The 45,234-nt window shown below is 64.1% G+C and carries 44 protein-coding genes and 1 pseudogene (1 of these 45 cut by a window edge); 21 read left to right on the plus strand and 24 right to left on the minus strand.

What is annotated here, in order from left to right; translation table 11 throughout:
- From AVS7_RS23435 to AVS7_RS00945, 8 genes are all read right to left on the minus strand, one after another.
- Positions 1-263, minus strand: partial view of a TlpA disulfide reductase family protein gene (locus tag AVS7_RS23435; protein WP_024000735.1) — the 5' end (the start) only. 571 nt of this gene lie to the left of the window's left edge; the window shows 263 of its 834 coding nt (coding positions 1-263); it begins with the start codon at positions 261-263; its stop codon lies off the left edge, out of view.
- A 115-nt stretch (positions 264-378) separates the two neighbouring features.
- A complete protein-coding gene (locus tag AVS7_RS00915) occupies positions 379-750 on the minus strand; it encodes a DsrE family protein (RefSeq protein ID WP_020226624.1) in 372 nt (123 codons plus the stop codon).
- Between the two features lie 76 nt (positions 751-826).
- On the minus strand, positions 827-2,212 hold the full coding sequence (locus tag AVS7_RS00920; RefSeq protein ID WP_020226625.1) for a dihydrolipoyl dehydrogenase: 1,386 nt from the start codon (positions 2,210-2,212) through the stop codon (positions 827-829).
- Between the two features lies 1 nt (position 2,213).
- The gene (locus tag AVS7_RS00925) at positions 2,214-2,630 is read right to left on the minus strand and encodes a hypothetical protein (RefSeq protein WP_020226626.1); all 417 of its coding nucleotides are present in this window, start codon (positions 2,628-2,630) and stop codon (positions 2,214-2,216) included.
- A 9-nt stretch (positions 2,631-2,639) separates the two neighbouring features.
- Positions 2,640-3,017: a carboxymuconolactone decarboxylase family protein gene (locus AVS7_RS00930; protein ID WP_020226627.1), complete on the minus strand. Its 378-nt coding sequence runs from the start codon at positions 3,015-3,017 to the stop codon at positions 2,640-2,642.
- A 14-nt stretch (positions 3,018-3,031) separates the two neighbouring features.
- Complete coding sequence (locus tag AVS7_RS00935) at positions 3,032-3,403, minus strand: DUF5368 domain-containing protein (RefSeq protein ID WP_020226628.1); 372 nt, start codon at positions 3,401-3,403, stop codon at positions 3,032-3,034.
- 12 nt (positions 3,404-3,415) lie between these two features.
- Positions 3,416-4,732, minus strand: coding sequence for an NAD(P)/FAD-dependent oxidoreductase (locus AVS7_RS00940; RefSeq protein ID WP_020226629.1), 1,317 nt, complete (start codon positions 4,730-4,732; stop codon positions 3,416-3,418).
- A gap of 54 nt (positions 4,733-4,786) precedes the next feature.
- Positions 4,787-5,113, minus strand: coding sequence for a metalloregulator ArsR/SmtB family transcription factor (locus AVS7_RS00945; protein WP_024000736.1), 327 nt, complete (start codon positions 5,111-5,113; stop codon positions 4,787-4,789).
- A 137-nt stretch (positions 5,114-5,250) separates the two neighbouring features.
- Here AVS7_RS00945 and AVS7_RS00950 point away from each other — a divergent pair, with 137 nt between their 5' ends.
- Positions 5,251-6,999, plus strand: a complete 1,749-nt coding sequence (locus AVS7_RS00950; RefSeq protein ID WP_024000737.1) for a SulP family inorganic anion transporter — start codon at positions 5,251-5,253, stop codon at positions 6,997-6,999.
- A gap of 60 nt (positions 7,000-7,059) precedes the next feature.
- Here the strand turns inward: AVS7_RS00950 and AVS7_RS00955 are convergent, their stop codons facing one another.
- The 8 genes from AVS7_RS00955 to AVS7_RS00990 form a co-directional block, all read right to left on the minus strand.
- Positions 7,060-8,367 carry a DUF3422 family protein gene (locus tag AVS7_RS00955; RefSeq protein ID WP_024000738.1) on the minus strand — a complete coding sequence of 436 codons (1,308 nt, stop codon included), beginning with the start codon at positions 8,365-8,367 and terminating at the stop codon, positions 7,060-7,062.
- A 74-nt stretch (positions 8,368-8,441) separates the two neighbouring features.
- A complete protein-coding gene (locus tag AVS7_RS00960) occupies positions 8,442-9,680 on the minus strand; it encodes an MFS transporter (protein ID WP_020226633.1) in 1,239 nt (412 codons plus the stop codon).
- 24 nt (positions 9,681-9,704) lie between these two features.
- Entirely contained in the window at positions 9,705-9,833 is a 129-nt protein-coding gene (gene cydX, locus AVS7_RS00965) for a cytochrome bd-I oxidase subunit CydX (RefSeq protein ID WP_020226634.1), read from the minus strand.
- A gap of 41 nt (positions 9,834-9,874) precedes the next feature.
- Positions 9,875-11,029, minus strand: coding sequence for a cytochrome d ubiquinol oxidase subunit II (gene cydB, locus AVS7_RS00970; RefSeq protein WP_020226635.1), 1,155 nt, complete (start codon positions 11,027-11,029; stop codon positions 9,875-9,877).
- Between the two features lie 20 nt (positions 11,030-11,049).
- Entirely contained in the window at positions 11,050-12,636 is a 1,587-nt protein-coding gene (locus AVS7_RS00975) for a cytochrome ubiquinol oxidase subunit I (RefSeq protein WP_020226636.1), read from the minus strand.
- Between the two features lie 43 nt (positions 12,637-12,679).
- Positions 12,680-14,395, minus strand: coding sequence for a thiol reductant ABC exporter subunit CydC (gene cydC / locus AVS7_RS00980; protein WP_034689643.1), 1,716 nt, complete (start codon positions 14,393-14,395; stop codon positions 12,680-12,682).
- Entirely contained in the window at positions 14,385-16,130 is a 1,746-nt protein-coding gene (gene cydD / locus AVS7_RS00985; protein ID WP_020226638.1) for a thiol reductant ABC exporter subunit CydD, read from the minus strand. Before cydD ends, cydC begins: the two co-directional genes overlap by 11 nt.
- 32 nt (positions 16,131-16,162) lie before the next feature.
- Complete coding sequence (locus AVS7_RS00990; RefSeq protein ID WP_020226639.1) at positions 16,163-17,032, minus strand: MBL fold metallo-hydrolase; 870 nt, start codon at positions 17,030-17,032, stop codon at positions 16,163-16,165.
- A 144-nt stretch (positions 17,033-17,176) separates the two neighbouring features.
- Between AVS7_RS00990 and AVS7_RS00995 the strand changes: the two genes are divergently transcribed.
- From AVS7_RS00995 to AVS7_RS01050, 12 genes and pseudogenes are all read left to right on the plus strand, one after another.
- Positions 17,177-17,428: a metalloregulator ArsR/SmtB family transcription factor gene (locus AVS7_RS00995; protein WP_020226640.1), complete on the plus strand. Its 252-nt coding sequence runs from the start codon at positions 17,177-17,179 to the stop codon at positions 17,426-17,428.
- 113 nt (positions 17,429-17,541) lie between these two features.
- Entirely contained in the window at positions 17,542-17,742 is a 201-nt protein-coding gene (locus tag AVS7_RS01000; RefSeq protein WP_020226641.1) for a DUF2892 domain-containing protein, read from the plus strand.
- A gap of 351 nt (positions 17,743-18,093) precedes the next feature.
- Positions 18,094-18,786, plus strand: a complete 693-nt coding sequence (locus tag AVS7_RS01005) for a methyltransferase domain-containing protein (RefSeq protein WP_020226642.1) — start codon at positions 18,094-18,096, stop codon at positions 18,784-18,786.
- Positions 18,787-18,802: 16 nt separating this feature from the next.
- Positions 18,803-19,171, plus strand: coding sequence for a YidH family protein (locus tag AVS7_RS01010; protein ID WP_020226643.1), 369 nt, complete (start codon positions 18,803-18,805; stop codon positions 19,169-19,171).
- A gap of 345 nt (positions 19,172-19,516) precedes the next feature.
- Complete coding sequence (locus AVS7_RS01015) at positions 19,517-20,125, plus strand: TetR/AcrR family transcriptional regulator (protein WP_004393990.1); 609 nt, start codon at positions 19,517-19,519, stop codon at positions 20,123-20,125.
- A complete protein-coding gene (locus AVS7_RS01020) occupies positions 20,122-21,273 on the plus strand; it encodes an efflux RND transporter periplasmic adaptor subunit (protein ID WP_020226645.1) in 1,152 nt (383 codons plus the stop codon). The genes AVS7_RS01015 and AVS7_RS01020 overlap by 4 nt, the downstream gene beginning before the upstream one ends.
- Positions 21,270-22,475 carry an ABC transporter permease gene (locus AVS7_RS01025; protein ID WP_003056108.1) on the plus strand — a complete coding sequence of 402 codons (1,206 nt, stop codon included), beginning with the start codon at positions 21,270-21,272 and terminating at the stop codon, positions 22,473-22,475. The genes AVS7_RS01020 and AVS7_RS01025 overlap by 4 nt, the downstream gene beginning before the upstream one ends.
- Before the next feature lies 1 nt (position 22,476).
- The gene (locus AVS7_RS01030; RefSeq protein ID WP_024000741.1) at positions 22,477-23,187 is read left to right on the plus strand and encodes an ABC transporter ATP-binding protein; all 711 of its coding nucleotides are present in this window, start codon (positions 22,477-22,479) and stop codon (positions 23,185-23,187) included.
- Between the two features lie 28 nt (positions 23,188-23,215).
- Positions 23,216-23,689, plus strand: coding sequence for a cytochrome c (locus tag AVS7_RS01035; protein ID WP_003056106.1), 474 nt, complete (start codon positions 23,216-23,218; stop codon positions 23,687-23,689).
- Positions 23,676-25,163: an efflux transporter outer membrane subunit gene (locus tag AVS7_RS01040; protein WP_003056103.1), complete on the plus strand. Its 1,488-nt coding sequence runs from the start codon at positions 23,676-23,678 to the stop codon at positions 25,161-25,163. The genes AVS7_RS01035 and AVS7_RS01040 overlap by 14 nt, the downstream gene beginning before the upstream one ends.
- A gap of 130 nt (positions 25,164-25,293) precedes the next feature.
- Entirely contained in the window at positions 25,294-25,851 is a 558-nt protein-coding gene (locus AVS7_RS01045; protein ID WP_001162010.1) for a recombinase family protein, read from the plus strand.
- 2 nt (positions 25,852-25,853) lie between these two features.
- Positions 25,854-28,827, plus strand: a pseudogene (locus tag AVS7_RS01050) (Tn3 family transposase).
- A 40-nt stretch (positions 28,828-28,867) separates the two neighbouring features.
- Here AVS7_RS01050 and AVS7_RS01055 read toward each other — a convergent pair.
- From AVS7_RS01055 to AVS7_RS01080, 6 genes are all read right to left on the minus strand, one after another.
- A complete protein-coding gene (locus AVS7_RS01055) occupies positions 28,868-29,290 on the minus strand; it encodes a hypothetical protein (protein WP_020226651.1) in 423 nt (140 codons plus the stop codon).
- Between the two features lie 42 nt (positions 29,291-29,332).
- Positions 29,333-29,878 (minus strand): hypothetical protein, encoded by a 546-nt coding sequence (locus AVS7_RS01060; RefSeq protein ID WP_020226652.1) that lies wholly within the window; start codon positions 29,876-29,878, stop codon positions 29,333-29,335.
- A complete protein-coding gene (locus AVS7_RS01065) occupies positions 29,875-31,020 on the minus strand; it encodes an NAD(P)/FAD-dependent oxidoreductase (RefSeq protein WP_024000745.1) in 1,146 nt (381 codons plus the stop codon). Before AVS7_RS01065 ends, AVS7_RS01060 begins: the two co-directional genes overlap by 4 nt.
- Before the next feature lie 106 nt (positions 31,021-31,126).
- On the minus strand, positions 31,127-31,732 hold the full coding sequence (petA, locus tag AVS7_RS01070) for a ubiquinol-cytochrome c reductase iron-sulfur subunit (protein ID WP_020226654.1): 606 nt from the start codon (positions 31,730-31,732) through the stop codon (positions 31,127-31,129).
- 227 nt (positions 31,733-31,959) lie between these two features.
- Entirely contained in the window at positions 31,960-32,604 is a 645-nt protein-coding gene (locus AVS7_RS01075) for a peroxiredoxin (RefSeq protein WP_020226655.1), read from the minus strand.
- 329 nt (positions 32,605-32,933) lie between these two features.
- Entirely contained in the window at positions 32,934-33,293 is a 360-nt protein-coding gene (locus AVS7_RS01080) for a metalloregulator ArsR/SmtB family transcription factor (protein WP_020226656.1), read from the minus strand.
- 162 nt (positions 33,294-33,455) lie between these two features.
- Here AVS7_RS01080 and AVS7_RS01085 point away from each other — a divergent pair, with 162 nt between their 5' ends.
- The 7 genes from AVS7_RS01085 (at position 33,456) to AVS7_RS01115 (ending at position 41,347) form a co-directional block, all read left to right on the plus strand.
- Positions 33,456-34,523: an efflux RND transporter periplasmic adaptor subunit gene (locus AVS7_RS01085; RefSeq protein WP_020226657.1), complete on the plus strand. Its 1,068-nt coding sequence runs from the start codon at positions 33,456-33,458 to the stop codon at positions 34,521-34,523.
- Between the two features lie 8 nt (positions 34,524-34,531).
- The gene (locus tag AVS7_RS01090; protein ID WP_049696821.1) at positions 34,532-37,864 is read left to right on the plus strand and encodes an efflux RND transporter permease subunit; all 3,333 of its coding nucleotides are present in this window, start codon (positions 34,532-34,534) and stop codon (positions 37,862-37,864) included.
- Positions 37,861-38,070, plus strand: coding sequence for a DUF2892 domain-containing protein (locus AVS7_RS01095; RefSeq protein WP_020226659.1), 210 nt, complete (start codon positions 37,861-37,863; stop codon positions 38,068-38,070). The genes AVS7_RS01090 and AVS7_RS01095 overlap by 4 nt, the downstream gene beginning before the upstream one ends.
- 2 nt (positions 38,071-38,072) lie before the next feature.
- Entirely contained in the window at positions 38,073-38,504 is a 432-nt protein-coding gene (trxA, locus tag AVS7_RS01100) for a thioredoxin (protein ID WP_024000747.1), read from the plus strand.
- Positions 38,501-39,913, plus strand: coding sequence for a TolC family protein (locus AVS7_RS01105; RefSeq protein WP_082176296.1), 1,413 nt, complete (start codon positions 38,501-38,503; stop codon positions 39,911-39,913). Before trxA ends, AVS7_RS01105 begins: the two co-directional genes overlap by 4 nt.
- Before the next feature lie 17 nt (positions 39,914-39,930).
- Positions 39,931-40,290 carry a rhodanese-like domain-containing protein gene (locus tag AVS7_RS01110; protein ID WP_144425029.1) on the plus strand — a complete coding sequence of 120 codons (360 nt, stop codon included), beginning with the start codon at positions 39,931-39,933 and terminating at the stop codon, positions 40,288-40,290.
- Between the two features lie 148 nt (positions 40,291-40,438).
- Positions 40,439-41,347: a LysR family transcriptional regulator gene (locus tag AVS7_RS01115; RefSeq protein WP_020226663.1), complete on the plus strand. Its 909-nt coding sequence runs from the start codon at positions 40,439-40,441 to the stop codon at positions 41,345-41,347.
- A gap of 126 nt (positions 41,348-41,473) precedes the next feature.
- On the opposite strand, the gene AVS7_RS01120 is transcribed toward AVS7_RS01115, so the two are convergent.
- On the minus strand, positions 41,474-42,442 hold the full coding sequence (locus tag AVS7_RS01120) for an RluA family pseudouridine synthase (RefSeq protein ID WP_020226664.1): 969 nt from the start codon (positions 42,440-42,442) through the stop codon (positions 41,474-41,476).
- A gap of 39 nt (positions 42,443-42,481) precedes the next feature.
- On the minus strand, positions 42,482-42,736 hold the full coding sequence (locus AVS7_RS01125) for a hypothetical protein (RefSeq protein WP_020226665.1): 255 nt from the start codon (positions 42,734-42,736) through the stop codon (positions 42,482-42,484).
- Positions 42,737-42,939: 203 nt separating this feature from the next.
- Between AVS7_RS01125 and AVS7_RS01130 the strand changes: the two genes are divergently transcribed.
- Positions 42,940-45,123: an AsmA family protein gene (locus AVS7_RS01130; protein ID WP_020226666.1), complete on the plus strand. Its 2,184-nt coding sequence runs from the start codon at positions 42,940-42,942 to the stop codon at positions 45,121-45,123.
- Positions 45,124-45,234: the final 111 nt, after the last annotated feature.

A 45,234-nucleotide genomic window follows, 5' to 3' on the forward strand; every position in this document is an offset into this window, starting at 1 on the left:
CCAGCCCAGGGAGACCATCCTCCATCGCGAAAATCAAGAACGCTCCATGGCGTGCTGGAGTAGGCTTCATGGTACTGGAGCACAAACCCCAAGCGAGCGCAGATCGCGCTGATGAACAGACCGCGGTAAATTCGACTCTCTACTTCGACTCCGGCGTTGCGCCCAAGCCAATTTCCGACCAACAAAGCGATTGTCAGGACGAGCGCAGCGAGGACCAGGCCGGGCGGCAGTGACACTGGTCCGATCTGAACGGAATGAATCAAGTTCTAGCTCCCGCCTTGAACGAGCGGGCCGAAACATCCGCTCGCCAGCTTCTGGGCAGGAGGTGGCTCTTTCATGCCGATGGGCGGCCTTGCATATCGCACGGTTGGTGTGCCCTCAGGTCACCTGCAAGGAGCCCCTCGCATTCATGAGAAGCTCAATGACATCCGGCGCCGTGATGACTTCGAAGCGCGGGTCCATCTGCTCGGCCGTCAGACCGTTGTGAACCATGCAAGAGCCGCAGATGGCGATGCGACCACCTTTTTCGAGGTACTTGGCCAGCAGGTCTGCCACGGGCTCGAACGGCTTGCCGATCGCCATGCCCGCCGTGGCCCCGGGCTTGCCGAGTTGGACGGCTTCGACCATGAGGATGATGGTGGCCGTGTGGCCTTTGAGCAAGGCGTTGAGCGCCATGGTGAAGGTCACGGTGACCTTGTTCGGATTGCTTGCGCCGTCGAAGACAGTCGCGACGAAATCAGTGGTCTGCATGTTCAGCTCCTGGTTGGTATGGGGGTAGAGCGGGGGTGGTTTGCGGATGAGGTTGTGGAAGCCGCTTGCAAAGTGCTCATGCTGAAGCCTTCAACTGTCGGCTTGCATCCTTGAGCGCGCTTTGCACCAGTTCTTCGATGCTGGGGTGGTAGTACGGCATCGCCAGCAGGCTCTCGACCGTCTCGCCGCGCTGGATGGCCCAAGCCAGCAAGTGGGCCAGATGTTCCCCACGCGTGGCGAGCAGACCGGCACCTAGCAGGCGCCCATTGCCGCGGTCCACATACAGGCGAACGAGGTTGCCTTCGGCACCCATCACGCGCGATCTACCATTGGCGTCGCCTTGCGCGGAGCCGATGACGGTATGGTCGAGATTCAGCGTGTCGTAGGCTTGACCGACCGTCGCGATGTCGGGGTCGCTGAACACGATCGCCAGCGGCGTGCGGCGTGGCGGGAGTTCGGCAAGGGGGGCGCCACCAAGCGATTGCGCAGCGGCACGCGCTGCGATCAGTCCTTCATCGACGGCCTCATGCATCAGCGGCCGAATGGCACTCACATCACCGGCGAGGAACACGAGGGACGAGCCGGCACGCAGGGTCTTGGCATGCAGGACCGGCTGTCCGCGTGCATCAAGCGGCACGCCTGCCAGTTGCAGCTCCAGACCTTTGACATTGGGACGGCGACCCAGTGCGGCCAGAACGACGTCCACTTGTTCGACGGCGTCGCCGCTGCGCAGTTCGATTGATTGCTGCCGGGCAGTGGCTTCGACGGGCCGCCCCAGCCACATGGTGATATCGCCGCTGAAGTGCTCGATGGCACGCGCACCGATCTTGGGGTCGGTGATGCCTGCGGGCAAGGTCTTCATGTCACCGGCGACCACTCGAACCCCGAGCCGCGACAGCGCCAACCCCATTTCCAGCCCGATGGCGCCCAATCCCAACATTCCGACGCTCCCGGGAAGGGTGTCCAGGTCGAACAGACTATCCGTGGTGAGCAGCCGATCGCCCAGCGCCGCAAGAGCCTGCGGAACAACCGGCCGGGAGCCGGTGGCGACGATGAACGCCTGAGCGTGAATGGGCTGGCCGTTGACGTCCACGGTGTCGGGACCGGTGAAACGCGCCGTTCCCGTGAGAAGCCGATCTCCTGCTACCTCGCGGGTGCGCTTGGCGGTGTTACCAGCGAGCAGGTCGCGCGTCCTGCGGGCGTGGCTCCACAAGTCGTCAGGAGTGGCCGAGCCCGCAGGTGCGGCGGCCTCTTTCAGCAGCGCGCGCAGGTTAGCCCACTGGTGGCCGGCATGCAGTGCTGCCTTGGAAGGCATGCAACCCACCCGGGCACAGGTCGTGCCCAAAGGGCCATGGTCGATCAGAACGGCGGACAGGCCGAGGCGACGCAATTCGCTGAAAGCCGTGAGACCGGCAGTGCCAGCTCCGATGATGGCAATGTCGGTGGTGATGGACGAGGGCATGCTAGGGGTTCTCCTTCGTTGTGTCTGCGTCGTGGCAGCGGGTCTCGGCAGACCACGGGTTCGACGTAGAAATGGCCAGGTCGTTGGACGACGGCGCGTGGTACTTGAGCCAGAAGGCTTCGCGACAGGTCGAGTTGAAAGTCACTCGCGCAGGCGTGATCCGCTCGTCGGAATGCCCATCTGAAACAACCTCGTAGGTGATCCAGCATTCCGGGCAGATATCGGCATCGACCGGCACCGAGTCCTGTTCGGTCGTGCAGAAGATCGTGGCGCCATCGGTGAACCGATAGGTGACCGCCTCCTGGGTCACTTCGAACCCATCCTCCTGCCAGCTCGACGCATCGCGCGTCATGCTCTCGATGCAGATCGAGCTGCGGCGCTGGCGGATCGCTGCGATGTAGCTGGCCAAGTGCCGCATGTCGGCGTTCTATTGCTCTGCCGGCAACGAACTGGGAGGCGTTTCAGCCATGAACTCGTCGAAGGCGGCCACGGCGTTGGCTGCATACATCGCAGAGGGGCCACCCCCCATATAGACCGCCACGCCCAGGGTCTCGTGCACTTCGGCTTTCGTCGCCCCCAGACGGGCCAAGGCCTTGGCATGAAAGCCGATGCAACCGTCGCAGCGTGTGGCGACGCCAATCGCCAGTGCAATCAACTCCTTGGTCTTGGCGTCCAACGCCCCATCGGCGATGGCGGCTTTGCCCATTTCCGCAAAGCTCTTCATGACCTGGGGAGCGCTAGCACGCAGCGGTGCCAGATTGGAGGTGATCTGCTTCGTCAAGTCCCTGTAGCGAGTTGCCGTCATGAGGCCTCCCCGGCTCAACGCGCGTTCGCAGTGTCGGTCAGTTGCCTCCGGGCAGGCCACCAGCCAGCGATGGTGTAGGCCAATATGGTCGATCCGACCAGGCCGGCACCGAACACCAAAGCGATCAAGAACCAGTCGGCGGGACCAGCGGCATCGGTGAAGCCTGAGGACGACACCTTGGCCATCAGGACCAAAGCCAGTGCTCCCCCGACGATGCCCAGCGCCTCCGAACGCACCAGGCGGCGTGACACGAGGCCTTTCTCGCGCACCAGCAGTGCGACGAAGGCGACCAGGCCCAGGACGACGATGGCCAGGAGAATCCACAGCAAGGGGCCGAGCATTTCCTGGAAAACAGCCAGCAGGATGAAGGGATCGAGTTCTTTCATGGCGGTGTCTCCTTAGGCGCGGCCGCGCAGCATGCTGATGTAGGTGGGCTTGAGCGCCATGGTCTTCATGACCCAACTGATCCACAGTTCCTCCAGCGGCGCGATCACGCCGGGGAAGGATGGCACCAGGTTGTTCTGGTAGTCGAACTCCACCAGCATGGCGCGGCCCAATCGCGTGATCAGTGGGCACGAGGTGTAGCCTGTGTAGAGCGCGTCCGAGGTCTTGCCCGCGATCTCGGCAACGATATGGTCGACCGCGACGGGGACCTGCCATTTCACGCTCGCTGCGGTCTTGCCCTTGGGCACCCCGGAGATGTCACCGACGCCGAACACGTTGCGGTAGCGCACATGACGCAGCGTGCCCTTGTCGACCTCCAGCCAGCCTTCGGCGGCCCACGCGCCGGTTTGCCACGGCAGCGGGCTGTTGCGGATGGGCTCGGGCGCACGCATGGGGGGAATGACGTGGATGAAGTCGTAACCCTGTTCTTCGGTTCCCGCCGGCGTGTTGAACGTGGCGATGCGCTTGCCCGGATCGATGGCCTTGAGAACTCGCTCGTAGTTCACCTGGATACCGCGCTCCTGGAACAGCATGCGCACCTTCTCCGAGACGATGGGTACGCTGAACAGCGCCTTGTTGTTCGAGTTGTAGACGACCTCCGCCTTGCTGCGCTGGCCGCGTCGGCTCAGGTAGTCGTCCGTGATGAAGGTGTACTTCAGCGGCGCGCCCGCGCACTTCATCTCGGTGCCGGGGCGTAGAAAGACGCCACGGCCGCCCTTGTCGGCGAAAGCCGACATGGCTTGCCACGTGGCTTCGGCCTTGGCCGGGCTGTGGTAGATGCTGCCGATGCCGTTCTTGCCGATCAGGCCCTCTTCCATGCCTTCGATCAGGCCGTACTCCAGCTTCATGCCGGTGGCGACGACGAGGAAGTCGTATGCATGGGCCTCGCCGCTTTCCGTGACGACCTTCTTGCCTTCCGGATCGAACTCGGCCACGCGTTCCTGCACCAGCTCGACGCCGGCGGGCACGTATTCGGCGGTGGTGGACACCACGTAGCCTGCGGGCTTGATGCCCGAGCCCACCAGCGTGAAGCCTGGTTGGTAGAAATGCTCCTTGCGCGCGTCGATCAGCGTGATCTTCGCGCCGTCCAGCGCTTCCGAGAGGCGCGATGCTGCCGCCAGGCCCGCGGCGCCGGCGCCTGCGATGACGATTCGGGCCGTGGTCTTGACCTTGTTCGCCGCGTTGGCGATGCCCGGCGTAAGTGCAATGCCTGCAGCGCCGGCCGCACCAAGCGTCAGAAGAGCCCGGCGCCGATTGAGCGGTTGATCCATTGCCTTGTCTCCTTGGATAGGGTTCTTGTGGTGATTCATGGTCTCGTACCCCGTTTACTTCGGGGCGCAGTAGATGTCCCAGAGCATGCGCATGACGCGCACGACGTTGTCGTTGGCCAGCCGGTAGTAGACGTACTTCCCCTCCTTCTCGGTCTCGACCAGTCCCTCCTGACGCAACACGGCCAGCTGCTGCGACAACGTGGGCTGGCGAATGCCGGTCATGGCTTCCAGCTCGCCCACGTTGTGGCGAGCGGACGCGATCTGGCACAACAGCATCAAGCGGTCTTCGTTCGCAAGAACCTTGAGCAAGGCGCACGCTTCGCCAGCGTGCTCACGCAGCTGCTCGGGTGCTTTTAGGTTGCTCTTGTTGAACGGTGGCATCTTGGTTCTCGCTGTAGAACGAATGAAGAAATTATAATATGTAAATTCGTAAATCATTCCAGAGGTATCCCCGTGAATGTGATGGTTTCTGATGGGCTCGCCCGCGTGCCTTTCTCGTTGGCTTTCGAGGCCTACCGATGAGCGTGGCTTCCACCTCCCAACGGTCCTCTGCGGCCAAGCGGTGGCTGCCGGTCTTGTCCTGGGGGAAAACCTACGACCGAGGCCAATGGTCCGCGGACATGCTTGCGGCCGGCATCGTCACGCTGATGCTGATTCCCCAGAGCCTGGCCTACGCCATGCTGGCTGGCCTGCCACCGCAGGCGGGCCTCTATGCAAGCATGCTTCCCTTGCTTGCCTATGCGGTGTTCGGCAGCAGCCGCACACTGGCTGTCGGGCCGGCGGCGGTGACGTCGTTGATGACCGCCGCAGCCGTCGGGCAGGTTGCTGCGGCGGGCTCCGCTGACTATTGGGCGGCGGCGCTGGTGCTGGCTTTGCTGTCTGGCCTGATGCTGACCCTCATGGGAGTGCTGCGGCTTGGCTGGCTGGCGAACTACCTCAGCCATCCGGTCATATCCGGCTTCATCTCGGCGTCCGGCGTACTGATCGCCTTGAGCCAGGCCAAGCACGTGCTGGGGATTGCGGCATCGGGCGATACCCTGCCGGAACTGCTTCCCGCGCTATGGCGAGGTCTGCCCCAGACCAATGGCCCTACCGTGGCGCTGGGGCTGTCGGCGCTCTTGTTCCTGTGGTGGTCGCGCAGCGGGCTCAAGCCATGGCTGCGCCAGATCGGTATCGCGCAGCGTTGGGCAGACGCCCTCGCCAAGGCGGGACCCGTGGCAGCCATCGCGGCGACCACAGGGGCGGTATGGGCCTGGGACTTGGCAGAGCGAGGCGTGCGTGTGGTAGGGGTGGTGCCACAGGGACTTCCGCCGTTCACGCCTCCCACGTGGAACCCGGCCCTGTGGACGGAACTGGCCGTGCCAGCGCTGTTGCTCAGCGTGGTCGGCTTCGTTGAATCCATCTCGGTGGGGCAGACGCTCGCGGCCAAACGGCGCCAACGTGTCGAACCGGATCAGGAACTGGTCGCGCTGGGAGCGAGCAATGTGGCAGCGGCCTTCACGGGTGGTTTGCCGGTAACGGGTGGCTTTTCGCGTTCCGTGGTCAATTTCGACGCCGGCGCGCAGACGCCGGCGGCCGGGATCTACACCGCCATCGGCATTGCCGTTGCGACCTTGCTGCTCACGCCGCTGCTGCACCACCTGCCACAGGCCACCCTGGCAGCCACGATCGTGGTGGCGGTGCTCTCGCTGGTCGATCTGGGCATGCTCAAGCGGACCTGGCAATACTCACGCTTCGATTTCACTGTGGTGGCGGCCACGCTGGCCACGACCCTGCTTGCGGGCGTGGAGACTGGCCTGATCGCCGGGGTAGGCCTGGCGCTGATGCTGCATCTGTACCGCAGCAGCCGGCCGCATGTGGCTGTTGTCGGGCTCGTGCCCGGGACCGAACACTTTCGCAACGTGCTTCGCCATTCCGTGCTCACGAGCCCGCAGGTGCTGGGGCTGCGCGTCGACGAAAGCCTGTACTTTGCCAACGCACGCTATCTGGAGGACCGCATCAATGAGGCTGTCGCGGATCGCCCCGAACTCCGGCACGTGGTGCTTCAGTGCTCGGCCATCAACGACATCGACGCCAGCGCGCTCGAAAGCCTGGAAGCGATCGAGGCGCGGCTGAACGAGGCGGGCATCCGGCTCCATCTGTCGGAAGTGAAGGGACCGGTGATGGACAAGCTCGCCGGCACACCGTTTCTGACGCGCCTCAGTGGACGGATCTACCTCACCCACTATCAAGCCATCGCCGAATTGGCCCCCGACAGCCTGGCTTGAACTGGCGCGGGCCAGGCCCACGGTTGGCGTGCATCAAGGGCGCATCAGGGCGGAAACTTTTCAACGCACCTCGCCGAACATGCTGTGGTGCAAGCGCCGCAGTGACCACCATACGCTTGCGGCCACCACTGGAATCGCTACCGCGGCCGTGCTCTCGGGTGAGAAGCCCCAGCCGAGCTTCTGCGCTCCCTTCGCCAGGTAGCTCACGAGGCCGACGATGTAGTAGGTGATGGCCGCTACCGATAATCCCTCCACCGTGGATTGAAGCCTGAGCTGCAAGTCGCCTCGACGGTTCATCGCAGCCAGCAAGGCCTGGTTGTTCTGCTGCTGCTCAATCTCTACGCGCGTGCGCAGCAGGTTGCTCATGCGTGAAACACGCTCGGACAGAGCGTTCTGCCGCCGTGCAGCCCAGGCGCAGGTGCTGCGCGCAGGGCTCAGCCGCCGCTCCATGAACTCGCCTATCGTCTGCAAGCCACCGAGCCGGGATTCGCCAATGTCCTGTATGCGCCGGTCCACCAGTTCGAAGTACGCGCTGCTGGCCGAAAAGCGCGAATGGGTGGCGGCATACTGGCCCTCGACCTGGCCCGCCAGCCGAGTCAGACGGTCAAGCAGCACGGGCTCGGCATCGCGGTTGGAAACTCGGATGGCTTGGGCCAGCTCCGCCAATTCGCGCTCGGCACTGACCAGGGTTGCACTGGCATCACGCGCAGCGGGCAGGCCAAGCAGAGCAGCCATACGGTAGGTCTCTATTTCTAGCAACTGCTGGACGAGCCGACCCAGGCGTTGGGGTGAAAGCGCCTTGGCCACGAGCAGCATGCGCGAGAAGCTATCGGCATGGATGGCAAAGTCGGTATAGACCTCGCCCTGGTCGTTCGCGACGGCGGAAGCGACGAGCGATTCCTCGCGCAGCCAGTTGCATGCCGCCGGATCGGCATCCCCATCTGCACCCCGACTGCCAGTCACCCACAGGTGCAACGCACACAGGCATTCGCCGGGAAGTGCGACGAGCCAGTCACGCGGAACAGCCTCCAACGCCGTCATCGGGACGCGCCCCTCCTTGGAAAAGGCATCGGTCGGTATGACCGTGAATGTCCAAGAGACGAACTCGGTGTGCAGTTCCCATCGGATGCGAAATGCCCCCAGGTCTACGCGCAAGTGGGTGGTGAGCGCATCTGGCGGCGCTTGGTGATGGTCGCGCAGGAACGTCGCCAAGTGTGCGCGGCTTGCATCACGGCCCATCGCATCGGTCAACATCACGATGTGTGTGATCGCCAACGGTGCCACCAGGGCTTCGGGCGGTCGTGCATGGACTTCGTTGTGTAGCAACACGCGCTGGGGATGCTGCGTAGGGTACGAAGCGCGGCTCATGGACGATCAGAATTCAGACGGTTGGTTGAGGGCAGCGTCTGCACCATGCCAGCCGTTGCCTTTGCACAACCGCTTTACCGTGCAACGGTCGCTGAGGCGGGGGTGCGACGGCTGTGCAACGTCAGCCAACCCAGCATCACCAATACCACTGCGATGAGCGGCAGCATCAAGGTGTTGATGGTCTCCCATCCAGACGTGTTCAGGAGACGACCCGAGCCAAAGGACGCCACTGCCACGGTGCCGAACACCAGGAAGTCGTTGAGCGCCTGGACCTTGGCCCGCTCTGCGGGCGCGTAGGTATCGGTCACCATGGCCGTGGCGCCAATGAAGCCGAAGTTCCAGCCTACGCCAAGCAGAATCAGCGAGCCCCAGAAGTGAAGCAGCTCCAGCCCTGCCAACGCCAGCAAACCCGACGCGGCGATCAACACTAGCCCCAGCGCCGTGATGGCGATCTTGCCGAAGCGCGCGATCAAGTGGCCCGTGAAGAAGCTCGGTGCAAACATGGCCAGCACGTGCCACTGGATGCCCAGCGCGGCTTCGCCGACCGTGTGGCCGCATCCGACCATGGCCATGGGAGCTGCGGTCATGATGAAGGCCATCAGTCCATAGGAGACGACGCCCGCGGTGACCGCCACCACGAAGGCCGAGCTGCGGGCAATGGTGCCCAGCGGCCGCGCCGTGCCTTCCGCCACGGCAGCTTGAGGCGGCGGAGCACGCAGCATCCACAGCAGAGGCAAAGCCAGCAAGGCCAGGCCGGCCTGGCCGAGAAAGCTGCCGGCGAACGGCGCCATGGGCCAGGCATCTCGCGTCCAGATGACGACCTGTGGGCCGATGATGGCGGCAACCAGGCCGCCAACCATGATGCGCGAGATGGCCTTCGCCCGTTGCGATGGCTCCACCGCGTCGGTGGCGGCGAAGCGGTAGCTCTGCACGCAAGCACCATAGAAGCCGGCCATGGCGGTGCCCACGCAGAAGGTAGCGAAGTCGCCTTGCACTACACCGTAGGTGGCGATCAGTCCGGAGACGCTGCCCAGCAACGCGCCCAGCACGTAGGCCGCGTTCCGGCCCAGGCGGCGCATGAGCATCGCTGCGGGAATGGTCGATAGCGCAAGCCCAAGTTGATACAGGCTGACAGGCAACGTCGCCAGCGTGGGATCGCTGGCGAGCATTTGCCCGACGATGCCGCCCAGGGAGATGATGATGGGAGGCGCAGCACCGCCCAGGGATTGGGCCGCTACCAGCAGCCATACGTTGCGGCGGGCATCGCCAGTGTTGGCGGCACCTGTCGATGGCGCAGTGGTGGACATCGTCATGGGGTCGTGCGTGCGCTGTCCGGGTCAGGGTTGCTTGGGATCGAGGCGATCACGTCGGATCGCCTCGTCTTCCATCAGCTCGAACCACATGGCGTTGAGAACGGCAAAGGCGGCCGCCAGGGGCAAGCCGAGAATCCAGGCGAAATACCACATGATTAGATTCCTATGAATTGTGAGAAATGTTGCGTGGCTCGTCAGTACGCATGGCCCTTGCCATCCTCAATCGCGCCGGCATCAACTTTGCCGCGCAGGACCGAGAACACCCAACTGGTGTACGCCAGGATGATGGGCAGGAAGATGACCGTGGAGACGAGCATGATGAACAGCGTCAGATGACTCGACGACGAATCCCAGACGGTCAAGCTCGCCGACGGATTGACCGACGAAGGCAGGATGAAGGGGAACATGGACACGCCCACGCTGGTCACGATCCCGGTGATGCCTGTTCCACTGGCGAGCAGCGCAGCCAGCGGCCGGCGCATGGCCAGACAGAGCGCTGCGATCACCGGCCCGGCCAGTCCCAGCGCCGGCACCACCCACAGTGCTGGATGGGTGGCGTAGTTGGCGAACCACGCGCCGCCCTGCGCCACGGCGTTCTTCAACAGAGGGTTCGAGGCGCCTGAAGCGTCGATGCTGCTTGTGATCGCATACCCTGTCACGAAGTAGGCCAGCAGCACGCCCGCCACGGCATACAGCACCGTTGTGAGAAGCGCCGCCACGATCCCGAAACGGCGCGCGCGTTCGGCCACGGTGCCCGACGTCTTGAGCTGCAGCCAGGCGGCGCCGTGCATGACCAGCATCGCGACCGAAACCAGGCCGGCGAGCAAGGCGTAAGGGTTGAGCAGCCCGAAGAAAGAGCCGTCGTAGAAGATCTGCATGTCGTCCTCGATGCGGAACGGCACGCCCTGCAACACGTTGCCCATCGCCACCCCGAAGATCAGTGCGGGCACGAAGCCGCCCACAAACAAGACCCAGTCCCAGCGGCTACGCCACGCCGGCTCTTCGCGCTTGCTGCGGAACTTGAAGGCCACCGGCCGCAGGATCAGCGCGACGAGGATCGCGAACATCGCCAGGTAGAAACCCGAGAACGACACCGCGTAGAGCTGCGGCCACGCCGCGAAGATCGCGCCGCCGCCGAGGATCAGCCACACCTGGTTGCCTTCCCAGACCGGGCCGATGGTGTTGATGACGACACGGCGCTCGACGTCGCTGCGTGCCACGAAAGGCAGCAGCGTTCCGGTGCCCAGATCGAAACCATCGGTGAGGGCAAAGCCGATCAGCAGCACCCCCAGCAGCGCCCACCAGATCAGGCGCAGGACATCGTAGGAGATCAGTTCGTGCAGGATCATGTTCGTTTCTCCTTGGGGTGTTACTGCGCAGGCGCCAGGTCGGCCGAAGCGGCGGGCCGACCTTCGACGCGGGCCGGCGCATGGTCATCGGGGCCTTTGCGGATCGCCTTGAGCATCAGCTTCATCTCGATGACGAGCAGGACGGTGTAGATCGCGACGAAGCCAGCGATCGTGAGCAGCACGGTCGATGCGCCCAAGTTCGAGACGGCCACGGCCGTCGGCAGAACGCCTTCGATGACCCAGGGCTGACGCCCCACTTCGGCCACGATCCAGCCGAGTTCAGCGGCGATCCAGGGCAAGGGGATGGACCACACGGCGACCTTGAGCAGCCATCGGTGCGCATCCAGTTTGCGCCGCGCCGACAACCAGAAGAACACGGCGGTCAGCAGGATGAAGAAGAAGCCCAGGCCGACCATCAGCCGGAACGCCCAGAACAGCGGCGCCACCCGTGGAACGGTGTCCCATGCAGCCTGGGATATCTGTTGCGGCGTGGCCTGGCGGGGGTCGTCCACGTAGCGTTTGAGCAGTAGCGCGTAGCCCAGCGTATGCCCATGCTCCTCGAAAGCGGCCTGCACCTGCGGGGGGACGTCCGCGCCACCCTTCACGGCGCGGATCTGCTGCAGGGCGTCGTATGCCACGATGCCGTCCCGGATGTGCGTCTCGGCACGCGCGACCAGCTCGTCGATGCCGGGAATCTCGGTGGTCAGCGAACGTGTGCCGATCAGTCCCATGGCCCAGGGGATGTGCACCGCATAGTGCGTCTCGCGCGCCGCCTGATCGGGAAAGCCGAAGGCGGTGAACGCGGCCGGCGCGGGCTCGGTCTTCCACATCGCTTCGATGGCGGCCAGCTTCATCTTCTGGTGCTCGGTGGACAGGTAGCCGCTCTCGTCGCCCAGCACCACCACCGACAGCGCGGAAGCCAGGCCGAACGATGCCGCGACCGTCATGGAGCGCTTGGCGAGCTGCAGGTGCCGTCCCTTGAGAACGTACCAGGCCGAAATCCCGAGCACGAAGATGGCGGCCGTCACGTAGCCGGCCGAGACGGTGTGCACGAACTTGGCCTGCGCCACCGGGTTGGTCAGCACGGCGAAGAAGTCCGTCATCTCCATGCGCATGGTCTGCGGATTGAACTGCGAGCCCACGGGGTTCTGCATCCAGCCGTTGGCGATCAGAATCCATAGCGCCGAGAAGTTCGATCCCAGCGCCACGCACCAAGTCACGACCAGGTGCTTCACCTTGGAAAGCCGGTCCCAGCCGAAGAAGAACAGACCGACGAAGGTCGCTTCCAGGAAGAAGGCCATCAGCCCCTCCAAGGCGAGCGGCGCTCCGAAGATGTCGCCCACGTAGTGGCTGTAGTAGCTCCAGTTCATGCCGAACTGGAACTCCATCACGATGCCGGTGGCCACGCCCATGGCGAAGTTGATGCCGAACAGCACGCCCCAAAACTTGGTCATGTCGCGCCAGATGGTCCGGCCCGTCATCACGTAGACCGTTTCCATGATGGCGATCACGATGGACAGGCCCAGCGTCAGCGGTACGAAAAGAAAGTGGTAGAGCGCCGTGATCGCGAACTGCAATCGCGACAGGCTGACGATGTCAAAGTCCATGGTGGGTTCCTCTATCGATGTGAATCTTGTGTGCTTGAAGGGATCAGTCGGGCCGCAGGGCAGCCAATGCAGCGTCAAAGCCCGGACTGCCGCGCGGGAATTCGGCTTCGATGCGACCGCCGCGCAACAGCACCAGGCGGTCCGCAAGCACGGCTTCGCGCCGCAGGTGCGTGGCGAGCAGCCACGCCCGCCCGGAGCCCAGCGTGTGCAGCGTCGCCAGCACGTCGGCGGCAGTGGGCGCGTCCAGTCCTTCGGTGGGCTCGTCGAGCAACCACAAGGTGTGGGGTTGAAGCAGCAGACGAGCGAGGGCAAGGCGCCGCGCCTGTCCGCCCGACAGTCCCAGCCCGCCTTCTCCGAGGCGGGTGTCCAGGCCGGCGTGCAGGGCGCGCACGTCCGACGCTAGGCCTGCCGATCCGAGCGCACGCCAGAGGGTGTCGTCGTCGGCATCGGCTTGGGCCAACCGCAGGTTGTCGCGCAGGCTGTCCTGGAAAAGATCGGTGCGTTGGCTCAGCCAGGCGTGAGGCAGTGATCGGATGGTGCCCTCGCGCGGCACCAGCTCACCTGCGGCCAAGGCCATCAGCGTCGATTTGCCCGCGCCGCTGGGGCCGATCACGGCGATACGTTCTCCGGGCGCCAGGGTCAGGGAGACGGACTGCAGGGCGTCCACGGGACTGTCCGGGTAGCGCGCGGATACCTGGCGCAGGCTGAGCGCATGCCCCGGCTCGGGTGGCTCGGGTGGCTCGGCGGGCCGGATCGTTTGTTGGGTATCGCCGCCACAATGCGGCGACAGTCGCCGCGCCGCCAGCCACGTGCGGCCAGCCTCTACGGCGCCCCGCCGCAGCGCAGCGAAGGGCTCCATGGCGCTCAACGCGATCAGCAAGGCCAGCGCTGCGCCTGCGGTTCCGATCCGCCCGTGGTCAGCCAGGATGCCCACGCCTAGCAGCACGAGCGCCAACGTAAGGCTGCCGGCCACACCATAGACCGCGCCAGCCGCCACGTCCAAGCGGTGCAGATGCCGGTCTGCACGCGCGAGACGACGGTCTGTCTGTTGCAGCGCCTCGCAGTGGCTTGCCAGACGGCCAGCCATGACCAGTTCCGTTTGGCCCGATACCAGGTCGACAGCCTGCGCGCGCAGGCGCTCGGTGATCAACGCGCGGCGCACGGCGGGCGGCCGTGCCCGAAGCGACAGTCCCGCGGTCACGGCCACGCCGACGGCCAGCAGCCAGACGCCCAGCGCGATGCCGAGCCAAGGGGCCATGACGCCGATCACCAAGGCAGCGAGAACGGCGGCGCCCAGGGCCGCGCAGGCCGGCACCAGCAGACGCAGATAAAGGGATTCCAGAGCGTCGAGGTCGCTGGTCAGGCGAAACAGCGCCCGGGCCGGGCGGCGCAACAGATCGCGGATGTCCTGAGCAGCCGCCCACCCCCGGAAGAGACGCTCGCGCAGGTGCGCCAGCGCGGCCAGCGTGGCGTCGTGCGTGATCAGCCGCTCGCCATAGCGGGCGGCGGTGCGCCCCAGCGCCAGCAGGCGAATGCCGGCCGAAGGCATGAAGACATCGAATGTCAGGGCGCTGATCACCTGCAGTCCAGCGATGGCCGTGGCGGCGATGAACCACCCCGACAGGCCGAGCAGCCCCATGCCCGCGAGGACGGTCAGCGCTGCGAGCGCAGCGCCCAGGATCATGCGACGGGAAGATGCTGCGAGCACGGCCCGCAGAGCAGGCAGCAGTATCGATGCCGGGGCGGTTCTACGCGCCATGCCATCCTCCCGGGATGGGCTGCGCGGCATCGACCGGTGCCGACAGGTGCACGATGCGGTCCATGCGCGCGGCGAGCGCCGGGTCGTGGGTGGCCACGATCAGGGTGCGCCCCTGGGCCAGGGCCACCAGGGATTCGATGACCTGCTCGGCGGTTTCGGTGTCCAAATGCGCGGTAGGCTCGTCTGCCAGTAGCAGATCGGCGCGCGGTGCGGCGGCCAGCCGAGCCAGCGCCAGACGCGCGGCTTCGCCCCCCGACAGGCCTGTCCCGCCTTCTCCGAGCGACGTCCCCGGACGGGCCTGAGCCACCTTGTCGAGCTGTGCCCACTGGATCGCGCGGTGCACTTGCTGATCTCTTACGCCCGCTCGACCGAGGGCGACGTTGTGTCGGACCGACCCAGAAAACACGTGGGGCCGCTGCCCCATCCAGGCCATGCGTCCGCGCAACGCGCGTGCGGATTCGGCGGTCAACGCAGTGCCGGCGATCTCGATACGGCCTGCCGAAGCGGGCAGCAATCCGGCCAGCAGCGACATTAGGATGGTCTTTCCCGCCCCGCTGCCACCCATCAGGGCGACGTGCTCACCGGGCTTTACGTCCAGCGCAAAGTCCCTGAAAACCGGTGTCTCGCCAGAGAACGCGAATGCCAGGTCCTGAACCTTGACGCGGGGCGGACGAACTCGCTTGCCGTCTTCATCCGAGTTCCCTGCCTGGGCTTCCTGCCTGGGCTGATCCGACGTCTCGTCGTCCGGCAATGGCAACCCGTCTGCATTGAGCCGGTCCAAGGCATCCATTGCCGCCATGCCGGAAGCGCGGTCATGCCAGACGGATGCCAATTCCCGCAAGGGCTCGAAGAAGGCGGGTGCCAGCAACAGGATGAAGAGGCCCTCGGCGAGACTGAGACGCCGACCCCAGGCGCCGAAATCCAGATGCCCCAGCAGATGGAACCCGACGTAGGCGGCGACCATGGCGACGCCCAGCGCCGCGAAAAGCTCCAGCACCGCCGAAGAAAGAAATGCGATGCGCAGTACGCGCATGGTGCGCTGGCGCAGGTCCTCGGCGCTGGCCCGCAGGCGGCGCGCCGTGACCTCGACGCTGCCGAGTGCGCGCAGCGTCGGCAAGCCGCGCAGGCGATCGAGCAGGAACGCATTCATGCTGCCCATTTGCAGCCACTGAGCCTCGCTGGCGGACTTGGCCCGCCAGCCCACGATCACCATGAACATGGGGATCAACGGCGCGGCCAGCACAAGTACGGCCGCTGCTGCCCAGGAGTACCAGGCCACGGGCAGCAGAATCAGCACGGGTATGAGGCGCACGCGCCAGACAGCGCCGCGGTAGCGCGTCTGCCAGGGCAGGATCGCCTCAGCCTGTTCCGCCAGCGCGCTGGCCGCGGCACCTGCGTGCGCGCGGGCGCGATCCAGCGGAGAACGCGCCGCAACTGCAGCGATGGCGCGGCCGCGCCAGTGGCTCAGGCTTTCGCGGGCCGTATCGAACATACGCCCGGCGCTCCAGGCGTCGAGCCAGGCGCGCAGTACGCCGGCGAGTACTATGCCCACCGCCGGACCCACGACGCCATTCAGGCCGGCGCCACTCTGCAACCGTGCCACGCCCAGCGCCAGCAATGCGGCCTGCGGCAGCCACAGCAGCGGGCTGACGGCATGGAGCAGGCAGGCTGCATCCAACCGCAAGTCCGAACTCGGTCCGGACTTGGGGGCTTGCAGTCTGTCTGGAGGGGCCATGCTTCAACGGACCGTGCGTCGCGCTGCGCCCCTCATGCGGCCATCCGGACAGGGATCTTGAGGTATTGCACGCCGTTGGACTCGGCGCGGGGCAGTTGGCCGGCGCGGATGTTGACCTGGATCGACGGCAGCAGCAGTGTGGGCGCCGCCAGTGTCGCGTCGCGCTGCTGGCGCATTGCGACGAACGCTTCCTCGTCGATCCCTTCGCGGACATGAACGTTGCGCGCGCGCTCTTCGGCCACGGTCGTTTCCCAGGCATAGCTGTCGCGTCCGGGGGCCTTGTAGTCATGGCACAGGAAAATCCTGGTCTGCGGCGGGAGCGCCAGCAGCCGCTGTATGGATCGGTACAAGGTCCGCGCACTGCCTCCAGGGAAGTCCGCGCGCGCCGTTCCATAGTCGGGCATGAACAGCGTGTCGCCCACGAAGACCGCATCCCCGATGCGATAGGAGACGCAAGCGGGGGTATGGCCGGGCGTGTGCAGGACTTCCATGGTCAGTTGCCCGATCTGGAGCGTTTCTCCGTCCTTGAGAAGACGATCGAACTCGCTGCCGTCGCCTGACACATCGTCAAGGTTGAAGACCGGCCGGAAGATCGTCTGCACATCGCGGATGTGCTCGCCAATGGCCACCCGCGCATTCGTGCGTTGTCGGATATAAGGGGCGGCGCTCAGATGATCGGCGTGGGCATGGGTTTCCAGCACCCAGGCGATGGTCAGGTCGTCGGCGCGGGCAGCGTCCAGCACGCGGTCAGCGGACGCCGTAGAGGCCTTGCCGCTGCGATGGTCATAGTCCAGAACCGGATCGATCACCGCAGCTTGCCGCGTCGCCGGGTCCCACACCAGATAGGTCACTGTGCTGGTTGGCTCGTCGAAGAATGCTTGGATGCGGGCTTGAGGCTGCATGCTTGACTCCTTACAAAGAAACACATCTGGAATTCATTATATATTAGAATCTACTAAATTAGTGAACCTAAGTCGAGGACATCCGTGGCACTGAACAAGAGAGACCAGCGATTCATCCAGGAAGGTGCAGCCAAGGCGGCGGCGATGCTGCGCGCTATCGGCAACGAGCACCGGATGTTGGTGCTGTGTCTGCTGATCCAGCACGAAGAACTGACTGTGGGCGCGATGCTGGAGCATGTGTCGCTGAGCCAGTCAGCCCTGTCGCAGCATCTGGCGAAGATGCGCGAGGAGGGGCTCGTGACGTTCCGCCGTGAATCCCAGACCTTGCACTACCGCATCGACAACCCCGATGTGGAGAAGCTGATGACGACCCTCAAGGCCATGTTTTGCCCGTGATGGCTGATCGAAGTCGCTCCGGTGTCGGGGTGGTTGGCAGGGGCGTAGCCGCTGCTGCTACCGGGCCGTGAAGCCGGTCGGAACGTTTTTTTGTTGAAGAAAGGAGCTTGCACATGAAATCCAACGTTGGTGGTATCGACAGGGGCCTGCGCATCGTCCTTGGCATCGTCTTGATCGCCTTGGCCGCCACGGGAACTGTGGGCTGGTGGGGTTGGCTGGGGGTTGTGCCCCTGCTGACCGGCTTGGTGAGCTTCTGCCCGCTGTATCCGCTCCTGGGTCTCAGCACCTGCCCTGTGAAGTCCAAGCAACCTTAAACGCATCCAGGATGCGCTGCCGGCGGAAGTGCGCCGGCATCTTTAGCTGAAGTGTGGCCCGTGGTTGGCACCAGCGCTCGCCTGCTTGGAGCCGGGGCATCCTGGCCGCACGCGGCGAGCACTTGGCTGCACCTGTCGGATGGCCGTCGAGCGTGGTGTGGCGGTAGACAGCTTGCTGACGATGCCGTCCAGAGATGGAGCGAAGCGTGCTCAAGGCCAGAGCATCGGCTGGACCCAACGCAGGTTAGCTCTGCCGACGCCTTGCGCGACCGTGTCTGAGAACTACGCGCTGTCTTACACACCCGCGACGCAGGACGGCCGCTGTGCAGCTTGGCGTGCTGTCATTGAGCAATGCTGACGGCACAACAGCCTGTCGCTTGTTCCCGGGCCTTTTACCTTCTTCGACAGGAGTATGTCGTGACCTCTGAATCAATCGCCGCCGCTGCCGCGACATGGAACGAACGATATTCCGGCGAAGACTACGTTTTTGGACGCGAACCCAACGAATACCTGCGCGCCCAGGCGGCGCTGTTCGCACCTGGCAGCCGCGCGCTATGCGTCGCCGACGGCGAAGGGCGCAACAGTGTCTGGCTTGCCCACCAGGGCCTGCACGTCGAGGCATTCGATGTGGCGCAGGCAGGCGTGGCCAAGGCCCGCAGGTTGGCTGACGAAGCAAGGGTGTCTGTGGCCTACCATGTCGCTGGCTGCGATGAGTGGCCATGGGCCGTGGATGCTTACGATCTCGTCGTCGCGGTGTTCGTCCAGTTCGCTGACCCTGAGATGCGAGAGCGGCTCTTCGCCAATATCGTGCGAGCGTTGAAACCGGGTGGCCTGCTGGTCCTTCAGGGCTATACGCCCAAGCAGTTGGAGTACAAGACAGGCGGCCCAGGGGCACTGTCGCACCTCTACACCGCAGACCTGCTCCGCCGCGCATTCGCCTCTCTGCAGATCGTCGAATTGGTCGAGTACGAAGCCGAGTTGCGCGAAGGGGCGCGCCACGCAGGGCGCTCGGCGCTTGTGGGCCTTGTGGCGCGCAGGCCGTGAATCTGAGGCATCTGGTATGTCGTACTTAGATGATCCCCGTGTGTTGTTCGCCGCCGAACGGACTTTGCTCGCCTGGCAACGCACAGCCATAGCGCTGATGGGCTTCGGCTTCGTCGTCGAGCGCTTTGGACTGTTTCTGCGCATGATCAGCAACCAGCCGCTCTCCGATGCTCAGCGCGGGTTTTCATTGTGGCTTGGGGTCGTGTTGTTGATGCTCGGCGCGGGTGTGGCGGTTGCCTCTGCGCTGCAGTTCCGCCGAGTCTTGCGTGGGTTGGGCGAGAAGGAGATACCCGCTGGTTACTGGACCACCTTGGGCATCTGGCTCAACTTCATCCTGGCGGTTGTCGCGCTCGCGCTCACGGTGTATTTCGTGATCAGCGCATGAACGGTATACGCGGTCGTGAAACCCCGGCAAGAGAAGACCGAGCTACTCTGGGGTCTCCGAAGCAGCGGCCGGCGCAGGTTGGCTGCTGACAGGCCCGCCAGAAAATTGGCGACCTCGGCCATGCCGACACCTGCATCGACACGGCCGGGGGCCGCAAGCGCCGCACTGGCCCACGTCGTCCCTGCGACTGTGAAGGACTAGCAGGGGACGTCTCAGAAAACGGAAAATAAAGCACGTTAAGCCCATTGCAGACGCTAGATATTGACGAGTACGCCGGGTTTTCTCTTGTTTGAGTTGCCTCTTGTGGTAAGATAGCAATCAATTACTATCTTACAAGGAGTGCTCGTGGACACCCATCCAAAGCATCTGCCGGCCGATGAACGTCGTGCCGTAACTGTCGAGTCCGTCGTGGCGCTTGCCGGTTCACAAAACCCAAGCGAGATAACCACTGCAGCTATCGCTAAACACATGAACTTGACCCAGGGTGCGCTGTTTCGGCACTTCCCGAACAAGGAAGCCATTTGGCAGGCGGTCATGGAGTGGGTAGCAGAGCGCCTATTAGCCAGAATCGATCGATCCGCACAAGGAATCGAGTCGCCCTTGGCAGCCATGGAGGCGATGTTCATGAGTCATATCGAATTCGTAGCTGAGCACCCAGGCGTGCCAAGAATGATGTTTGGTGAGCTTCAGCGTGCCGAATCGACACCGGCCAAGCGCATGGTGCAAACCTTGATTCAGCGCTACGGCGAACGTTTGCATCGTCTCATCGAGAAAGGCAAGGCCAGCGGCGAGTTGTCTCCCTCGCTTGACAACGAGGCGGCGGCAACGCTGTTCATTGGCACGATCCAGGGCTTGGTCATGCAATCGCTGTTGGCGGGTGATGTGGGACGTATGCACCGCGATGCGCCGCGCGTCTTTGCAATTTATCGGCGTGGCATAAGGAGTGCGCAATGAAAAAGTTACCCTTGCAAGGCCGCACCCTGGCGCTGCTTGCCGTCATCATTCCTATGCTGGTGCTTTTTATTTATGTCGGTCTGCGATCAGGGCCGCTCGCCCCGGTCGCTGTGACGGTGGCAAGCGTGGAATCACGGGCTATCTCACCGGCGCTGTTCGGCATCGGCACGGTGGAGGCGCGCTACACCTACAAGATCGGGCCGACGTTTGCCGGGCGCGTCAAACGCCTGGACGTGCATGTAGGCGACCAGGTCAAGGCCGGACAGGTGCTCGGCGAGATGGAGCCGGTCGACCTCGATGATCGGGTGCGCTCACAGGAGTCGGCATTCAAGCGTGCGGAAGCGGCTTTGCGCGAGGCAGAAGCCCGGCAAGCCTACGCGCAAACCCAGGCGCGCCGCTACGAGCAATTGTTTGCGGTGCGCTCGACCAGCGAGGAAATCGTCACCACCAAGCGGCAGGAACTGCAGATCGCCGATGCCGCCTTATCTGCCGCTCGGGAAGATATTGTCCGGGCACGCTCCGACCGCGAAGGACTCGTCGCGCAGCGGAGCAATCTGCGCCTGATCGCGCCGGTCGATGGTGTAGTCGCCGTGCGCGATGCCGATCCCGGCACGACCATCGTCGCGGGCCAGGCCGTGGTGGAAGTGATCGACCCCAAGAGTTTGTGGATCAATGCGCGCTTCGACCAGATCAGCGCATCGGGGCTGGCTGGGGGGTTGCCGACTCTTATCGTCCTGCGTTCGCGTGGTGGCCAGACCTTGAAAGGTCGCGTGCTGCGGGTGGAACCCAAGGCCGACGCGGTAACCGAGGAAACGCTTGCCAAGGTGACATTCGATAACAAACCAGAACCTTTGCCACCGGTGGGTGAACTGGCCGAAGTCACGGTTGACTTGCCGGCGCTCCCGGCCGCTCCACTGATCCCCAACGCTGCCGTCCAGCGTGAGGGCGACAAAGTTGGTGTCTGGCAAATCGTGGATGGTGATCTGCATTTCTCCCCGGTCAAGCTCGGCACTTCCGACCTCAATGGTTACGTGGAGGTGCGCGAAGGGCTCAAGAATGGGGACCAGGTTGTGACCTATAGCGAAAAGGCACTGACGGCGCGCAGCCGCATCCATGTGGTCGACCATATCCCAGGAGTGTCACGATGATCAGCCTGGCCGGCCGCGACATTCTCCATGCCTGGGGAAAATTCGTCTTCACCGGCATCGGTCTGGGTCTGCTGATCGGCGTCACCCTGGTCATGGCTGGGGTGTACCGAGGCATGGTGGACGACGGCAAGGCGTTGCTCGACAACAGTGGCGCTGACCTTTGGGTGGTGCAAAAGGATACTCTGGGTCCTTATGCGGAGTCGTCCAGCCTCAACGATGACGTGTATCGCGCCATTCTCGCCATGCCGGGAGTCTCACAGGCAGCGAACGTGACCTACCTGACCATGCAGGTACGCAAGGGCGAGAGTGATGTACGCACCATGGTGGTCGGCATCGCGCCCGGTGCGTTGGGGGCTACACCCGGATGGCCTCCTTATCTCGTCGCTGGACGCCAGATCACGCGCGGTCACTACGAGGCGGTGGCCGACATCGCCACCGGCTTCAAACTGGGAGATCGTCTTGCCATTCGCCGAAATCATTACACCGTCGTGGGGCTGACACGGCGCATGGTGTCGTCCAGCGGCGACCCGATGGTATTCATTCCGCTCAAGGATGCCCAAGAGGCTCAGTTCCTCAAGGACAACGACGCCATTTGGCAAAGCCGGCGTCGCACCGAAGCCAACCCGGCCTTCAATCGACCCGGTGTTACTGGTTTGCTGGATGCCGTGATTGCTTCACAGAGCACCAACGCGTTCGTCAATGCAGTGCTGGTCACTCTGAAACCTGGTCATGCGCCGGACGAGGTTGCCGAATCCATCCGGCGCTGGAAACGTTTGACGGTCTACACACGGGCACAGATGGAAGACATCCTCGTCGGCAAGTTGATCGCCACGTCGGCCAAGCAGATCGGCATGTTCTTGGTGATTCTGGCCATCGTTAGCGCGGCCATCGTTGCCTTCATCATCTATTCGCTGACGATGGACAAAATCCGCGAGATCGCGGTGTTGAAGCTCATCGGCACACGCAACCGAACCATCGCCGCGATGATCATGCAGCAGGCGCTCGCCCTGGGCGTGATTGGTTTCGTGGTCGGCAAGATCACAGCCACTTTCTCAGCGCCCCTGTTTCCCAAGTACGTACTGCTGATGCCGTTCGACTCCATCGCCGGTTTTTTCGCCGTGCTCGTGATCTGCGTTCTAGCCAGCATCGTCGCCATTCGCATGGCACTCAAGGTCGACCCGGCCGAAGCCATTGGAGGTTGAGATGAGTGGCAAAGGCATTCGCATCGAAGGTTTGAGAAAACGTTATGGCGAGGGCGATACCGCGGTCAATGCCTTGAAAGGCGTGGACATGCAGGTGGCACCCGGCGAGGTGGTGGGCCTGATTGGCCCTTCCGGGTCCGGCAAGAGCACGCTGCTCAAATGTCTGGGCGCGGTGATTGATCCGACCGCCGGTCGCATGACGCTGGGCGAAGAAGTGATCTACGACGATGGCTGGAAAGTCCGCGACTTGCGCGCCTTGCGGCGCGACAAGATCGGTTTCGTTTTCCAGGCACCATACCTGATTCCGTTTCTCGATGTCACCGACAACGTGGCGCTACTGCCGATGCTCGCAGGCGTCGCGAATGGGGAGTCGCGCGCGAAGGCACTGGAACTGCTCACCGCGCTCGATGTGCAACACCGGGCTCGCGCCATGCCCTCGCAACTCTCCGGTGGCGAGCAGCAACGGGTCGCCATTGCGCGAGGTTTGGTCAATCGCCCTCCGGTGATCCTGGCTGATGAGCCCACAGCTCCACTAGACAGTGAGCGCGCCATGGCTGTAATCCGCATCCTCAATGACATGGCTCGGAAGTTCGAGACCGCCATCATCGTCGTCACCCATGACGAAAAGATCATCCCCACTTTCAAGCGCATCTACCACATCCGCGACGGTGTGACCCATGAGGAAGCTGGCGAAGGGCGGGAGTTCGAATGAGAGAACGATTGAATTACAGGAGAATTTCATGACCCACCGCAAACACAGCCACGCATTTGGAACTATCACCCTGACCGTTACGGCCTGCCTGCTTTTATGGGGTTTTCAGTTGCCAGCTTGGGCTGGTGACGCTACCCAGGTTGAGCCACTGGCGCTACGCAAGATCATGCAGGAACTCGGGCGCAACATGCAGGCTATTACCGGTGCGATTTCGCAGGAGGAATGGGTTCAGGTCGTTCAGCTCGCCCCAAAAGTTGCTGCACACCCCGAGCCACCGCTTACTGAAAAAATGCGCATCCTTGCTTACCTCGGCGCTGATGCGACCAAGTTCAGAAACTTTGACGCGCAGACTCACGAGGCGGCGCTGGCCATGAAGCTGGCTGCTGCGAGCAGCGACGGCAAGGCGGTGATCCAATCATTCGCCCACGTGCAGGAAAGCTGCTTGGGCTGCCACCAAGCTTTCCGTAAACCTTTCGTGGAGCATTTTTATGGAGCACGCTAAAACATGCCAGCGCCCCATCAGCCTCGAAAGACGGCTTGCGGCAACTTACCTGGTAGCTGGTCTGGTCACCGCCGGTCTGGCCGGTTGCGCCGCCGGCCCTGATTTTCAGCGTCCCACCGCACCCGATGTGGCTCGCTACACTGCAACACCGGTGGCTGATAGAACCGCGTCCGCTCCCACGCAGTTCGGCGAAACACAACGTCTAGTCGAAGGGCTTCCGATCGAAACGCAATGGTGGCAAAGCTTGGGTTCATCCACACTCGACGGACTGATCAACGAAGCTTTCCATGTCAGCCCGACGCTGGCGAGCATCAGCGCCAATTTGCGACAGGCGCAGGAGCTTCTTGCCGCACAGGCGGGCTCGACGCAATATCCACAGGTAGATGTCGCACTGGGATCTCAGCGCCAGCAAATGAGTCCCAGTAGCCAAGGGTTGAGCGGAGACGCACGTCAATTCAGCCTCTACAACGCCAGCGTTGGCGTGCATTACAACCTCGATCTGGCTGGCGGCAACCGGCGCGCACTCGAAGCCTTGGCTGCTCGCGCCGACTACCGTCGCTTCGAACTGAATGCTGCGCGCCTGGCCCTTGCCGGCAACATGGCAACCGCTGCCATTACCCGAGCACGCCTCGCCGCGCAACTAGAAGCCACTACTGCCATTTTGCGCGTGCAGGATGAGCAACTGCGCCTAGCCCATGAACGCGTGCGTATCGGTCAGGCCTCACCTGATGAAGCGTTGAGCCTACAAGCTCAGGCGGAGCAAACGCGGGCAGAACTGCCTGCGCTGCGTAAACAACTGCAACAAACCGAACATCTACTGGCGGTGCTAGCCGGTCGTGCCCCAGGCACGGGTGGCATCCCGGCCTTCACTCTGGCCGATTTCACTCTGCCCGTCGAGATGCCGCTCGTCGTGCCCTCAGAACTGGTGCGCCGCCGACCGGATATCCAGGCGTCAGAGGCGCTGTTGCATGCGGCCAATGCAGACTATGGTGTGGCTGTCGCCAAGCTCTACCCACAGATCAACCTGAGCGCCAACCTTGGCTCTCAAGCGCTGACCACCGGTACCCTGTTCGGTGGTGGCTCGGCAGTGTGGGGCCTGGTTGCGCAGCTCACCCAGCCTCTTTTTAATCCAGGGCTACCCGCTGAAAAAAGAGCGGCGCTCGCCGCTTTTGATGCCGCCGCAGCCAATTACCAGAGCGTCGTATTGGAGTCTTTGCGTAACGTCGCCGACACCCTGCGCGCGGTGGAAAGCGATGCACAAACTTTGACTGCCCTCGCTGCCGCTGATATGGCTGCACAGGCCTCCTTGCAGTCGGTCGAGCGGCAATACCGGCTGGGCGCGGCCAGCTACCTGCAACTGCTCATCGCGCAGCAACAGGCACAGTCAATCCGGATCAATATGGTTGCGGCCCAGGCACAACGCCTAGTCGATAGTGTTGCTTTATATCAGGCCCTGGGAGGTGGTGTCAGTTAAGGCTATGCCCTAACCTGATGTCAGATGTTGAGCACAAACAACGTCAGAGTAGAGTGTGAATTTATATTTATTGACACATTCAGCCAAGGGTAATAGATTTCATCCTGACATTTTTACCTTTGGAGGCATCTTGCAAGGTCAACGTATCGGCTACGTCCGCGTCAGCAGCTTCGACCAGAATCCTGATCGACAACTGGAACAAATAGAAGTCGGCAAGGTATTCACCGATAAGGCTTCAGGCAAGGACACACAACGTCCCGAACTTGAAAGGCTGCTGGCCTTCGTCCGCGAGGGCGACACCGTGGTGGTGCATAGCATGGACAGGTTGGCACGCAACCTTGATGACCTGCGCCGCATCGTCCAAGGGCTGACACAACGGGGCGTGCGCATGGAGTTCGTCAAAGAAGGGCTGACGTTCACCGGCGAGGACTCACCGATGGCCAATCTGATGCTGTCGGTCATGGGAGCCTTTGCTGAGTTCGAGCGCGCCCTGATCCGCGAACGTCAGCGCGAGGGAATCGTGCTGGCCAAGCAGCGCGGTGCCTACCGGGGACGAAAGAAATCGCTGAACAGCGAACAAATTGCCGAGTTGAAACGGCGAGTTGCGGCAGGCGACCAAAAAACCTTGGTGGCCCGTGACTTCGGCATCAGCCGCGAAACCTTGTACCAGTACCTGCGGGAAGACTGACCATGCCACGCCGCTCAATCCTGTCCGCCACCGAGCGCGAAAGTCTGCTGGCACTGCCAGATGCCAAAGACGAACTGATACGGCACTACACGTTCAACGAAACCGACCTGTCGGTGATCCGTCAGCGTCGCGGCGCCGCGAATCGATTGGGCTTCGCCGTGCAGCTTTGCTACTTGCGATTCCCTGGCATCTTCTTGGGCGTCGATGAACCTCCATTTCCGCCCCTGCTGCGCATGGTGGCCGCACAACTCAAGGTGCCGGTGGAAAGCTGGAACGATTACGGCCAGCGCGAGCAGACACGGCGGGAGCACTTGGTCGAGCTGCAAACGGTGTTTGGATTCAAGCCCTTCACCATGAGTCACTACCGGCAAGCAGTGCATACATTGACCGAACTGGCCTTGTAAACAGACAAAGGCATTGTGCTGGCCAGCACCCTTGTTGAAAACCTGCGGCGGCAGAGCATCATCCTACCCGCCATGAATGCCATCGAGCGCGCAAGCGCCGAGGCCATTACCCGTGCCAACCGGAGCATCCATGCGGCATTGGCCGATTCCTTGATACCTGTCCATCGCCAGCGCCTGGACGAACTGCTCAAGCGCAAGGATGGTAGCAAAATGACGTGGCTAGCGTGGCTGCGCCAATCGCCCGCCAAGCCGAACTCGCGCCACATGCTTGAACACATCGAACGCCTCAAAGCCTGGCAGGCGCTTGACTTACCTGCTGGCATCGAACGGCAGGTACACCAAAACCGCTTGCTCAAGATCGCCCGCGAGGGCGGCCAGATGACGCCCGCCGACCTGGCCAAGTTCGAGTCGCAGCGGCGTTACGCCACCTTGGTAGCACTGGCCATCGAGGGCATGGCCACCGTCACTGATGAAATCATCGACCTTCACGACCGCATCATCGGCAAGCTGTTCAATGCGGCCAAGAACAAGCATCAACAGCAGTTCCAGGCTTCCGGCAAGGCGATCAACGACAAGGTGCGGATGTATGGGCGCATCGGTCAGGCGCTGATTGAAGCCAAACAAAGCGGCGGCGATCCGTTCGCCGCCATCGAAGCGGTCATGCCGTGGGACACCTTCGCCGCCAGCGTCACCGAGGCGCAAACGCTGGCGCGGCCTGCCGATTTTGATTTCCTGCACCATATCGGCGAGAGTTACGCCACGCTGCGCCGCTATGCGCCGCAGTTCCTGGACGTGCTCAAACTGCGCGCCGCGCCCACCGCCAAGGGTGTGCTCGATGCCATCGACGTGCTGCGCGGCATGAACAGCGACAGCGCGCGCAAGGTGCCCGCCGATGCGCCAACCGCATTCATCAAGCCGCGCTGGGCAAAGCTGGTTCTGACCGACGAGGGTATTGACCGGCGTTACTACGAGTTATGCGCCCTGTCGGAGCTGAAGAACGCACTGCGCTCTGGTGATGTTTGGGTGCAGGGTTCGCGCCAGTTCAAGGACTTCGACGAATACCTGGTGCCGATCGAGAAGTTCGCCACCCTGAAGCTGGCCAGCGAATTGCCACTGGCCGTGGCCACCGACTGCGACCAATATCTGCATGACCGACTGGAATTATTGGAGGCGCAACTCGCCACAGTCAACCGCATGGCGGCGACCAACGACTTACCGGATGCCATCATCACCACTGCATCGGGCCTGAAGATCACGCCGCTGGACGCAGCGGTGCCAGACGCCGCGCAAGCCTTGATTGACCAGTCGGCGATGTTGCTGCCGCACCTCAAGATCACCGAGTTGCTGATGGAGGTCGATGAATGGACGGGCTTCACGCGCCACTTCACACACCTGAAGACCGGCGACACGGCCAAGGACAAAACCTTGCTGATGACGACGATTCTGGCTGATGGTATCAATCTTGGGCTCACCAAGATGGCCGAGTCCTGCCCTGGCACCACCTACGCCAAGCTGTCTTGGCTGCAAGCCTGGCACGTTCGCGACGAAACCTATTCGACGGCGCTGGCCGAGCTGGTGAACGCACAGTTTCGACAACCCTTCGCCGGAAACTGGGGCGACGGCACCACGTCATCGTCGGACGGCCAGAACTTCCGAACCGGCAGCAAGGCAGAGAGCACCGGGCATATCAATCCGAAGTATGGAAGTAGCCCTGGGCGGACGTTCTATACCCATATCTCCGACCAATACGCGCCCTTCAGCGCCAAGGTGGTCAACGTCGGCTTGCGCGACTCGACCTATGTGCTCGATGGCCTGCTGTACCACGAGTCTGACTTGCGTATCGAGGAACACTACACCGACACGGCGGGCTTCACCGATCATGTGTTCGGCCTGATGCACTTTCTGGGATTCCGGTTCGCGCCGCGCATCCGCGACCTGGGCGACACCAAGCTGTTCATTCCCAAGGGCGATACTGCCTACGATGCACTCAAGCCGATGATTAGCAGCGACAGGCTGAACATCAAGGCTATTCGCGCTCATTGGGATGAAATCCTACGGCTGGCCACTTCGATCAAGCAGGGCACGGTGACGTGCCTCGCTGATGCTGCGCAAGCTCGGCAGCTATCCGCGCCAAAACGGCTTGGCCGTCGCCCTGCGCGAGCTGGGGCGCATCGAGCGCACGCTGTTCATTCTGGATTGGCTGCAAAGCGTGGAGCTGCGCCGCCGCGTCCATGCGGGGCTGAATAAGGGCGAGGCGCGCAACGCGCTGGCCAGGGCGGTCTTCTTCTACCGATTGGGTGAAATCCGCGACCGCAGTTTTGAGCAGCAGCGCTACCGGGCCAGCGGCCTCAATCTGGTGACGGCGGCCATCGTGTTGTGGAACACGGTCTATCTGGAGCGTGCCACCAGTGCTTTGCGTGCCCACGGCAAGGCGCTGGACGACACGTTGCTGCAATATCTGTCACCGCTGGGGTGGGAGCATATCAACCTGACCGGCGATTACCTATGGCGCAGCAGTGCCAAGGTCGGTGCGGGGAAGTTCAGGCCATTGCGACCGCTGCCACCGGCTTAGCGTGCTTTATTTTCCGTTTTCTGAGACGACCTCTAGCAGGTCAGAACGCCAATGTCTTCACGCCGGGCTTGAGCAGATGGGCTGCCACATCTGCAGGTTTGGCTGCCGTGACACCCGCCAGCAGGTCCGTCGGCTGCTTGCCGGTGTTGGGCAGGTACAGCGCGCAGACTTCCACCTTCGCGCCACCTTTGATAATCCCTTGCAGCATTTGCTGCGGCGTGACGTTGCGGGGCTTGAGGGTTGGCTGAGCTTTGCCGTCTTGGCTGCTCAAGGCGATGTCGCCGGCCGCGTCACAGAGCAACACCCGTACCGATGCTTTCTGTTCGAGGGCCTGACCTGCCAGCACCAGGCCGGCTCCCTGGGCCATGGGACTTGATGAATGGATCGACACAAAGAGTTCCTCGGCTTGGGCGGCTGTGGCCGCGCAGGCGAGCGCGAGGGCGAGTGCGATGGACTTTTTCATAGGAAGGCTCCTTGGTTGGAAGAAACACGCACGGGCACCCCGTCAAGGCGGGGCAATGCCCAGGCTGCGGCGCAGCGATGCCGCGTCGGGCAGGTATTCGATGGTTTGGACACGCTGTTGCTCCAGCGCAATCAGCGTGACCTCCTTAGGCTTTCGGGGCAGATGACTCGTGATTTCGGAGTTCTGGACCAAGCCGACTTGGAAGGGCAAATCACGCATCTTGGGAAGCGCAAACATGCGGGTCACCATCGCAGGCATGGCACTGATGTCCGCGATATAGACGAGCCGACGCTCAGCGAAAATGGATGGGTGCGGACGCAACGCACCGCTCACGATGTCGCTGGCCGTCTTGTCGGCCGCAAAAACGACAAAACGAGTGGACGCCTCGATGCTCACTTGGCGCTCGTGCTTGTCCACAACGCTCAGGGCTGGCAAGAGACTTCCCGGAGCCAAGGGCGCTGCCAATAGTGGGGTGGAGGCGCCTCCAACGACCACTGCGAGCAGGATCAGCGAGATCCGCCGGCGGGCGATACCTCTGTTGGCCTTCGCCAGCGGTCTGTGTGCATAGGGGATGGTTTGGGGATTCATCGGTACTGCCTGAGATAGTTCCACTCGAAGCCACGCTTGGCCCAATGGAATAAACGGGTCGAAGGCAGCAGTACATTGCGCTGCGGGGTGCGCCACACCAGAGTTCCATGATCGATCGCATCCACGATGCAGATCAGCTCGACACGGAACGTCTCGCTCGATGGGCGGCCGTCCAGGTCGGCAATCAGATTGGCTGCCGCGGCCTTCGCCTGCAGGTCCGCCATGTGGGCCTGCTTGGGCATCCAGTCCGGGCCAGGGAAGCTGCCCGAGTCGCCGACCACGACCACGCGCTCGAAGCCAGGCACCCGGCAATGCGCATCGGCCTGCACCAGGCCGCCTGGGGACCGAGGGAGCGTCGTTGCATCAAACCAGGTGTTGCCGGTCATGCCGGGCATGAAGAGGATCAGGTCCGCTGCGAACGATCCGCCTTCCGTCACAACCTGGTCAGCCTCGAACCGCACCAGCTTGTGGCCCAGGTGGGTCCGGATGCCTCGCCGTTCCATTTCTCGGAGCAGGTGCTTCACCGTCTTCATGCCGAGACGGTTGCCGGGCTCGGAGGACGGGTTGAAGAAAACGAGATCGAAGTGCTGGCGCCGGCCCTCCCGTTTGAGCTGCTCATCGATGCCGAACAGGAACTCGAACATCGGGCCGCCGCGCACCGCACTGGGCTCATTCGGATTTCCCGCGAAGCCGACGGCGATCGTGCCGCCGGTCATTTCGCGCAGTCGATCGCGGATGCGTTCTGCCGCTGAGATGCCTTCGCAGGGTGTGATGGCATGCTCGATGCCGGGCAGCTTCTTGATGAAGCGCCCGCCGGTGGCGAGAACCAGGCCGTCGTTGACGACATCGCCGGTGCTCGTCTGCACGGTGCGGCCGTTATCGGCGAGGCCCGTGACTTCGGCCGGGACAAAGCGCACGCGCTGGCGCTGCAGAAAGCCGTCCAACGGCACGATCAGATCCTCACGGCGGCGCAAGCCGCTCGGGATCCAGATGATGCCTGGAAGGTAGTGCAGTTCCGGGCGCGGTGCGACCAGCGTGATCTGCGCCGCGGGATCACGGCGCCGCAGTTCGCGGATCGTCGACAGGCCGGCAAAGCCCGCACCCAGGACCACAATGTGTCGGGGATTCTGCGCGGTCGTCATGGCAGTGCGTTCGAGGCGTCCCCTGCAAGATCAGCAGGCACCGGGGGCAACGCGGTGAACCTCGCGCCGGACAGGGATATGGATTGCGACACGGTTGGATTCCCTCTCAGGCCGACTCGTCGCCGATGACGATACGTGCGTCGCTCAGAAAACGGTGTGGCGGGATTTCTAGATTGGTGGGTGCCGGCTTGTTCTTGAACACCCGACCGGCGAGGTCGAAGGTCGAGCCGTGGCAGGGGCAGAAGAACCCCCCTTGCCAGTCTTCGCCAACGCTCGGGTTGGAAGTGCCCGCAGCCACCGCGCTGGGAGAACACCCGAGATGGGTGCAGATCCCGATGGCAACGAATAGGTCTTGTCGCTCGGAGCGGCCGGGATTGCGCAGGGCTTCCGGCAAGGCATCCTTGCTGGAGTTGGGGTCGGCGAGCTTGTCGTCCTGCCCGCTGAGTGCGGCGATCATTTCCGGCGTGCGTCGCATGATCCATACGGGCTTGCCCCGCCATTCGACCGTCTTCAATCCGCCGGGCGGGATGTCCGCCAGGTCGACTTCGACCGCCGCGCCCGCTGCTCTTGCCCGTTCACTGGGCGCGAAACTAGAGACGAAGGGGATGGCGGTCGCCGCGGCCGCAACACCGCCGGCCGCAGTCGTGGCGATCAGCCATGCGCGGCGCTCAGGATCCATGGCGCTGGAAGGAGGAAGGGCAAGGTCGCTCATGTCGGGCTCCTGGTGCGCGGCTGACGATGCAACCGCATAGGGGCTGAGGGCTGGTCCGGTGGCCGGTGCGCCAAAGCGCTTGCGCGGCACAGGCTGAACCGGACACCGGACACCGGCCGCAGGCTGGACGGCGGTTCGACGCGAGAGCGCAGATGACGCGCCCAGCCTCCTCCGGCAGCCCAGATCCCACGACGCGGGGCTGCGGCCTTTCGGTCGCAGCGGCGGACTTAAAGGCTCTTCGTCGAGAAGTACCAGTCCGTGGTCTTGTAGCCTTCGCCCATACGCTGCTTGATGGCGTCGGGACTCTTGGGTGGGGGAACGATCACATCGCATCCCGGCGTCCACCCCTCGGGGGTCGCCACCTGGTTGGCGTCGCTCGTTTGCATGGCCGTGAGCAGGCGCACGAACTCGTCGATCGAGCGGCCGTTGCTCATGGGGTAATACACCATGGCGCGCAGGATGCCGTTCGGATCGATGAAGAACGTCGCGCGCACGGCCTGCGTGTCGGCTGCGCCCGGGTGCACCATTCCATAGGCACGGGCCACGTCCATCTTGATGTCCTCGATGATCGGGAAGCTGATCTCGACGCCGAACTTCTCCTGGATGTTCTGCGTCCAGGCCAGGTGCGAGTACAGGCTGTCGATGGACAGGCCGATCAGTTCGCAGTTCATGCCGCGGAACGTGTCGGCGGCCTTCTGGAAGCCGATGAACTCGGTGGTGCAGACCGGCGTGAAGTCAGCCGGGTGCGAGAACAGGATCAACCACTTGCCCTTGTAGTCCGCCAGGCTGCGCTCGCCGTGGGTGGTCTTGGCCTTGAAGTCCGGGGCAGGTTCGTTGAGACGGGGGAAGGCGACAGGTGCGATGTCTTGCATGATGACCTCTTCAGTTGAAGGTTGTGTGTCGAAGTGACCATCATATATTAGTTGATTCTAAATTAGAAGATATTGAAATAAAAGTATTGAAGTCATTGTTGTCGCCTATCAAGGAGCAACGATGTAGCGGGCAGACAGCCAGGAGTGCACACCAAGCCTGGGGGCGCAGGACCGAGTAGGGGCGGCAGCACGGCCGGCCAAGCGCCGAGGAGACCTCGGCATGTTGACGTGCGGTGACAAGCAGGATGAAACCTGTCTAGGCCTGGGCTGCGGCAGTCTCCTCCGTTCACCCGCGCGGGCGGTCTGCGATCGATGGCGGCAGACCCAGCTCAGTGCGCTTTGGTTCGCCTGTGTGGGGCTCCGGCGAAGGCGGCCTGCGCCTTCGCCTTGCGCTCGAACTGCCTGGCGATGTTGCCGCAGACCAGGTCGCACAAGGAATAAACGGACTTGTCCGCGATGCTGTAGATGGCGCTGTTTCCGCGGCTTTCGCGTGCCACCAGACCGTGCTGGGTCAGCAGCGTCAAGTGCCGCGAGATGTTGGCCGAGCTGTAGCCACACAACTGGGCGAGTTCGCCCACGCTGCGCTCCTGCTTGCGCAGCAGGTTGAGGATCTGCAGCCGCGTTGGCTCGGACAGCGCCTGGAAGTACGCCGCCACCTGTTCCAGCGCCTCGTCGGGAAGGTCTTCCATATGTGTTGAGCATGCCAAGGATAGATGGGTAGACATGATGCCTCGGATCTTGATGATCTGCTTGTCTGTGAGCATCATGGTACTTGACTATTTAGCTATGTGCGCAAATAATGACTGAAATTTCTTCGCACTCGACAGCGCTCCTAACAGAAAGTGCCCTCCATGCGCCACACCAGCTACACCCTTTGCATCGCGGCTTTCGCCTTGATGGCGAGCCTGACTGCCTCCGCCCAGACGCCGCCCCAGCCGTTGAAGGCTACCGCGGCAGTGGCCACTGCGGGCACGACGACTTCGGCCTTCGATGGCGTCGTCGAAGCTGTTCGCCAGACGGTGATCGCGGCGCAGGTGCCCGGTGCGGTCATCCAGTTGGATGTCAAAGTAGGCGATCGTGTGAAAGCGGGCCAGGTGCTGCTGCGCATCGACGCCCGGGCGGCTGAGCAGAATGCCGCCGCCAGCGATGCCCAGGTGCAGGCAGCACGGTCATCCCTGGATCTGGCGACGAAGGACTTTGAGCGTCAGCAGCGGCTGTTCCAGAAGAACTACATCAGCCAGGCGGCCATGGAGCGCGCCGAGTCGGCTTACAAGTCGGCCCAAGCCCAGGCCAATGCGCTGCTCGCGCAGGCCAGTGCGTCGCGCACGCAGAGCGGCTACCACGTCGTGCGCGCACCCTTCGCGGGTGTGGTGTCCGAAGTGCCGGTATCCCTGGGCGACATGGCCATGCCTGGCCGGCCTCTGCTCACCCTGTATGACCCGACGGCTCTGCGCGTCACGGCGGCTGTGCCGCAGTCGGTGACGGCGCGCATGCCGGCCGATCCGAAGCTGCGCATCGAACTGCCCGGCCTGTCGGCGGCGAGTGCATGGGTGGTCCCTGGAAAGGTCCAACTGCTGCCCACCGTCGATGCAGCGACGCACACTGTGCAGTTGCGTGCCGAACTGCCTGGTGGCGTGGGCGCTACCGTCGCGCCCGGCATGTTCGCGCGGCTGTGGCTGCCGCTGGCACGCAGCGATGCCCCCGGTACAGCGCCAGGCGCTCTCCTGTCCGTGCCCGTGGAAGCCATCGTGCGTCGCGCCGAACTCACCGGCTTGTATGTACTGAATCCGCAAGGCAAACCCGTACTGCGCCAAGTCCGCCTCGGGCGGGCCACCGATGGCCGCGTCGAGATCCTGTCCGGACTGATGCCCGGTGAGCAGGTCGTGACCGATCCGCAATCCGCCGCGCGCGTGCGTTGAGGCCGGTCATGACGAAAACACGATCCACCACTACCGGCGCGCCTGCCATGGGCGTTTCGGGCCGCATCGCCGCCTTTTTCCAGCGGGCACAGATTACGCCACTGCTGGCACTGCTCGCGCTGTTGCTCGGCCTGTTCGCCGTGGGCGTGACCCCACGCGAAGAGGAGCCGCAGATCAACGTCACGATGGCGAATGTGCTGATCCCCTTCCCGGGGGCTGCGGTGCGCGACGTGGAACAGATGGTGGCCGTGCCGGCAGAGCAGGTGCTGAGCCAGATCCTGGACGTCGAGCATGTGATGTCGGTGTCCCGTCCTGGTCTGGCCGTGCTGACCGTCCAGTTCAAGGTCGGCGTGACCCGCACCGAGGCGCTGGTGCGGCTGTACGACACGGTGAATTCGAACGCCGACTGGCTGCCCAAGGGGCTTGGTGTGCTCGAACCGATCATCAAGCCCAAGGGCATCGATGATGTGCCAATCGTTACGTTGACGCTGTTCAGCGAGAACGCGCAGACCGGCGCATTCGACCTGGAGCGTGTCGCGCACAGTGTCGAGGCGGACCTCAAGCGTGTGCCCGGCACCCGCGAAGTGACCACGATCGGTGGCCCGGGCCGAGCGGTGATGGTGCAAATCGACCCGGTGCGCATGAGCGGCGTCGGCGTCACGGTGCCGGAGGTGCGGCAGGCGCTGCTGTCGGCCAATCTGGGGCTTCCGGTGGGTGAGCTGATCGCAGGCAACCGTTCGGTGGCCATCGAGTCCGGGCCTTTCCTGCGCCACGCCCACGAGGTAGCCGATCTGGTGGTCGGCGTGCGGGCCGGCAAGCCGGTCTTTCTGCGGGAGGTGGCACAGGTTCGTGACGGTCCGCTTCCACCCAGCCGCTATGTCTGGCATGGCGTTGCCGGCAAGGACGGCGCCGCGTCGGTCGAGCATCCGGCGGTCACGATCGCGGTGACGAAGAAGGCGGGTGAGAACGCCATCGACGTGGCCAACGCCGTGATGAAGCGGGTGGAAGGTCTGCGCAACACCATCATCCCCGGCGATGTCCAGGTGGCGGAAACGCGCAACTACGGCGCCTCCGCCAACGACAAGGCGCAGACCCTGATGAAGAAGCTGCTGTTCGCCACCGCGTCGGTGGTGGCGCTGGTTTTCTTCGCGCTCGGCCGGCGCGAGGCGGCCATCGTCGGCAGCGCGGTGGTGCTGACGCTGACGGTGACCTTGTTCGCATCCTGGGCCTGGGGCTTCACGCTCAACCGCGTGTCGCTGTTCGCGCTGATCTTCTCGATCGGCATCCTGGTGGACGACGCCATCGTCGTGGTCGAGAACATCCATCGGCACCAGCAGCTCTACCCCGGCAAGTCGCTGGCGGCGATCATCCCGGGTGCGGTGGACGAAGTGGGAGGGCCGACCATCCTGGCGACGCTGACCGTGATCGCCGCGTTGCTGCCCATGGCCTTCGTGACTGGCTTGATGGGCCCGTACATGAGCCCGATCCCGATCAATGCCAGCATGGGCATGCTGTTGTCCCTGGCCATCGCCTTCGTCGTCACGCCCTGGCTGGCTCGGCTGTGGATGAAGGCGGTACCGGCTGCTGCGCATGGCGACGGCGGGCCGCACACGGCGACCCACTCCGGCCTGGCCGCGAAGATCGCGCCGGTCTTTGAGCGGATCTTCCGCCCACTGCTGGACGAGCGGCGTGGCTCGCGCAACCGCAGCCTGCTGGGCCTGGGGGTCGCGCTGCTGATCGCTGCATCGCTGGCGCTGCCGGCCACCGGCTTGGTGCTGCTGAAGATGCTGCCCTTCGACAACAAGTCGGAGTTCCAGGTCATCGTCGACATGCCGGCCGGCACGCCGGTCGAGCAGACGGCCGCGGTGCTGCACGAACTGGGTGGCTATCTGGCGACGGTTCCCGAGGTCACCGATTACCAGGCCTATGCCGGTACGGCCGCGCCGATCAACTTCAACGGCCTGGTGCGCCAATACTATTTGCGCGCTGGCGGCAACGTCGGCGACCTGCAGGTCAATCTGGTCGACAGGACGGCACGCAAGGACCAGAGCCATGCCATCGCGACACGCGTGCGGCCCGAACTGCAGAAAATCGGGGAGCGCTTCGGCGCCAACGTCAAGGTGGTCGAGGTGCCGCCGGGCCCGCCGGTGCTCTCTCCCATCGTGGCGGAGATCTATGGCCCGGATGCGGCCGGTCGGCATCAGGTCGCCAAGGCCGTGCGCGCCGTGTTCGAGCGCACGCCCGGCGTGGTGGACGTGGACGACAGCAGCATCGCTGCGGCACCGAAGACGATGCTGCTGGTGGACAGGCAGAAGGCCTCCATGCTCGGCGTGCCGCAGCAGGCCATCGTCACCACGCTGCGCGCCGGACTGGCCGGCGAGGCCACGGCCTTTCTGCATGACGAGACCAAGTACCCGGCCGCCGCGGTGCTGCAATTGCCGCCCGAGCAGCACGGCGACCCGAACGCCCTGCTGCAGCTCACGGTACGCAGCGCCGATGGGAAGCCGGTGCCTATCCGTGAACTCGTCACCCTGAGCGACCAGGTGAGCGAGCAGCCGATCTATCACAAGGATCTGTTGCCGGTGAACTTCGTCGTGGCCGACATGGCCGGCGCGCTCGACAGCCCGCTCTACGGCATGTTCCAGATGCGTGGGGAACTCACCAAGATCGCCACGCCCGGCGGTGGGACGCTGCAGGAGTATTTCATCCGCCAGCCTGATGACGCTTACCGCGACTACGCGCTGAAGTGGGATGGCGAGTGGCAGGTGACCTACGAAACATTCCGCGACATGGGCCTGGCCTATGGCGTTGGCCTCGTGCTGATCTACCTGCTGGTGGTGGCGCAGTTCGGGTCCTACCTAACACCGTTGATCATCATGGCGCCGATCCCCTTGACCATCATCGGCGTGATGCCAGGCCACGCCGTGCTGGGCGCGCAGTACACCGCCACCAGCATGATTGGAATGATCGCGCTCGCCGGCATCATCGTGCGCAACTCCATCCTGCTGGTGGACTTCATCAACCTGCAGGTGCGCGAAGGCGTGGAGTTCAAGCAGGCCATCGTGCGCTCCGCCATCACGCGCGCGCAGCCCATCGTGCTGACCGGGCTGGCTGCCATGTTGGGCGCCTTCTTCATCCTCGACGACCCGATCTTCAACGGCCTGGCGATCTCGCTGATCTTCGGCATTTTCGTCTCAACCGTGCTGACGCTGGTCGTAATTCCGATCCTCTACTTCATCGCGTACCGGAACCGGCTGGACGCGATCGTGGGCCGCGAAGAGCCCGATGAAACCGTCACGTCGACCCCCGCAACCCTGTCCACTCAAGGAGAAACTCCATGACTTCCTGGCAACTCGTTCGCGTCATCGCAGGCACCTTCATCCTGCTGTCACTGGCCCTGGGCATCCCTGGCAGCCCGATCTTCGTCAATCAATGGTGGCTGGCCTTCACCGCCTTCGTCGGGGTGAACCTGCTGCAAAGCGGGCTGACCAAGTGGTGCCTGATGGAAGCCATTCTGCGCAAGCTCGGCATGCGCCAGGGAGCCTGATCATGCATGTCGGCTGCCCCGCCTGCGGGACGATCAATCGCGTCCCCGACGAACGCCCGTCCGGCGAGCCGGTCTGTGGTCGTTGCGGCGCTGAACTGATGGCGGCCACGCCCGCATCGCTGAGCGATGCGACCTTCGAGCGCTACATCACGCGCACCGATCCGCCGGTGTTGGTGGACTTCTGGGCGAGCTGGTGCGGCCCCTGCAAGATGATGGCACCGCATTTCGACGATGCGGCTGCGAAGCTCCCCGATGTGCGTTTCGCCAAGCTCGACATCGATGCCAATCCGCAGGCCGTGGCGGCCAGCGCCATTCGCAGCGTCCCAACGCTCATCCTGTATCGCGCCGGCAAGGAGCTAGCGCGCCACTCGGGGGCGATGGTCGCAGGCGACCTGGTGCGCTGGGTCCGCAAATACCTCACGCAGAAGGGATGAAGTCCATGAAGAAGCGCATGTCAAAGGCTTTGAGGATCTCGTTGCTGGCTGCGCCCCTGTATTGCCAGACGCAAGTGGCGATGGCCGCAGGGCTCATGGAGGCTTGGCAAGCGGCGACGCAGAACGACAAGGAATACGCTGTCGCCCGCGCGGCCCATGCAGCAGCCCAGCCGCGCCGTGACCAGGCCGCGGCGCTGTGGAGACCGACCGTCGGCGTGGTTGGTTCAGTAGGGGTAGCCACGAACGAGTCCGAAACGCGAGGTGCGCAGTTCAGCGCCCCTGGGTTCGGACAATCCAGTGGCGTAGGCTTCAGCACCTCCGTGACCAACGGCACCGCCTCGCGCTGGGCTATAGCAGCGACGCAGCCGCTCTACAACCCGAAGCGGCGCGCCGAACAACAGCAGCTTTCCACCTCAGCCGACCTGGCAGATCTTCAATGGCGGGTAGCAGGACAGACGCTGATGCTCCGCACGGTGGAGCGCTATCTTGATCTGGCCCTTGCCGAGGAAGCCGTGCGCGTACATCGGCAGCAACTCGATGCCGTCGAGAAGGCGGCGGTCGAAGCGCAGGACCGCTTCAAGCTTGGGGATGCCCCCATTACCGATACCCATGAGGCAGGTGCACGCCTCGCGGCACTGCGCGCACAGGTACTGGCGGCCGAGAGCGACGTGCTGGTCAAGCGCAATCTGCTGGCGAACACCACAGGATTGTCTCTCGGTGCTCTGGCGGCCCGCCTTCCTGGCCGCGGCGCAGGACAGACATCACCGCTACAGCCGATGGATTTCTGGCTGAATGAGGCGCAGTCGGGCAATCCAGAAATTCGTACCCAACTGCTGGCGGCCGATGTCGCAAGGCAAGAGGCGACGAAGTACGGCCGGAGTTCGTCCGCCACCGTCGATCTAGTTGCCCAGGTGGGACGTGATCGACTGAGCGGCAGTGGCGATTTCGGGTCGGCCAGCAACACGGGCACGAACCGGATGATCGGCATCCAGTTCTCGATGCCGCTTTTCACCGGCGGATACCGCAGCGCCAAGGAAGAAGAGGCGCTGCGACTGGCGGAAAAGGCCGCAGCCGAGGTAGAGCGCACGCGAGAGCAAGTCGCGCAGCAGGTGCGCTTGGCCTGGCTGGGGCTGAGCGTTGGCGCCGAACGTGTCAGGGCGCTGGAACAGGCGCTCAGTGCCAGCCTGGCAAGGCTCGACGCCACGCGCCTGGGACGCGAGGTCGGCCAGCGCACCACGCTGGACCTTCTCAATGCCGAAAACGAATCCGCCACATCCAGCCTTGCGCTTGCGCAAGCTCGCATCGGTCTGTTGATGGACCGGCTGCGACTGGCCGCGCTGATCGGCCGCCTGGATGAGGCTGCTTTGCAAGTAGCCGATGGCGAACTTGCTGCGTCACCTTTGAACTGACACTGGAAATTGATCGCATGAATTGGTTAGCGAAGATTGTTGGGGCTTCTTGTTCCCGTTTTGGTCGATCGGCGGGTAAATCGGCCGCCGAAATGCTGTCGGCCGGCGCCGTCTTGGTTGACGTCCGCTCCGCCGGGGAGTTCGCTGCAGGGCACATCGAAGGAGCGCTGTGGCTACCGCTTGACCGTATCCACTTAGACATTGCGACCGCTGTGCCCACTCGGACCCAGCCTTTGATCCTGTATTGCCGCTCGGGCGCGCGCTCCCAACGTGCCTGCAAAATCGTTGAGCAGATGGGATATAGCCATGCGATCAACGGAGGCGGGGTGGGCGCACTTTCGAAGTTGTTGAACCGGCCGGTCGTTGGTGGGCAGTGACGCTGTTCATTCACGAACGGGTAGGCTGACGAGAGGAGCCAGGTATCGAGCTTTGGTAGGAGGCGACCAAGAGAACAGTAGCGGGCATCGATTTGAATCCGGCGGGTCGGATCGGCCGAACCAGAACAAGACGAACAAGGAGCACGCAATGGAACTGAGATTGCTGCGCTACTTCGTGGCAGTGGCCGAGGAACTGCACCTGGCGCGCGCAGCCGATCGGCTGGGCATCGATCAGTCGCCACTGTCGCGCGCGATGCGCGATCTCGAACAAGGGCTGGGTGTGGCGCTATTCGACCGCAGTAGCCGGCAGACGCGCCTGACCTGGGCCGGCCAAGTGCTGCTGGTGGAGTGCCGGCGCGTTCTCGCTACGCTGGACCAGGCGATCCAGGCTACCAAGGGCGCCGCGCAGGGGTACCAGAGCTACCTTCGCATCGCGATCTGCGACAGCCTGGCCCAGCCCAGGATCGCCGCGTTGCTCGCTCGCAACCGCGAGGAAGAGCCGGAACTGGAAATTCGCATCTTCGAGCTTCCGTTATCGCAGCAGCTCAAGGGCCTGCACACCGATCTACTGGACGTGGGCTTCGCGTTGTCGGGTTCGGTCAATGGCGGCCTAGTGGCCGAACCGGTGTGGACCGATCCACTTTCGGTGATCGTGTCGGCGCGCCACCCGCTGTTGGTCCACAAGGAGGTCAAGCTCGCCGACGCGCTGAAGTTTCCGGTGGTGTTGTGCCACCCGGACGCAGCCTCGGGCTGCCACGACCAGATCCAGGCGGTGCTCGATGGTGCGGCGCTGCCGCTGAAGGTGGTCGATCATGTCACCAGCTTGGGCGTGATGCTCACGCTGGTTGGGGCAGGATACGGGATCGGCTTTGCGATTGCCTCGCAGGTGGAGGCGCTGAACCGGCCGGACATTGCGACACGGCCGCTAGCGGGCACGCCACCGATGCTCTCGACCTACCTGGTGCGCCGTGGGGGCGAGCCCTCCGAGCCGTTGAAGCGGTTCATCAGTCGAGTGAAACGCTTGAACGCCCCGACACCTGACGAGGGCGGGGCCTGAGCGATCCTTGTCGGCTGTTGTTGGTCGCGGGCAGACACCGATGGACGCTGCGCGTTGACTAGCGTGCGCCGCTGGTACAATATGCGGTCATTTCCTGTGGAGCTAACAGGAAAAATCCGTTGCCAATCAACGGGTTGGCTGATTGGACTTGTTCCCTTCACCCGCTCCACTTCCCTCCCCAAATTCCACCAGCGGCCGCAACTGCAAGCGGCTCTCGAAGCGCCGCGCCTGCCCCGTCACCGGATCGGTGAATTCCAGCGCGCGGGCCAGGAGCTGCAGCGGGTTGGAATAGTCGCCCGGCGCCGGGTCGCGCACCTCCGGATAGAACCCATCGCCGCACAGCGGCAGCCCCAGCGCGGCCATGTGCACGCGCAGCTGGTGGCGCTTGCCGGTGACCGGCGCGAGGCGGTAGCGGGCCCAGGCGCCTGCGCGCTCCAGGAGGTCCATGCGGGTGATGGCGTTCGGCACGCCGGGGACCTCGTGCATGCGGAAGAACTGGGCGCTTTCCTCCAGACGGCTCTCATGGATGCGCGGGAACGCGAGGTCTGCCCGCCAGGGTGCGATGGCTTCGTAGACCTTGGCCACGTCACGCTCCCTGAACAGCGCCTGGTAGCGCCCGCGTGTGGACCTTTGCGTGGAAAACAGCACCAGCCCCGCCGTATCGCGGTCGATGCGGTGCACGGGCGAGAGTTCGCGCAGGCCCAGCCTGCGCTTGAGCCGCACGAGCAGCGTGTGCTGCAGGTAGCGGCCGCTGGGCACCACGGGCAGGAAGTGCGGCTTGTCGGCCACCAGGATGTGCTCGTCCTGGAACAGCACGCTCTCCTCGAAGGGAATGGCCGGCTCTTCGGGCAGTTCACGGTAGTAGTAGTAGCGCACGCCCGCAGCGAAGGGGGTGCCGGCCCGGGCGGGCACGCCGAATTCATCGACCACCTCGCCGGCCGCCATGCGGCGCAGCCAGTCCTCGCGCGGCACTGCCGGCAGGCGCTCCACGAGGAAATCCAGCAGCAGGCCCTGCCCCGCCGAAGGCAGGACGACGCAACTCGGGTTGACCCCGTCGCGCATGGGCAATACGCGGGGATCGTGGCTGTTGTGCATGGGGCCCGCATTGTAGTGACGCCCCCCGCCGCGGGCAGGTCAATCCGCCGGTGGCTGCGGGCTGCTGTCGGATCGGGGCTTGCGCGCACCGCAGGCAATGTCCGCCAGCCCGCGCACCGCGGCTTCGCGGGTGCGCCAATGGTCGCCGGGCAGGGGGATGTTGTGACCGTCCACCTGGGCCTGGGCGAAGTAATAGCGCTTGCCATCTCGGCTCAGGCACAGCGTGCCCGAATAGGTCGCACCGTCGGCCATGCCGAAGATGGTTTCCTGGGTCAGAGCGTCTGCTGCGCGCATGGCATGCCACCGGGGTCGGTCCATAAAGAAGTGACGAGAAGTCTGCTGCAACAAATGGTGTGCAGATGTAGGCCGACGGCGCATTTCGCCGGACAGGCCCCTGGGGCGACCATGTAGGACAAGCGCGGGAAACGCGGCATGGGTGCGCAAAGGCGGCACCGCGCCACTAGGATGTTCCACACCACCTCAACATCCGTACGCCCATGCCTGCATCCGCCTCGCCGCCCGCCTCCGCTCCAGCGCGCCGCCGCCGCGCATGGCGCTGGGCGGCAGGAACGCTGGGCGCGCTGCTCGCCCTGCTGGTGCTCGGCATCGTGGTGCTCACGTATTGGGACTGGAACCAGGCCAAGCCGTGGGTGGAACGCAAGGTTTCGGAAGCCACGGGACGCAGCTTCGCCATCGGCGGCGATCTGTCGGCCGAATGGCACTGGCCTCAGCCGCTCGAAAGCGGCTGGCAGCGCTGGGTGCCCGGCGTGACAGTGCGGGCCCAGCAGCTGTCGATGGGCAACCCCGAGGGTATGGAGGTGGCCGAAGCGCCCGCCAAGGCTTCCGACGGGCTGCCGCTGCTGCCCGCTCCGCCCCGGCCCAATGCGGACGGCGCGCAGGGTGCCGACGCGGATGCCAGCGCCCCGCCGCGCGATGCCCGCACCATGGGCACGATCGCCAACGCCAGCGCCACCCTGCGCCTGCTGCCCCTGCTCTCGCGCACCCTCATGCTCGACACCGTGGTGCTGGAGGCGCCCGACATCGTGCTGGCGCGCAAGGACGACGGCGGCAACAACTGGACGTTCCGCCGCCCCGACGTCCCCGCCGAAGACCGCACGCCGTGGCGCCTGCGCGTGGACCAGCTGGTGGTGCGCGAGGGATGGATCGGCTATGTGGACGGCATCAAGAACCTGGCGCTGCGCGCGCGCATCGACACCCTGGCGCCCGGCAACCCGGAGGCCGCACAGGGCCGCTACGGCGTGCGCGTCGCGCTGCAGGGCCGCTACGGCAAGGCGCCCATCGAGGGCCACGGCGTCGCCGGCCCGGTGCTGACGCTGCGCGAACGCACGGTCAACTACCCGCTGCGCCTGCAGGCCCGCACCGGCAGCGTGCAGGCCCAGGCGGAGGGCGTGCTGGCCAATCCTGCCGCGCTCTCGGGCATGGACCTGCAGGTGATGCTCAAGGGCGCCAGCATGGCCGACCTGTACGAGCTGACCGGCCTGGTGCTGCCCAACACGCCGCCGTTCCAGACCCGCGGCCGCCTCATCGGCAGCCTGGCGCCGGGCAAGGCGGTGTGGGAATACCGCGACTTCGACGGCACCGTGGGCAACAGCGACCTGCACGGCAGCTTGACCTATACCTCCGCGAAGCCCCGGCCCAAGCTGCAGGGGCACATGGTGTCCAAGCAGTTGCGGCTGGCCGACCTGGGGCCGGTGCTGGGCGCGCCCAGCGGCAAGCGGCCCCAGGAAAAGGGCACGGACAAGCGGCCCGGCAAGGTGCTGCCCGACGCGGCCTTCGCCACGGACCGCTGGAACGCGATGGACCTGGACCTGGCCTTCTCGGGCCAGAAGATCATCCGCCCCGAAAGCCTGCCGCTGGAGAACCTCAGCGTGCGTGCCGTGCTGGACGGAGGGCGGCTGCGGCTCACGCCGCTGCGCTTCGGCGTGGCGCACGGGCGCATCGATTCGGAAGTGGAGCTGGACGGACGCGCCAAGCCCCTCAAGGCCACGCTGCAGGGTTCGGTGAACGGCCTGCGGCTGTCCGCCCTCTTCCCCAAGGTGGAGCTGATGGAGAAAAGCCTGGGCCGCCTGGACGGTGGCCTGGCGCTGGCCGGCACCGGCAACTCGGTCGCCAAGCTGCTGGGCAGCAGCTCAGGGCAGGCGCGGGTCTACATCCGCGACGGCACGTTCAGCAAGCAGATGCTCGACCTGGCCGCGCTCAACCTGGGCAGCGTCGTGGTGGCCAAGCTGTTCGGGGAAAACAAGGAAGTGCAGCTGCGCTGCGCAGTGGCCGACCTGGCGGTGCAGGACGGCGTGGCGCGCACCCGCAACGTGAAGCTCAACACGGACGAAGCCATCGTCGAGGCCACGGGCCAGATCGACCTGGAGAGCGAGGGGCTGGACCTGCGCATCAAGCCGGAATCGCTGAAATGGAAGTTCTTCTCCCTGCGCACGCCGCTGTACGTGCGCGGCACCTTCGCCGATCCGCAGGTGGGCGTGGAGCCCGGCCCGCTGCTGCTGCGCGCCGGCGCGGCCGTGGCTGCAGCGGTCGTGGCGCCTGCCGCCCTGGCCCTGGTGCCGGTGACCGTGCCTGCAGCGGAAGACGATGCCAACTGCGCCACGCTGCTCGCAGGCAGCCCGCCAGCCGCCCCGGCAGGCAAAGGCAAATCACCTCGGAAATAGGCTCCAGCGCTTACAGGACAAGCGCGAGCAGCTACCGAAACAAAAGGCTCTGTCACAAATCTGTGTTGATGACCGGCACTCCGATGGCGTCGAGCAAGAGCTGGCGCGGCT

The sequence above is a fragment of the Acidovorax sp. MR-S7 genome, assembly GCF_000400995.2.
Taxonomy (GTDB): domain Bacteria; phylum Pseudomonadota; class Gammaproteobacteria; order Burkholderiales; family Burkholderiaceae_C; genus MR-S7.

Coding starts and splice junctions, on each gene's coding strand:
- AVS7_RS00915 (WP_020226624.1), bottom strand. CDS start 750: ATGCAGACCACTGATTTCGTCGCGACTGTCTTCGACGGCGCAAGCAAT.
- AVS7_RS00920 (WP_020226625.1), bottom strand. CDS start 2,212: ATGCCCTCGTCCATCACCACCGACATTGCCATCATCGGAGCTGGCACT.
- AVS7_RS00925 (WP_020226626.1), bottom strand. CDS start 2,630: ATGCGGCACTTGGCCAGCTACATCGCAGCGATCCGCCAGCGCCGCAGC.
- AVS7_RS00930 (WP_020226627.1), bottom strand. CDS start 3,017: ATGACGGCAACTCGCTACAGGGACTTGACGAAGCAGATCACCTCCAAT.
- AVS7_RS00935 (WP_020226628.1), bottom strand. CDS start 3,403: ATGAAAGAACTCGATCCCTTCATCCTGCTGGCTGTTTTCCAGGAAATG.
- AVS7_RS00940 (WP_020226629.1), bottom strand. CDS start 4,732: ATGGATCAACCGCTCAATCGGCGCCGGGCTCTTCTGACGCTTGGTGCG.
- AVS7_RS00945 (WP_024000736.1), bottom strand. CDS start 5,113: ATGCCACCGTTCAACAAGAGCAACCTAAAAGCACCCGAGCAGCTGCGT.
- AVS7_RS00950 (WP_024000737.1), top strand. CDS start 5,251: ATGAGCGTGGCTTCCACCTCCCAACGGTCCTCTGCGGCCAAGCGGTGG.
- AVS7_RS00955 (WP_024000738.1), bottom strand. CDS start 8,367: ATGAGCCGCGCTTCGTACCCTACGCAGCATCCCCAGCGCGTGTTGCTA.
- AVS7_RS00960 (WP_020226633.1), bottom strand. CDS start 9,680: ATGACGATGTCCACCACTGCGCCATCGACAGGTGCCGCCAACACTGGC.
- cydX (WP_020226634.1), bottom strand. CDS start 9,833: ATGTGGTATTTCGCCTGGATTCTCGGCTTGCCCCTGGCGGCCGCCTTT.
- cydB (WP_020226635.1), bottom strand. CDS start 11,029: ATGATCCTGCACGAACTGATCTCCTACGATGTCCTGCGCCTGATCTGG.
- AVS7_RS00975 (WP_020226636.1), bottom strand. CDS start 12,636: ATGGACTTTGACATCGTCAGCCTGTCGCGATTGCAGTTCGCGATCACG.
- cydC (WP_034689643.1), bottom strand. CDS start 14,395: ATGGCGCGTAGAACCGCCCCGGCATCGATACTGCTGCCTGCTCTGCGG.
- cydD (WP_020226638.1), bottom strand. CDS start 16,130: ATGGCCCCTCCAGACAGACTGCAAGCCCCCAAGTCCGGACCGAGTTCG.
- AVS7_RS00990 (WP_020226639.1), bottom strand. CDS start 17,032: ATGCAGCCTCAAGCCCGCATCCAAGCATTCTTCGACGAGCCAACCAGC.
- AVS7_RS00995 (WP_020226640.1), top strand. CDS start 17,177: ATGCTGCGCGCTATCGGCAACGAGCACCGGATGTTGGTGCTGTGTCTG.
- AVS7_RS01000 (WP_020226641.1), top strand. CDS start 17,542: ATGAAATCCAACGTTGGTGGTATCGACAGGGGCCTGCGCATCGTCCTT.
- AVS7_RS01005 (WP_020226642.1), top strand. CDS start 18,094: ATGCTGACGGCACAACAGCCTGTCGCTTGTTCCCGGGCCTTTTACCTT.
- AVS7_RS01010 (WP_020226643.1), top strand. CDS start 18,803: ATGTCGTACTTAGATGATCCCCGTGTGTTGTTCGCCGCCGAACGGACT.
- AVS7_RS01020 (WP_020226645.1), top strand. CDS start 20,122: ATGAAAAAGTTACCCTTGCAAGGCCGCACCCTGGCGCTGCTTGCCGTC.
- AVS7_RS01025 (WP_003056108.1), top strand. CDS start 21,270: ATGATCAGCCTGGCCGGCCGCGACATTCTCCATGCCTGGGGAAAATTC.
- AVS7_RS01030 (WP_024000741.1), top strand. CDS start 22,477: ATGAGTGGCAAAGGCATTCGCATCGAAGGTTTGAGAAAACGTTATGGC.
- AVS7_RS01035 (WP_003056106.1), top strand. CDS start 23,216: ATGACCCACCGCAAACACAGCCACGCATTTGGAACTATCACCCTGACC.
- AVS7_RS01040 (WP_003056103.1), top strand. CDS start 23,676: ATGGAGCACGCTAAAACATGCCAGCGCCCCATCAGCCTCGAAAGACGG.
- AVS7_RS01055 (WP_020226651.1), bottom strand. CDS start 29,290: ATGAAAAAGTCCATCGCACTCGCCCTCGCGCTCGCCTGCGCGGCCACA.
- AVS7_RS01060 (WP_020226652.1), bottom strand. CDS start 29,878: ATGAATCCCCAAACCATCCCCTATGCACACAGACCGCTGGCGAAGGCC.
- AVS7_RS01065 (WP_024000745.1), bottom strand. CDS start 31,020: ATGACGACCGCGCAGAATCCCCGACACATTGTGGTCCTGGGTGCGGGC.
- petA (WP_020226654.1), bottom strand. CDS start 31,732: ATGAGCGACCTTGCCCTTCCTCCTTCCAGCGCCATGGATCCTGAGCGC.
- AVS7_RS01075 (WP_020226655.1), bottom strand. CDS start 32,604: ATGCAAGACATCGCACCTGTCGCCTTCCCCCGTCTCAACGAACCTGCC.
- AVS7_RS01080 (WP_020226656.1), bottom strand. CDS start 33,293: ATGGAAGACCTTCCCGACGAGGCGCTGGAACAGGTGGCGGCGTACTTC.
- AVS7_RS01085 (WP_020226657.1), top strand. CDS start 33,456: ATGCGCCACACCAGCTACACCCTTTGCATCGCGGCTTTCGCCTTGATG.
- AVS7_RS01090 (WP_049696821.1), top strand. CDS start 34,532: ATGACGAAAACACGATCCACCACTACCGGCGCGCCTGCCATGGGCGTT.
- AVS7_RS01095 (WP_020226659.1), top strand. CDS start 37,861: ATGACTTCCTGGCAACTCGTTCGCGTCATCGCAGGCACCTTCATCCTG.
- trxA (WP_024000747.1), top strand. CDS start 38,073: ATGCATGTCGGCTGCCCCGCCTGCGGGACGATCAATCGCGTCCCCGAC.
- AVS7_RS01105 (WP_082176296.1), top strand. CDS start 38,501: ATGAAGTCCATGAAGAAGCGCATGTCAAAGGCTTTGAGGATCTCGTTG.
- AVS7_RS01110 (WP_144425029.1), top strand. CDS start 39,931: ATGAATTGGTTAGCGAAGATTGTTGGGGCTTCTTGTTCCCGTTTTGGT.
- AVS7_RS01115 (WP_020226663.1), top strand. CDS start 40,439: ATGGAACTGAGATTGCTGCGCTACTTCGTGGCAGTGGCCGAGGAACTG.
- AVS7_RS01120 (WP_020226664.1), bottom strand. CDS start 42,442: ATGCACAACAGCCACGATCCCCGCGTATTGCCCATGCGCGACGGGGTC.
- AVS7_RS01125 (WP_020226665.1), bottom strand. CDS start 42,736: ATGCGCGCAGCAGACGCTCTGACCCAGGAAACCATCTTCGGCATGGCC.
- AVS7_RS01130 (WP_020226666.1), top strand. CDS start 42,940: ATGCCTGCATCCGCCTCGCCGCCCGCCTCCGCTCCAGCGCGCCGCCGC.